The 46,345-nt window shown below is 43.9% G+C and carries 45 protein-coding genes and 2 riboswitches; of the genes, 32 read left to right on the top strand and 13 right to left on the bottom strand.

Going from position 1 to position 46,345, the window contains the following annotated elements; all coding sequences use genetic code 11:
* Together RTR76_RS09255 and RTR76_RS09250 are read left to right on the top strand one after the other, a co-directional pair.
* Positions 1-308, top strand: a 308-nt coding sequence (locus tag RTR76_RS09255; RefSeq protein WP_312519590.1) for a tripartite tricarboxylate transporter substrate-binding protein, incomplete at its 5' end; no start/stop codon positions are given.
* Positions 309-400: 92 nt separating this feature from the next.
* Positions 401-1,345, top strand: a complete 945-nt coding sequence (locus RTR76_RS09250; RefSeq protein ID WP_312519609.1) for a tripartite tricarboxylate transporter substrate binding protein — start codon at positions 401-403, stop codon at positions 1,343-1,345.
* 48 nt (positions 1,346-1,393) lie between these two features.
* Here the strand turns inward: RTR76_RS09250 and RTR76_RS09245 are convergent, their stop codons facing one another.
* Together RTR76_RS09245 and RTR76_RS09240 are read right to left on the bottom strand one after the other, a co-directional pair.
* Positions 1,394-1,681 (bottom strand): hypothetical protein, encoded by a 288-nt coding sequence (locus tag RTR76_RS09245; RefSeq protein ID WP_312519588.1) that lies wholly within the window; start codon positions 1,679-1,681, stop codon positions 1,394-1,396.
* 24 nt (positions 1,682-1,705) lie between these two features.
* Positions 1,706-2,440, bottom strand: coding sequence for a SagB/ThcOx family dehydrogenase (locus tag RTR76_RS09240; RefSeq protein WP_312519586.1), 735 nt, complete (start codon positions 2,438-2,440; stop codon positions 1,706-1,708).
* A gap of 128 nt (positions 2,441-2,568) precedes the next feature.
* Here RTR76_RS09240 and RTR76_RS09235 point away from each other — a divergent pair, with 128 nt between their 5' ends.
* Entirely contained in the window at positions 2,569-3,150 is a 582-nt protein-coding gene (locus RTR76_RS09235) for a Fe-Mn family superoxide dismutase (RefSeq protein WP_312519584.1), read from the top strand.
* 80 nt (positions 3,151-3,230) lie between these two features.
* Here the strand turns inward: RTR76_RS09235 and RTR76_RS09230 are convergent, their stop codons facing one another.
* Positions 3,231-4,958, bottom strand: coding sequence for a HAMP domain-containing methyl-accepting chemotaxis protein (locus tag RTR76_RS09230; protein ID WP_312519582.1), 1,728 nt, complete (start codon positions 4,956-4,958; stop codon positions 3,231-3,233).
* Positions 4,959-5,163: 205 nt separating this feature from the next.
* Here RTR76_RS09230 and RTR76_RS09225 point away from each other — a divergent pair, with 205 nt between their 5' ends.
* The 5 genes from RTR76_RS09225 (at position 5,164) to RTR76_RS09205 (ending at position 12,222) form a co-directional block, all read left to right on the top strand.
* Positions 5,164-6,453 (top strand): lactate racemase domain-containing protein, encoded by a 1,290-nt coding sequence (locus RTR76_RS09225; RefSeq protein WP_312519580.1) that lies wholly within the window; start codon positions 5,164-5,166, stop codon positions 6,451-6,453.
* Positions 6,454-6,486: 33 nt separating this feature from the next.
* Complete coding sequence (locus RTR76_RS09220) at positions 6,487-7,899, top strand: FAD-binding oxidoreductase (RefSeq protein ID WP_312519577.1); 1,413 nt, start codon at positions 6,487-6,489, stop codon at positions 7,897-7,899.
* A 190-nt stretch (positions 7,900-8,089) separates the two neighbouring features.
* A complete protein-coding gene (locus RTR76_RS09215; RefSeq protein WP_312519574.1) occupies positions 8,090-10,012 on the top strand; it encodes a TonB-dependent receptor domain-containing protein in 1,923 nt (640 codons plus the stop codon).
* Between the two features lie 63 nt (positions 10,013-10,075).
* Positions 10,076-10,591 (top strand): hypothetical protein, encoded by a 516-nt coding sequence (locus RTR76_RS09210; RefSeq protein WP_312519572.1) that lies wholly within the window; start codon positions 10,076-10,078, stop codon positions 10,589-10,591.
* Positions 10,579-12,222: a [Fe-Fe] hydrogenase large subunit C-terminal domain-containing protein gene (locus RTR76_RS09205; RefSeq protein WP_312519569.1), complete on the top strand. Its 1,644-nt coding sequence runs from the start codon at positions 10,579-10,581 to the stop codon at positions 12,220-12,222. Before RTR76_RS09210 ends, RTR76_RS09205 begins: the two co-directional genes overlap by 13 nt.
* Positions 12,223-12,262: 40 nt before the next feature.
* Here the strand turns inward: RTR76_RS09205 and RTR76_RS09200 are convergent, their stop codons facing one another.
* Entirely contained in the window at positions 12,263-13,666 is a 1,404-nt protein-coding gene (locus RTR76_RS09200; RefSeq protein ID WP_312519566.1) for an FAD-binding oxidoreductase, read from the bottom strand.
* Between the two features lie 190 nt (positions 13,667-13,856).
* Between RTR76_RS09200 and RTR76_RS09195 the strand changes: the two genes are divergently transcribed.
* Together RTR76_RS09195 and RTR76_RS09190 are read left to right on the top strand one after the other, a co-directional pair.
* On the top strand, positions 13,857-14,900 hold the full coding sequence (locus RTR76_RS09195; protein ID WP_312519563.1) for a 3-oxoacyl-[acyl-carrier-protein] synthase III C-terminal domain-containing protein: 1,044 nt from the start codon (positions 13,857-13,859) through the stop codon (positions 14,898-14,900).
* Positions 14,894-15,409: an isoprenylcysteine carboxylmethyltransferase family protein gene (locus tag RTR76_RS09190; RefSeq protein WP_312519560.1), complete on the top strand. Its 516-nt coding sequence runs from the start codon at positions 14,894-14,896 to the stop codon at positions 15,407-15,409. Before RTR76_RS09195 ends, RTR76_RS09190 begins: the two co-directional genes overlap by 7 nt.
* An 80-nt stretch (positions 15,410-15,489) precedes the next feature.
* On the opposite strand, the gene RTR76_RS09185 is transcribed toward RTR76_RS09190, so the two are convergent.
* A complete protein-coding gene (locus RTR76_RS09185) occupies positions 15,490-16,677 on the bottom strand; it encodes a molybdopterin-dependent oxidoreductase (RefSeq protein ID WP_312519557.1) in 1,188 nt (395 codons plus the stop codon).
* Positions 16,678-17,097: 420 nt separating this feature from the next.
* Here RTR76_RS09185 and RTR76_RS09180 point away from each other — a divergent pair, with 420 nt between their 5' ends.
* The 5 genes from RTR76_RS09180 (at position 17,098) to RTR76_RS09160 (ending at position 22,612) form a co-directional block, all read left to right on the top strand.
* Entirely contained in the window at positions 17,098-17,358 is a 261-nt protein-coding gene (locus RTR76_RS09180; RefSeq protein WP_312519554.1) for a hypothetical protein, read from the top strand.
* 132 nt (positions 17,359-17,490) lie between these two features.
* Positions 17,491-17,671, top strand: a riboswitch (cobalamin riboswitch).
* A 121-nt stretch (positions 17,672-17,792) separates the two neighbouring features.
* Positions 17,793-19,775: a TonB-dependent receptor gene (locus tag RTR76_RS09175; protein WP_312519606.1), complete on the top strand. Its 1,983-nt coding sequence runs from the start codon at positions 17,793-17,795 to the stop codon at positions 19,773-19,775.
* Between the two features lie 183 nt (positions 19,776-19,958).
* Positions 19,959-20,888, top strand: coding sequence for a hypothetical protein (locus tag RTR76_RS09170; RefSeq protein WP_312519550.1), 930 nt, complete (start codon positions 19,959-19,961; stop codon positions 20,886-20,888).
* A 109-nt stretch (positions 20,889-20,997) separates the two neighbouring features.
* Complete coding sequence (locus RTR76_RS09165; RefSeq protein ID WP_312519548.1) at positions 20,998-21,798, top strand: transposase; 801 nt, start codon at positions 20,998-21,000, stop codon at positions 21,796-21,798.
* A gap of 139 nt (positions 21,799-21,937) precedes the next feature.
* Positions 21,938-22,612 carry a GntR family transcriptional regulator gene (locus RTR76_RS09160; RefSeq protein ID WP_312519546.1) on the top strand — a complete coding sequence of 225 codons (675 nt, stop codon included), beginning with the start codon at positions 21,938-21,940 and terminating at the stop codon, positions 22,610-22,612.
* On the opposite strand, the gene RTR76_RS09155 is transcribed toward RTR76_RS09160, so the two are convergent.
* Both RTR76_RS09155 and RTR76_RS09150 read right to left on the bottom strand, forming a co-directional pair.
* Positions 22,604-23,461, bottom strand: a complete 858-nt coding sequence (locus RTR76_RS09155) for a 4Fe-4S binding protein (RefSeq protein WP_312519543.1) — start codon at positions 23,459-23,461, stop codon at positions 22,604-22,606. The two genes, RTR76_RS09160 and RTR76_RS09155, sit on opposite strands and share 9 nt — an antisense overlap.
* Positions 23,462-23,644: 183 nt before the next feature.
* Entirely contained in the window at positions 23,645-24,022 is a 378-nt protein-coding gene (locus RTR76_RS09150; protein ID WP_312519540.1) for a pyridoxamine 5'-phosphate oxidase family protein, read from the bottom strand.
* 157 nt (positions 24,023-24,179) lie between these two features.
* On the opposite strand from RTR76_RS09150, the gene RTR76_RS09145 reads away from it, so the two are divergent.
* The 10 genes from RTR76_RS09145 (at position 24,180) to RTR76_RS09100 (ending at position 35,303) form a co-directional block, all read left to right on the top strand.
* A complete protein-coding gene (locus RTR76_RS09145) occupies positions 24,180-25,586 on the top strand; it encodes a PLP-dependent aminotransferase family protein (protein WP_312519537.1) in 1,407 nt (468 codons plus the stop codon).
* A 165-nt stretch (positions 25,587-25,751) separates the two neighbouring features.
* Positions 25,752-25,947: riboswitch (cobalamin riboswitch) on the top strand.
* Positions 25,948-26,131: 184 nt separating this feature from the next.
* Positions 26,132-27,073 (top strand): nickel ABC transporter permease, encoded by a 942-nt coding sequence (gene nikB / locus RTR76_RS09140; RefSeq protein WP_312519535.1) that lies wholly within the window; start codon positions 26,132-26,134, stop codon positions 27,071-27,073.
* The gene (nikC, locus tag RTR76_RS09135) at positions 27,074-27,895 is read left to right on the top strand and encodes a nickel transporter permease (protein WP_312519532.1); all 822 of its coding nucleotides are present in this window, start codon (positions 27,074-27,076) and stop codon (positions 27,893-27,895) included.
* 29 nt (positions 27,896-27,924) lie between these two features.
* Positions 27,925-29,496 carry an ABC transporter substrate-binding protein gene (locus RTR76_RS09130; RefSeq protein WP_312519529.1) on the top strand — a complete coding sequence of 524 codons (1,572 nt, stop codon included), beginning with the start codon at positions 27,925-27,927 and terminating at the stop codon, positions 29,494-29,496.
* A gap of 21 nt (positions 29,497-29,517) precedes the next feature.
* Positions 29,518-30,306: an ABC transporter ATP-binding protein gene (locus tag RTR76_RS09125; protein ID WP_312519526.1), complete on the top strand. Its 789-nt coding sequence runs from the start codon at positions 29,518-29,520 to the stop codon at positions 30,304-30,306.
* Positions 30,296-31,255, top strand: coding sequence for an ABC transporter ATP-binding protein (locus RTR76_RS09120; RefSeq protein WP_312519523.1), 960 nt, complete (start codon positions 30,296-30,298; stop codon positions 31,253-31,255). The genes RTR76_RS09125 and RTR76_RS09120 overlap by 11 nt, the downstream gene beginning before the upstream one ends.
* A gap of 42 nt (positions 31,256-31,297) precedes the next feature.
* On the top strand, positions 31,298-31,810 hold the full coding sequence (locus tag RTR76_RS09115; protein WP_312519521.1) for a GNAT family N-acetyltransferase: 513 nt from the start codon (positions 31,298-31,300) through the stop codon (positions 31,808-31,810).
* A gap of 36 nt (positions 31,811-31,846) precedes the next feature.
* A complete protein-coding gene (locus RTR76_RS09110) occupies positions 31,847-33,172 on the top strand; it encodes an S-layer homology domain-containing protein (protein WP_312519518.1) in 1,326 nt (441 codons plus the stop codon).
* Positions 33,172-34,509: an MATE family efflux transporter gene (locus RTR76_RS09105; RefSeq protein WP_312519515.1), complete on the top strand. Its 1,338-nt coding sequence runs from the start codon at positions 33,172-33,174 to the stop codon at positions 34,507-34,509. The genes RTR76_RS09110 and RTR76_RS09105 overlap by 1 nt, the downstream gene beginning before the upstream one ends.
* Before the next feature lie 227 nt (positions 34,510-34,736).
* The gene (locus RTR76_RS09100; protein ID WP_312519512.1) at positions 34,737-35,303 is read left to right on the top strand and encodes a hypothetical protein; all 567 of its coding nucleotides are present in this window, start codon (positions 34,737-34,739) and stop codon (positions 35,301-35,303) included.
* Between the two features lie 85 nt (positions 35,304-35,388).
* Here RTR76_RS09100 and RTR76_RS09095 read toward each other — a convergent pair whose 3' ends face one another.
* Together RTR76_RS09095 and RTR76_RS09090 are read right to left on the bottom strand one after the other, a co-directional pair.
* Positions 35,389-35,865 (bottom strand): hypothetical protein, encoded by a 477-nt coding sequence (locus RTR76_RS09095; RefSeq protein WP_312519508.1) that lies wholly within the window; start codon positions 35,863-35,865, stop codon positions 35,389-35,391.
* An 86-nt stretch (positions 35,866-35,951) separates the two neighbouring features.
* Positions 35,952-36,653, bottom strand: a complete 702-nt coding sequence (locus RTR76_RS09090) for a phenylalanine--tRNA ligase beta subunit-related protein (protein WP_312519505.1) — start codon at positions 36,651-36,653, stop codon at positions 35,952-35,954.
* A 193-nt stretch (positions 36,654-36,846) separates the two neighbouring features.
* Here RTR76_RS09090 and RTR76_RS09085 point away from each other — a divergent pair, with 193 nt between their 5' ends.
* From RTR76_RS09085 to RTR76_RS09075, 3 genes are all read left to right on the top strand, one after another.
* Positions 36,847-37,740 (top strand): LysR family transcriptional regulator, encoded by an 894-nt coding sequence (locus RTR76_RS09085; protein WP_312519502.1) that lies wholly within the window; start codon positions 36,847-36,849, stop codon positions 37,738-37,740.
* Positions 37,741-37,996: 256 nt separating this feature from the next.
* Complete coding sequence (locus tag RTR76_RS09080; RefSeq protein WP_312519499.1) at positions 37,997-38,260, top strand: hypothetical protein; 264 nt, start codon at positions 37,997-37,999, stop codon at positions 38,258-38,260.
* A gap of 3 nt (positions 38,261-38,263) precedes the next feature.
* Positions 38,264-38,566, top strand: a complete 303-nt coding sequence (locus RTR76_RS09075) for a spore coat protein (protein ID WP_312519496.1) — start codon at positions 38,264-38,266, stop codon at positions 38,564-38,566.
* A 50-nt stretch (positions 38,567-38,616) separates the two neighbouring features.
* Here RTR76_RS09075 and cooS read toward each other — a convergent pair whose 3' ends face one another.
* Positions 38,617-40,746, bottom strand: a complete 2,130-nt coding sequence (gene cooS / locus RTR76_RS09070) for an anaerobic carbon-monoxide dehydrogenase catalytic subunit (RefSeq protein ID WP_312519493.1) — start codon at positions 40,744-40,746, stop codon at positions 38,617-38,619.
* 198 nt (positions 40,747-40,944) lie between these two features.
* Between cooS and RTR76_RS09065 the strand changes: the two genes are divergently transcribed.
* From RTR76_RS09065 to RTR76_RS09055, 3 genes are all read left to right on the top strand, one after another.
* Positions 40,945-41,628 carry a manganese catalase family protein gene (locus RTR76_RS09065; protein ID WP_312519490.1) on the top strand — a complete coding sequence of 228 codons (684 nt, stop codon included), beginning with the start codon at positions 40,945-40,947 and terminating at the stop codon, positions 41,626-41,628.
* Positions 41,629-41,761: 133 nt separating this feature from the next.
* Positions 41,762-42,019: a GlsB/YeaQ/YmgE family stress response membrane protein gene (locus RTR76_RS09060; RefSeq protein WP_312519487.1), complete on the top strand. Its 258-nt coding sequence runs from the start codon at positions 41,762-41,764 to the stop codon at positions 42,017-42,019.
* Positions 42,020-42,364: 345 nt separating this feature from the next.
* Positions 42,365-43,555, top strand: coding sequence for an anaerobic nitric oxide reductase flavorubredoxin (locus RTR76_RS09055; RefSeq protein WP_312519485.1), 1,191 nt, complete (start codon positions 42,365-42,367; stop codon positions 43,553-43,555).
* 131 nt (positions 43,556-43,686) lie between these two features.
* On the opposite strand, the gene RTR76_RS09050 is transcribed toward RTR76_RS09055, so the two are convergent.
* Positions 43,687-44,079, bottom strand: a complete 393-nt coding sequence (locus RTR76_RS09050; protein WP_312519482.1) for a hypothetical protein — start codon at positions 44,077-44,079, stop codon at positions 43,687-43,689.
* Positions 44,080-44,452: 373 nt separating this feature from the next.
* Here RTR76_RS09050 and RTR76_RS09045 point away from each other — a divergent pair, with 373 nt between their 5' ends.
* A complete protein-coding gene (locus RTR76_RS09045; protein ID WP_312519480.1) occupies positions 44,453-45,097 on the top strand; it encodes a hypothetical protein in 645 nt (214 codons plus the stop codon).
* Between the two features lie 101 nt (positions 45,098-45,198).
* Here the strand turns inward: RTR76_RS09045 and RTR76_RS09040 are convergent, their stop codons facing one another.
* Together RTR76_RS09040 and RTR76_RS09035 are read right to left on the bottom strand one after the other, a co-directional pair.
* Positions 45,199-45,924: a methyltransferase domain-containing protein gene (locus tag RTR76_RS09040; protein WP_312519477.1), complete on the bottom strand. Its 726-nt coding sequence runs from the start codon at positions 45,922-45,924 to the stop codon at positions 45,199-45,201.
* A 133-nt stretch (positions 45,925-46,057) separates the two neighbouring features.
* A complete protein-coding gene (locus tag RTR76_RS09035) occupies positions 46,058-46,333 on the bottom strand; it encodes a CD3324 family protein (protein ID WP_312519474.1) in 276 nt (91 codons plus the stop codon).
* Positions 46,334-46,345: the final 12 nt, after the last annotated feature.

The following is a 46,345-nucleotide window of genomic DNA, read 5'->3' as shown; positions in this document are numbered from 1 at the left end:
TAAATGACCCAGTGTTTGCACAAGTACCAACCTTTAAAGAACAAGGATTAGATATTGTTTTTAACAGTTGGTTTGGAGTTGCATGTCCCAAAGAGTTACCCCTAGAAATAAAAAATAAACTGGCTGAGAGTCTTAAAAATATTATGGCTACACCTGAGTTTCGGAAGAGCATTGAAGATATGGGGTACCAATTGGATTATTCAGGGCCTAAAGATGCAGCTAAGAAGTGGCAAGATGATAATCAGAAATTAAGTAAAACAGTAAAAGAAACGGGTATTTTAGATCTGATAAAAGCACAGAAGCAGTAGCCTGTTAGAGGAGGAGAAAAGTGCGTAAACAAACGGTTACGTGGATATTAGTATGTTTATTAATGTCAATAATAATAGGAGGTTGTACAAGTATGCAAACTGTTAAAGTACCCGTAGCTCCCCAATATCCGGAAAGACCAATTACCGTAATTGTCCCTTTTAGTGCTGGAAGCGGTTTGGATGTTCTTGCTCGAATAATGGAGAAAGGAGCATTAAAGCATTTAGGCCAGCCTTTAATAATTGTCAATAAAGCAGGTGGGTCAGGAACCATAGGATGGAACGAAATAGCAGGATCAAATCCAGATGGATATACAATTGGTATGAGTGGAATAGATTTGGTATTGCAACCGATATATGGGGTAGCAAAATATAATTATATGACCGCATTAGAACCGATAGCTCAAATTGCACCATCACCTTTTGTTATTGCTGTACAGGGGAGTCAGCCTTGGCAAAATATAGATCAGCTCATTAATTATGCCCGCCAGTATCCCGGTGAAATTAAATTTGGGCATTGGGGTACCGGATCATTAGGTCATGTTATTGGAGAAGTTTTGGGTAAGACGGCAAATGTTTCTCTGGAACAGGTTCCATTTCGCGGTGGATCAGAAGCAATGGCAGCTTTGCTGGGAGGGCATATTCAAATAGCTATTGTTTCTCCGGCTATGGTAAAAGAACATATTAAAAGTGGAACAGTGAAAGTATTAGCAGTAACTTCTGATAAGCGAATAGCTGATCCTGTCTTTTCAAATATACCAACATTTAAAGAAGAAGGATTAGATATTGTTTTTAATCTCTGGTTTGGAGTGACGGCGCCTAAAGAACTGCCTGTCGAAGTAAAAAACAAGTTGTCAAATGGATTTAAAGCAATAATCACAGACCCTGAGATTGTATCGGATATCGAGAGTCTAGGTCTGCATGTAGAATATCTTGACCCGCAAAATACCGCTATGCAGTGGCAACAGGATAATAAGAAACTTACTAAAACAGTAAAAGAAACAGGTATTCTTGACCTCATTAAGTCTCAAAAGCAATAAATGCAGAAAAAGCAGTGGCGTTGGCCACTGCTTTTTCGTTATGATGGTTTATTGATTTACAATGCGAATAAAGCTTACTGCAAAAGCAGTTTTGATTGCCGGAAGAAAGCGGCTGGTGATTACGGACCGATACATTTCTTTTCTGGTAATTAGCAATAACTGATCGTCCACTTTGCGCAGGGAGGCGAGCGAATTGATATATTTATCAAAATCGGCTGGACCTATTGCAATACGTAAAGCGTCTAAGGCTTCTGACAGATGAGGCATCTCCTGAGAAATACGCTCTTCTAAAGGCGTAAAAGGAATTGTATAGCGGTTGCTTGCTTCGGTAGACATCGTTTTTTTCTCCATCTATATGTATTATTTATGGCCTACGGTGGCCAGATAGATTGCAAAAGCGCTTTCCCCATCAAGGCCAAGAAAGGTGTTCAATTGATCATCGTCATAGGAGGCAATGGCGCAGACCCCGGCGTCAATACTTTCAGCCGCCAAATAAAGATTTTGGCAGACATGCCCGGCATCCAGATGCAGGTAGCGGTAGGCCCGCTCACCGTAGCGCCAGCTCATCCGATAAGGAACTGCCACCCAGATAAAGAGCACGGCTGCTGTCTTAATAAAGGACTGATTAGAGCAGTAGCTGGTTACTTGATCAGCAATATCATTATCAATAGAATGGGTAATAAGGGCTAATTGGTGTTTGCTTGCCACAAAACGATACAACCCGGGCTGTACTCCGCTCACATTATTGATGACCAGCCATGTTTCAAGGGCATGGCGGGCACCTGCAGAAGGAACTGTGCGAAGCGAATGAGACGGCAGTGCCTTTTGCACACCCTGCGTGCACCATAAAAGATGTGACAGTTCAGCAATAGAAAGATGTCCTCCAGTATATTTCCGGATGGACCGGCGCTGTTGAATAGCAGTACTAATATCAAGTGAATCAATTTGCAGGTCTTGCGGCAGTGGCAGATTAATAAGCTGCGCAGCCGAGTCATACTCAAGCTCAAGTGATGGTTGAGGTTTTCCTAATGACTGATCGGATTGCTCCAGGTGGCGATGCTTCGTCTTCTCCATGAAGTCTTTGCCGATTTTCAAGTTTTGAGCACCTCACTTTATATAGTTGCTAACTCTATCATACTGCCACCTGGTATTTTTTTCAATAAAGGGTTCAGTAAGTGTGGCAGCACATAAAATAATAGTGTAATTGAAAGGAGGTTACTATTGTGGTTTATAAGGTAAAAGATTATTCTCATCTCTTAGGGTTGGAGGGTTTCAGTAACCGCTTACTGAAAAATCATTTTACATTATATGAAGGCTATGTAAAAAACACGAACTTACTTTTGGCAACGTTAAAAGATCTAATAGTGGAAGGAAAAGGCTCTACACCGGAATATGCCGAGCTAAAAAGGCGGTTAGGCTGGGAATACAACGGGATGAGACTCCATGAATATTACTTTGCCAATCTGGGCGGTAATGGAGAAGTAGATGATGAAAGTCATTTAGCAGAACGGATTGAAGCTAACTTTGGCAGTCTGGCACTCTGGCAAGCGGATTTTAGAGCTACTGGAATGATGCGAGGTATTGGGTGGGCAGTGCTATACAGAGACAATGCGACAGGGAGACTAATTAATTTTTGGATTAATGAACATGATGTCGGACATCCCAGCGGCGGCTCTGCGCTCTTGGTAATGGATGTTTGGGAGCATGCTTATATGCTGGACTATGGCCTTGACCGCAAAGACTATATTGATGCTTTTTTCCGTAATTTAGACTGGACCATTGTTGATCAACGGCTGAGACGCTGAAAGTGAATGAGAAAGACGTAAGCATGTGCCTATGCCGGAAGGGCTAGGCGCCAAGCTTACGTCTTTTTTTAAAAAATCTATTAAACCTTAAATTTGCGAATGTCTCCTTGCAGTTCTTCAGCCATCATCGATAATGTACGGCTGGTTGCGGCAATTTCCTGCATAGAAGCAGTTTGTTCTTCTGTTGCCGCCGATACACTTTGTGTTTCGGCAGAGGTTGATTTAGTAATGGTATCAATGCTTTGGACAGCTGTCACAATTGCTTGGCTGCCGATCGACAATTGATTAGTCGTTTGTGTAATATCCGTTACTTTGGCGGTAATAGTGGCAATCATTTGTGCAATATCATGAAAAGCTGCGCCAGCTTCAGAGACAACCTGAGCCCCTCTTTTAGCTTCAGCAGTTCCGCTGTTCATGGCTGTAACAGCTTGATTGGTTTCTGATTGGATTTCTTTAATTAATTGCGCAATATGCTTTGCTGCTTCTGCTGATTTTTCAGCAAGCTTTCTTACTTCGTCGGCAACAACGGCAAAGCCACGTCCCTGTTCACCGGCGCGTGCCGCTTCAATTGCCGCGTTAAGCGCCAGCAAATTAGTCTGCTCAGCAAGCTCGGTAATCGTATCGACTATTTCGCTGATTTGAACGGAACGTTCGCCCAATCTGCCGACTACCTGAGCAGAAGATTGAACAGTCTGGTTGATATTGTCCATTTGACTTTGTGCAGAGTCCACAAGCGTGCCGCCTTTATCGGCTGCGTTGGCAGCTGTTTCGCAGAGATCGTTGGCTTCCTGGGCATTGGCGGCAGCTGACACAACATCACTGGCAGTTTGATCAACTTGTACTAAGGTTTGCTCGACTGCCTGGGATTGAGTTTGTGCTCCGCCTGCAACCTCAACAATCGAGTTTGCAACCTGAGTGGACGCTAGTGCAGATTGTTCGGCGCTAGCCTGCAGCTGCTCTGAAGCGGCTGACAGAAGCTCTGATTTTTCCTGAATAGTCAGGAGAAGCTGTTTCAAATTTATCCGCATTTGCGATAGTGACTGGGCAACCTGGCCGAACTCGTCACGGCGAATGCTTAGTTCTTTATTTTGTTCTGCGGTAAAGTCACCTGAGGCCATTGTATTGATTTCATCAGTAACAATTCGAATGGGGGTAGTGAGCTGCTTGGTCAGGAAATAGCTCATTACTAATCCCAAGACAGTAGCACAAAGACCTAAAATTACCGAGAATTTGACGCCTGCAGCTACATCACTGTTTACCCGTGTTACTTCATTGCTTGCCATTTTTGAGTTTTCATCCACGCTGGCATTAAGCGTCTTTTGAATAGACTGGGCAAAGGGAGTCAATTCGCGAGTTACTGCAGCGCTTTGCTGGCCGGCTAAAGCTGCTTTTTCCGCATTACCGGCGAGCTTTTGACCAAATTGCTCCCGAAGCAGAGGGATTAAGCGGGAAACAACACCATTGCGATATTGTTCAGTATCACTAATCAGTTTTTCCACCTGACTGCGCTGATTAGCAGGAGTTAAGGCAAGCAACTGGTTTTCAAGAGCGATTACAGAATTAAGTTTTTCCTCAAAGTTCTTACTGTACTTCTCGTCGCCTTCGGCTATGTAGCGTCTAATTTCCAATACTGCGCCGGTGTATTCATTTTCTGCTCTGGCGGAAGTGATTGCTCTGGTATTGGTTGCCTGAATGGTGGTAATACTTGATTCAACCGTAATTGCTGACCAAACAGAATAACAAGCAATAACAAGCAATAGGCATAAGATGGTAATGAGTGATAACCAAATTTTCTGTCCAATTTTCAACGTGTAGTAGCCCTCCTCAAAGATAATTTTAAATATTGTAATTTAACGTAGTTTTTTGTCGATTCTAGAAATAATAGGAAAAGTCCTGCTAAGTACTTGCCCGGTTATGCGGTATTCGCTTGCAAATTAGCAGGACTTTGCCTGCAGGTAAAGAAAAATGTAAGGTATAGACGTAAATTTTCTTTTACTTTAGGGGGTACCAGGCGTGGATGTTATCAAAGAATTGTTAAAAGATGTTCCTTTGCCTAAAATGGCGACCATTAGCCAAGTTTTTCCGTCAAATCGCTTAGTCGATGTTGCCGGATCATTGCGCAAGGAATTAAATAGAAGCATGATTTCCGAGCGTGTCCGTCCGGGGATGCGTATTGCCGTTACGGTAGGGAGCCGAGGATTAGCGGATTTACCAATACTAGTACAAGGGATTGTCAGCGAATTAAAGCGGCTGGGAGCAAAGCCTTTTGTCATACCTGCCATGGGCAGTCACGGTGGCGCTACTGCTGAGGGGCAGGAAGACGTGCTAGCTAATTTGGGCGTTACACCGGAGAGTGCAGGGTGTCCGATTGTGTCATCCATGGAAGTTGTGGAAATCGGTCGCTTGGCAAATGGTTTACCCGTCTACATGGACAAGCACGCTTTTGAAGCCGATGGCATTGTGGTACTAAACCGGGTTAAGCCTCACACCGCATTCCGGGGTAACAACGAGAGCGGTATTGTTAAGATGCTCACAATTGGCCTGGGCAAGCAAAAAGGGGCAGAAGCATGCCATGCCTACAGCTTTAAGTATATGGCAGAGCATATTGTTCTCATGGCAGAGCAGATTCTAGCAACAAATAAAATCTTATTTGGAATTGCAACTGTCGAGAATGCATATGATCAAATTATCAAAATTGCTGCTGCAGCGCCAGAGGAATTCATTGAAATAGATCGCCAGTTACTGCTGGAAGCTAAGGCAAATATGGCCAGCCTGCCGTTTAAGCAAATCGATGTGCTAGTGCTTGACCGGATCGGTAAAGACATCTCCGGTGACGGAATGGACCCGAACATAACCGGCAGATATCCCACACCTTATGCTACGGGTGGACCGGAAATTGCTAAAATGGTTGTTCTCGATTTGACGGAGCGGACCCACGGTAATGCCAATGGCATGGGTACGGCTGATTTTGCTACGCGCCGTTTAGTCAATAAGACTAACTTTCCAATGACATATGCAAATGGGTTAACCTCAACCGTTGTCGGGCCAACTCATATGCCGACAATTTTAGAATGTGATCAGGATGCCCTGCTTGCAGCAATTAAGACTTGTAATGCTAAAGATCAGAGTAAGGCAAGAGTCGTAAGGATTGCCGATACTCTGCATTTGGGAAAATTGCAGATTTCAGAAGCGCTACTCGAAGAAGCCCTGAAACTGCCTGGTGTCACTTTGCTTAGTGAGTCACAAGAGCTGGGATTTGACGAAGCTGGTAATTTGCTGGATTTAGGGTTAGCGGATGCTTAAATAGAGTTGTGCTTGTAGTGTGGAAGGAGCGGGATGAACAGCATGATACAATACAGTAAAGTTACACCTGCTGTTGTAGCTGAGTTAAGCCAGATAGTGGGAGAAAAATATATCATTACCGATAAGGAAAAAATGGAGGATTACTCACATGATGCCGTAACTGGTGACAAATATGTGAGTTATCCCGAAGTGCTGGTTTTGCCTGGTACTGCAACTGAAATAGCTGCAATTGTGAAGCTTGCCAATCGGGAGGTAGTGCCGATCATACCCCGTGGAGCCGGTACTGGTTATGCCTGTGCGGCAGTTGCTTTTGGCGGCGGTATTATGGTATCCACTGAGCGGCTTGATCAGATACTGGAAGTTGACGAAGCGAATTTGCTAATGGTCGTTGAGCCTGGTGTCAGGACCAGTGAAGTACAAAAAGCAGCGCATAATCGGGGATTTTTGTATGCTGGGGAGCCTTCCAGCGGAGATAGCTCTTTCATTGGAGGCAATGTTGCCACGAATGCCGGTGGTATAAAGGCCGTCAAGTATGGCACAACTCGCCAGCAAGTGCTGGGCATTGAGCTTGTTACTGCTGAAGGTGACATTGTTACTTTAGGCGGCAAGGTTAAAAAAGATGCGACCGGATACAATCTGGCTCAGCTAATCGTTGGCTCTGAAGGAACATTGGGTATTATTACGAAAGTATACATCAAAATCATGCCCCGGCCCCAAAAGGTAATGGATTTATTAGCGGTGTTTCCCAGTGTTGATGCATCAATTGCTATTGTTGCTAAAATCCTGCAGTCGGGAATTTTACCGGTTAGTGTGGAATTTATGGATAACAAGGGAATCCAGTGCTGTGAAAGCTACTTAAATGAGAAATTGCCTCATAGCGATACGGGTAACTATATCATTGTCTCTATTGAAGGTGATAGTGAAGACGCATTGGAAGATCAATGTGTTGAGATTGATGAGTTATGCTCGGCTAATGGAGCGAGTTTTGTGCTGGTAGCTGATCCCGTGAAGATCTGGAAAGCCAGAAAATCGTTTGGTGAAGCTAACCGGGCACGGAGCCTTATTTTCTCAGCAGAAGATATTGTGGTGCCTGTGGCGGCAATCGCCGATGTAGTGAAGAAGCTTGCCGAGTTAGGCGAACGTTACCAACTGACCATTCATTGTGTGGCTCATGCAGCAGATGGCAATGTTCATGCCGATATCCTGAAGGAAGATGTACCAATGGAAGAGTGGGAGCGAAAGCTGCCTTTATTACAGGAAGAAATTTATGAGTTTGTCTATTCCATTGGCGGGAAGCTATCGGGTGAACACGGTATCGGCTACAAGCGGCTAGAGTTAATGGAGAAATTCACGAATCCGGTAGAGCTTAAGTTAATGAGAGCGGTGAAAACGGCCCTTGACCCTAAGAATATTATGAATCCAGGGAAAATCTTTCGAGTGAATTGAATCGGTAAGTCTCAGTAGGCAAGTCCTCACAGGGCCTTGCCTATTTTTGCGAATTCATCTTACCGTTTTAGGAATATATTGACAAAATGGTGAATGTTTTCTAAACTAATAATTAATGAGAATGATAATCGTTATCGCATAATGAGTGGATAGTACAGGCAGTTAAGTGATGATTATTAGGGGGCAGAAGATGGGAACAAAGAAAAGCACTTATTTTACAGTATTGGCGCTGCTGCTAACCATGCCAGCGGTACAGGCCCAGGCAGGTACAGAAGAATTTGACTTGCCGGAAGTGGTAGTTACTGCTACTAAAACGGAAATGAATGTTAAGGATGTCCCTTCGGCAGTACAGGTAATCACCAAAGAAGATATTGAGGCCAGGGGAGCGCGTACCCTCAAGGATGTTTTGCGCTTTGCAACCGGAGTTAATATTACTCGCGCTTCTAATCATCCTACCAGAGAGGCAGTTTCTATTCGTGGTTTTGGCTCGGAGTATTCGATGATTCTAATTGATGGGAAGCGAATTGTATCTGAGATTGATCAGAGCTATGAGCTTGACCGCATATCGATGGAGAATATTGAGCGGATTGAAATTGTCCGGGGGCCGGTAAGCTCGTTATATGGTACGGAAGCACTGGGCGGAGTCGTCAATATTATTACAAAGAAGTCGACCAAGCAATCCTTTACCGTGAGCAGCGATAACGGTTTTTTAACTGGTGGTCATGGAGAAGCAGGGCGTTATAACTTTGCCTATGATTCCGGGGTACAAGGGAAAACTTCGTTTATGATTTCCGGCTCATCGATTGATAATAATGCTGTATATAAGTCAGATGGCTCTACTTATAGCCCTTTTGGCAACCGTAAGAATATAAATGCTCGCGTTGATTATAAGCTATCGGAGCAGGAGTCGTTGTCATTGACTGCGGGTTATAGTGAAGAGGATACGAATGAATATGTGCAAAAAGGGCTTACAAAAAATCATGACTTTAATGACCGGAACGAGCAATCTATTAGCTATAATCGTAAAACCGGAGAAGGAGAGCTTTTCTTCCGCTACTATCAAGCGGTAATGAATAAGAATCTTGATGTTCTCAATCCATTGACAAATACCTTGAAAGTTCCGAGTGGGCCGAAGATAAGTTATGTTGAAGCAAAGCGTACCCTTAAGGCTTTTGAAGGTCGTTATACACAAACATATGGTAGTAAACATACCATGACTTTTGGTGGTGAATATCGACCGGAGAAGTTCCGTGGTACAGCAGTTGCTACAGGTGAAGGAACTTTTACTACCTCCCGTGGGAAGAGCGGCTCGACAGCAACTCTTAATTACTTGGCAGCATATGCCCAAGATGAGTGGATGATGTCGCCGAAAGTATTAATGATTACGTCGCTTCGTTACGATGACAGCAACAAATTCGAAAGCAGCTTAAGTCCTAAAATGGGTATTACTTATAAGGCGGCAGATGACTTGCGCTTTAAATTTAATGCTGCTAAAGGCTTCCGAAGCCCTACTCCTAATCAGTTATATCAAAATAATTCTGATAAGCAAGGTAATCCTAACTTAAAATCAGAAACCTCTAATTCCTTCGACTTGTCGGTAGAGCGGGATTTTGGTACTACTACTACTAAATTTACTGTTTTTACAAATAAGGTTAGTGATATGATTACTTTGCAGCCAACTGGAGTATCAGGTGAATTTAAGTACCAAAATATTAATAAAGCTACCCTACAGGGGGTGGAAGCAGAGATCGTTCGACCGATAGGGGATAAATTGTTCTGGTCAAACAGTTATTCTTATTTAGAGGCAGTAGATGATAGCGCTGGAATAAGGCTGACAAACCAGCCGCGGCATAAAATAACTTCACGTCTTTCCTATAATGATAAGGAGGGCTTTAGTGCCAATTTGTGGGCGGACGGCTATAGTGGTTACCTAATTGATACTGGTTCGAGAACTTCCAACCAATCTTTTGTGCTATGGAATGTTGCCTTGTCAAAACAAATTGCTCCAACCAGTAAGATAATGCTGGGCGTTGACAATGTCTTCAATAAAAAAGATGAGGACGCTGCTTTGCTAGGCACCTATATCCATGGCGGCATTCAATTTACATTATAAAAAATAGCTATCACCTCAGGCCGACGGGCTCGGGGTGATAGCCTGTTTGCAAGGAGGGATATCGTGCGTAAGCATCAACATCTGACGAGGGCGGCACTGCTGCTGGCAATTATGCTGATCTTTCAGTCCATTCGATTATTTGTGCCGGTACCGCCATTTGTTTCTATGTTTGTTATTGGTAGTGCCGTTAATGCCTGTCTGCTGCTGGCCGTGGAGCAGGCAAGCTGGAGATTGGCACTCGTCTTGGCCGTAATTGCTCCGGTAATTGCTTATCTTCAGCAAGTCCTCCCTTTGCCAATATTCATCCTGCCTGTAGCTGCCGCTAATAGTGCTTATGTTTTAGGTTATTATCTGGGTAATCGTTTTACTGGCTACTGGCCTGCAATCGGAATGGCCGCAGTGGCAAAAGCAGCTGCAATGTTTGCGATGGTAACCTGGGTAATTAATTGGGTTCAGTTACCTGCCAAGCTGGCAACCTCATTATCAATGATGCTGGGCTGGCCACAGTTAATTACCGGTCTGGGCGGCGGAATTTTGTGTTTTATTGTACTGAAGAGGCTTAGTGTATGGAAAAGCTAACCGCTGCACAATTAGCGGGAGATATCATCGTTGATGACCAGTGCTCCGGCTGTAATGCTTGTCTTGCGGGATGTCCTGTAGCGAAGAAAGGCGGACGTTCCATACAAGCTATTGCCGGTAGTAGAGCTTGCATTAACTGTGGTGCCTGCTTATCCGCTTGTCCTGCACAAGCAATAGACTACCAGGATGATACGGAGCGGTTTTTTCAGGATCTACAAAAAGGTGTACCGATTTCCTTGCTGACAGCACCGGCAGTTCCTCAACATTTTCCTGAATACCTACAGCTTTTTGGACTTCTCAGGCAGTTAGGAGTGCGTTCTTTTCACCGGGTAGGGCTGAGAGCCGATATTACGTTATGGGCTTATGTAGAAGTGCTGCGTAAAAATCCACACAGTGGCTTTATTGCCTCACCTTGTGCGGCAGTTTCCCGTTATATCCACCAGCATATGCCGCTGCTCAGAACACAGCTCATGCCAGTATACAGTCCGCTATTATGTACAGCAATTTATTTGAAAAAATACAAAGGACTGAAGGAAAGGCTGGCCTTTTTGTCACCTTGCGTTGCGAAACGGGGCGAAATGCGGGCAACTGCCGAGCCAATGGTCAGCTATAATATTACAATTGCTAAGCTAAAGAACTATTTGGCAGACCACAACATTTCCTTTGCCTCCTATGCTCCGGTGAATTACGCTGATGCCGGTATAGGACGTGGTAAAACATTGGAGAGCTACGGTGGGGTAAGCGAATGCATTAGGCCTCATATTCCTCATGGACACTTTATCAAGATAGCCGGTACGGACCAAGCGTATCCCTATTTAGCCGCTTATGCAGAGCAGGTTAAGAAGGGTGGCAAGCTGCCAACTTTAATTGAAATATATAATTGTGCTAACGGCTGCAATACAGGAACGGGTACAGGCGTAATCCCTGATGGGAATAACCGTATCCTGACAGGTGAACTGCCGGCAGTTATTGCAAAAAGGTCAGACGAGATAGCTAGAAATGCAGCTGCTCAAATTTTGTTTCGGAGGTTTGACCGCAAACTAGATTTGCTGGATTTTATTTCTGCTGAGATTGATTTGAGCAAAATAAATGAGGTGGTACGAATGCAACAGATTTTGCCTATTGAAGATAATGGTACTGTTTTAGATATTACCTATCAGAATATGGTTAACTATCATGGGCGCTCCTATATTGCTGGTGTTGCAATGGCATTTAAGCTTCTGCAGCGTTGCTTAAACAGTTTTGCTGAATCAAATATTGCCTCCCGGGATAAGTTCAGCATTCTCCTGGGAGTGAATGGGCCGGGAATTATTGATGGCCTTGAAATGGCTACCCGTGTAAAATCGCAGGGACGACTGCGTGTTGACCAACAGGCAGTGCAGGATAAAGATGCACCTGATGCAGCAGACGGCAAAGGTGGAAAATATTATTTTGAAGTTACTCACGGTGAGCGAAAAATAATTCTGACGCTAAAACACGGCTTACTGCCTGCTGAGTTTATTGAACTGGCGTATCAATCTCATACAGGACTGCTTACTGATAGAGATGCACAGCGGCTGCAGCAATTAAAAGAAGAAATTGCAGTTTTTTTGATGGGAACTGCGGCAGAAGATTTGTTTCATGTTTCCTAAAGAAAAAGGCCCGTTTGGTTACACCAAACAGGCCTTTTTTCTATTCCATATTAAAAACTTTACCGGGATTCATAATCAGGTTAGGATCAAGAGCTTTTTTAATAGCTCGCATCATCTTCAGCTCGATAGGGCTGGCAAATTGCTCTAGCAGATTTACCCGCTTATAGCCTATTCCGTGTTCACCGGAGAGTTTGCCGCCCATTTCATAGACCATTGTGTACAGCTCTTGCTGCAGAGCCGGTAATATTTCATTCCATTTTTCATCACTTAACTGCTCTTTCAGCAGATTGGCGTGAATATTACCATCGGCAGCGTGGCCTGCACAGTGAATAGATACGCCATATTTTTGTCCCAGCGAATTAATTTGTTCAATAGCGCTGGGGATTTTGTCCATCGGTACAACTAAGTCTTCCATTGAGAAGATGAGGCTAAGGGCTCGGTCTGCCTCTGCAAAAACCTTCCGTGCTTTCCAGATTTTTGCCGGGTCTGCTACCAATACACTCAGAGCACCGTTTTCGGTACACATCTCATCAATAATCACAGCCTGATCATCAAGAAGATCTTCGTTATCGCCTTCGACCTGAATAATAATATAATAGCCATTGTCGCTATGGGGCAGTTTTTCGTTGAGGAATTTCTCACACGATTTAATTGCTGCATTATCCATAAACTCAACAGAAGTAGGAGTAATGCCTGCAGCCATCAGCTTGGGAACAATACCGATAGCAGTGGTTAAATCCGGGAAGATAGCGAGTAAATCAATTACGCCTTTAGGCAGTGGAACAAGCTTTAGGATGGCTTTCGTAACAACACCCAGTGTCCCCTCAGAGCCAATCACCAGCTGGGTAAGGTTATAGCCGGAAGAATCTTTTTTGGTTTTTCCGCCCAAATCTACAATATCACCTTCAGCAGTAACCAGTTCAACTCCGTTAACCTGCTGGCGGGTGGTGCCATATTTGATTGCTTTATTGCCGCCGGCATTAGTAGCAACATTGCCGCCGATGAAAGAACTGTCGCCGCTGCAGGGATCGCCTGCATAGAGGAAGCCTTTTTCCCGTGCTGCCTGCTGTACTGCTTCTGTAGTAGCGCCGGGTTCTACTGTCATGAACATGTTTTCCGTATCGATTTCAAGAATTTTATCCATTCTCTCTAACGAAAGGACGATACCGCCTTTAAAAGGTACTGCACCACTTGCCAGACCAGTGCCGGCTCCACGGGGAACGATGGGAATGTGTTCGCGATTCGCCAGTTTAATAACTTGGGAAATTTCTTGTGCCGAGGCAGGAAGCAAAACGACTTCCGGCATCTTTACATACTTAGGATCGGTCACTTCATCATGGGAATACTTATCCATTTTGTCAGCATCTGTCAGTACGTACTTTTCACCGATGATGGTCTGCAATTCTTTGATAATCACGTCTGTTACCGGGTTGTACTTTGCCAAGCTAATACCCTCCCTATGTAAGTGGTATGGTGGTCTTACCGGATCTATTCTCCTAAATTATATACCTCTAAGTGCTTAGTTGTCTATTTAGTTCGATAATTCACATTCGTTTTTGATGGAATTTTTCTTCCATATTTTTCATATGGTAAGGTAGGTTTATATATCAAATTTATTGTGGCGGTGACAATCCATGACAATTCCTACTATTGCTGCTGTTGGAACTGCTGTGCCGGGAAACCCGGTAGGCCAGGATGACATACGCAATTTTGCGGCAGCCTTATTTCGCGAAGGCCTGCCTCACCTGGAGCGATTAATGCCTGTTTTTGAGAACGCTTCAATTGAGAAGAGGTATTTGGCGCAGCCCCTTGAATGGTATCGAATGCAGCATACTTTTTCTGAAGCCAATACTTTATATGAGCAGATTGCGTTTGATTTGTCTGAAAAGGCTGCGCTTGCTGCACTTAGCAAGGCTGACATTAATCCAGGAGACATTGGCGCGGTGCTGTTCGTTTCTTCGACTGGTATTGCTACCCCGACTTTGGATAGCAAGCTGATCCAAAGGTTAGGCCTGTCTGCTCATACAAAGCGGCTGCCCTTATGGGGGTTAGGCTGCGCAGGTGGGGTAACCGGCCTCGCTAGAGCAGCCGAGTTGGTGACTACCACACAAAAACCGGTATTACTTGTTGCAGTTGAATTATGCAGTCTTACTTTTCAAAGGAATGATTTTTCTAAATCTAATCTTGTTGGTTCCAGTATCTTTGGTGATGGAGCAGCAGCGGTTGTTTTAGTTCCTAAGCAGCAAGGACCGGCAGTGCTAGGCAGCTACAGCACCCTCTTTCCCGATACGGAAGATATTATGGGCTGGGACATGTCTGAGACGGGGCTAAAGGTTCGTTTCTCACGGGATATACCAGCTATTGTCAGGGAGCATTTACCCGATCTGCTCAAACAAGCTTGCACGCAATGGGGGATCGATCAAAGTCAGCTGAGCCATTTTGTTGCACATCCGGGAGGCGCCAAGGTATTAGCTGCCTACAGCGACAGTCTGGGACTGGCGGCTGAGAAATTGTCGGGTGCTTATCAGGTACTGCGTGACTATGGCAACATGTCCAGCGCATCCGTATTGTTTGTGCTAGACAAATTTATGTCTGAAACTTTGCCGACTGGTGAATATGGTGTAATGCTAGCTTTAGGCCCGGGTTTTAGCGCCGAGCAGGTATTATTTCAATGGTAGAAGCGCTGATAGGCAGTGTTGCAGCAATTCTCGTTGTGCAGCGCCTTGTTGAGCTGGCGCTGGCCAGGCGGAACAGGCAGTGGGTTGTTGCATTGGGGGCAAAAGAGTATGGGGCCAGACATTATCCGCTGTTTTTTTTGCTTCATGGAGCCTGGATGGCAGGGTGGATAACAGAAGCACTAGCCGGCGTGCCGGAGCTTAGCGGTTGGTGGCCTGTATGGCTAGTTCTCTTTGGTGTCGCTCAGTCTTTACGGTATTGGTGCATCTATAGCCTGGGATACTATTGGAATACCCGTATTCTGGTTGTACCTGGCGCGACTGCCATACGGAAAGGACCTTACCGGTATCTGCCCCATCCTAATTACGTAGCAGTGGCTCTGGAATTAGCTGCAGTTCCCTTGTTATTCGGCTGTTGGATAACGGCTGCTGTAGCGACTCTTGCGAATGGAGTATTGCTGATAGCAGTGCGTATACCTGAGGAAGAAGCTGCTTTAAAATTACTGCGTTAACGCTTAGTAAATAAGTCCATAATGCCCTCCTTTTGCAATAGAGTGTGCAAAAGGAGGGCATTTCTATTGCTGCAGTGAGACTATTTTTTCAGGCCTCTAACCCACGCATCATTTTCATAACCTCTGCTTTCCCAAAAGCCAATATGCGGTTCACTGATTAATTCAATTGCATTAAGCCACTTGACACCTTTATAGGCGTACATTTGCGGCACAAGCAGCCGGGCTGGGCCGCCGAGGTCGGAGGGAATAGGCTGGCCATCCATTAAAACCGCAATCATAACGTCTGATGACTGTGCTTGATCCAGACTTAAGGCACTAGTATATACGCCGTCGCCAGAATAAAATTTAACATATTTTGCTGCTGCCTGCACTCCAGCGAGGTTCAGTAGCTGGGCAAGCGCGATACCCTCATAGGTAACGTTATATACTGACCAGCCAGTAATGCAATGGAAGTTGCTGACTTGGACCACTCGGGGCAGGTCAAGAAAGCCTTTCCAGGTTGTACTCATTGGGTTATCCACTAAACCGGATAATGTAAATTTCCAAGTATCAGAGTCGGCGCAGGGAATGGGTGTTACGGTGAAGACTTCGAAGTTTCCCTTGTAGCCGCCCCCGACTGGGGGCAGAGATCCCAGAGAGGGAGACGGCTGAGGCACCATCTTGTTACAATCCTTATATTTTTTGTTTGTTTCAGACCAGTCAGTGTTAGTTGACAGGCCAAACAGCCACTTAGTTAGTCCGCCACCGCCAACTAATGCGCCAACCGCGGCGGACCAGCGGATAAAAGACCGCCTACTGGTCTGAAGGCTATGACCGTTTGTGACGGCAGTCTTGTCGGCTGTGCTACAGTGCTGCTGACTGTACAGACTAGTTGCTATATGGTAAAGGCCGGACGATATGCCAAAGACAGCAGCCCACCGATGTAAGGTGAGTGTGCCAACACCGGCAAGGTTATATAGATCGATGGCAAAAAACAATAAAAGGCCTGTAAAAGATAATACGACACTTATTACTAGCCACCCAACCGTAATGCCTTGCAAGCGTATGTTACCGGCGAGGCTTTCGCGCGCGTTAGCTATAGCCCGGACATACACGACTACTGTAAGCATAAAGAACAAGCCTATGACAACATGTAAACTATTTAGGTAAGTTCGCAAGAAGGCAAACTCCTCCCGGAACAATTGGCTGTGTAATACCAGACCTGTGAGTGCCAATAATAATGCGATAACAGCATGATAGGTGTGTAACTTACCTGTTAGGCCATTCATAAAAAAAGCCTCCCGCTGAATATTATCGTGCTAATACCTTCGCCTTACGCTGATCTAATCCTGCTAGGAAAGTAAAGCATTAACTCCTGGTTTTGGCAGTTATAAACAGCTGCATATTTTTGCAGTTGTTGACAATGACTGCAAAAGTATACTACTAGCTGATGAAGCGTATTACTGCTCAACTTATCGACTAAAGCTTGTGCTGCAATGAGACAAGCTTTGGTATGTTCTTGTTTTTCTTCGCAGTAATCTCTAGATTATTTGCATAAAAATTAAGACAAATGACCTAGAATAACCGGACTTTTGTCAAAATGAAATTTGGCAGGTATTGTCGAATATTATCCTATAAGAAAGAATTTACAGCAATTATATTTTAACTTTATGAATCGGACACGATGAGTAAATCAAGGAGGAGAGCATATGGGTATCCGTTTAGCATGCGCAACAAGCGCCCGCGCAATTCCAAAAGTGGAGGCGTTACCGATGCAGGAACCAAGTGCTTGTGTTGTACGAAAGGCAACACCGGTCGAGTGCGTTCAATATGGGATTGATGTGGATAAGGCCCGGTTTATGAAGCCTGCCGAGCTAACGAACGGAGATTTAGTCTATTTGCTGGATAACGGTATTCCGAGTGAAACAATTTTTCGAGTCTATGGAATTTCAATAAAAAGCTGCAGCTAATAGAAATAAAAGCCGCAAGGTCTGAGATGAATCGGACCTTGCGGCTTTTTTTATGGGATATTGGAGCTAGAAGGGACAAATTATTACAGCTGTATTGACAAATGAGTAAGCACAATGGATAATTTACATATAATTGAAAAAGTTGGTATAGGTGCCGTAGGGCTTAATAGGGAAGTCCGGTGTAATGCCGGCGCGGTCCCGCCACTGTAATGGGGAGTAGACCCACTTGATGCCACTGGGATTTTTATCTTGGGAAGGCTTGGGCGAATGATGATCCGGAGCCAGGAGAACTGCCTATATGTCAATCACCGTTTGACCCGCGAGCGATGGGGAGGGGATTAGATGATAGGTGTTATTTTATGCCTATCTTACTCTTCTGAAGTTCGTTCAGAAGAGTTTTTTATTTTGAAAGGCAGGTAGTGGAAGTGAGAAAGATGAACCGAACAACTAATCGGAATGCGTGGCTGTGTGCCATGTTGGTAACAGGTGCAGTGATGTTGCAGGCTCCAGGAACAGCCTTTGCTGCTGAAGAACCGGAAGAGTTTGCGCTTGACCAGGTAGTAGTGACGGCGAACCGGGTGCCCACCGTTATAGCTAAAGCAGCAGCAAATGTGACTGTTGTTACACGGGAGCAATTGGAGAGTAACAACTATACAGGGCTAGGTGATGCCCTCCGTGATGTTAACGGAGTAATCGTCAGTGTTGCCGGCGGTTTTCCAGGAGCGCCGGAAGTAGTAAGACTCAATGGAGATGAACGGGTAACCGTTATGATTGACGGAAGAAAAATCGGCCGTCCTGAAGGAATCGGAAGTGGACGTGCTTCTATAGATCTGAATTCCATTATTTCCATGGATAACATTGAACGTATAGAAATTGTTAAAGGCGGCGCATCGGCATTGTATGGCTCGGATGCGGTTGGCGGCGTTATTAATATTATTACCCGTAAAGGAGCTGAAGCCAAGACAACACTTGACATGTCGGCAGGTTCCTGGGGAGAGCGCAACTATAACTTAAGTACGCAGGGAAGCGAGAACGGTCTTAGCTGGTATTTTACAGCAGATAGAAAAACGCAGGATTATGCAAAATATAATGTTCTTAATCCTGCGTTAACATCCGGCAGCAACAAGGGTGATAGCTATAAATGGCCAAATAGCAAGTTTGAAGGTCAAGGGGTTACTCTGCGGTTAGATAAAACGATTGATGAAAATCGGTCGGTAACATTTAATTTTGAGCATTTTGATGATGAGGGTGGACGACCTAGCGGTGTAAAGAACCCATCCAATTTTGCTTCTAGTCATTTATCTAATAATTGGGCGCTGGCTTATAATTTTAATCAAAAGCAGAATGTACCAGGTTTTTTCCGAGTGTACGGTAATTATAATAATCAAGATTTTTCGGGTACCTATAAAAGCCGGTCGCAAGGTTTTGAATATCAGACTGGTTGGCAGTTGAGTAGTGATAATAAGTTAATTACTGGTATTGATATCACGAAAGGTGAAGTCTTAAATAACGTAAAATGGGATGGCACTATAAATTATCAAGATAAGTCTGTTACTAATAGTGCTATATATTTACAGGATATTTATACGGTAACGGAAAAAATAACTGTAACCCCAGGCGTGAGATATGATCATCACAGTAAATTTGGCGGACAAATATCACCTAAATTTAATGTCAATTATAGCGCTGACAAAAATACCGATGTATATGTTTCGTATAATAGAGTATTTAAGGCACCTAATTTAGATGATTTATACTATAATTCTGTTGATGATTACGGCGCTGACGGGAAATGGATACTTAACGGTGACCCTAATCTAAATCCTGAAAAGGGGCATGTAATTAGTGCAGGGGTCAATAAGAAGTTAAATAATAATACCTCTCTCAGCGCTAATTATTTCATTAGTAAATTAACGGATGCTATCGACTGGAGCGAAACCGTATATGATGCAGCTACGAACACATATAGTTCTTGGGTTCGCAATATTGACAAACAAAAGAAACGAGGATTCGAATTAGATATTCACAATAAACTTTCTGATAAGTACTATACAGACATTGGCTATTCCTATGTGCATGTTGAAAACAACGAAGCAAATGCAGGATATACAATCGATCCTGAAAACGGGCAACCTAATGGATACCGTGTCAAAGTAGGCTTTACTGACGCTCAATGGAACGTGAATATTAACGGACAAAGCGCATCTGGACGGAATACCAGCCACTTTGTTGATAGCAGCTACTGGGTATGGAATTTAGCTACTAATTACAAAGTAAATGACAGCACCAAGGTATATTTCAATATCTATAACTTGGGTGATAAAACATATGAACTGGTTTCGAGCGGAACTACCGATAAGGGCAACTATCCCATGCCCTCACGCCATTTCACAATGGGTGTAAAATATTCATTCTAATCTCATTTACGCAGGCTGCGAAGCACACGCTTCGCAGCTTCTTTTTATTATTTTGTGTCACGGGGACGGTTCTTTTGACACACTGCCAGGCCTATGCTAAAATGAAAGCAGGGTGGAGTTGTACGCTGATCTCATGCTGCGATTACACTTTTTGTGAGACGAGGATTAAATAAGGAGGAAATCATGAAGCTATTTAACTTGCGCATTTTGCTGGTATTAAGTTTTCTAGTGGCATTCGGATCAGTAGGAGCTGTTTGGGCAGAGCCTGCTAGTGAAACACCTGCAGTCAATTTGACAACAGAACAATGGACAGGGCATAGTTTCACATTTCTTGCTTTACCTGCTGACAGGCAAGCTGCGGGATACGAGATTTTTCCTGTAGATAAAGCCAATAAAGGCTTCACAGGAGATCGCTCTGTACGTATTCCGTATGCACAGCATGCCGGAAAAAAAGTAACCGTTACCGAAGTAATCCCTTATCCTGCAGGACCTAATCTGCAAGAATATATGGTTTATATGAAAGTTGATGAAACCGGTGAAAAGCTGGTTGGCCGTACGATGCGGGGGCAGTTGGAAGGTCTGGTACTAACAGCTGACTTAACAAATGCAAGACAGCAATTTTTAGGTAAGACAATATACCCTAAGTTTAGAGAACTGGCAGGCTTGTATACACCAGGTTCAGAAGAAATTCCTAAATCGGTTACTACTTCTATTGGTGGAGCAGCTACTGTTGTTGACGTCTATGCAGGCAATCAATCAGATGAGCCGATCTGGCTAGTTGTTTCCGTTAATGGTGAAAAGGCTATTTTGCCAATTGCCTATAGCTGGACTAATATTCCTGCTTCTTCCTGGACAGAAACGGCTCCGTGGCAAGAAGCCCTGTTTACAGAAGATCCACGACCAAGTCTAGGCTGGTCTCACACTCTGTGGTACCAAATTGAGAATGGCAACGTAGAAGAAGGAATGACCAAAGCGCAAGTGCTTCTTAGCTGGGGTAAACCAGTACACAAAATAGAAGATGGTGCAGCTTGGATCTATGACAATAAGAAACTCAACTTTAATGGCGATATTTTGCAATCCATTGAGCTTTTAACAGATGGAGCAACTCAATAATCAGCAGCTAGACGCAGGCAAATTTTGCCTGCGTTATTTTTAATGTCATGGGGACGGTTCCTTTGACACAAATATTTGAGCCATGCTACAATGAAACAGGGTGATAGCAGTGGCCAGACAGGCAAGAAGTAAAAGCACTACCGGTATCTATCATGTTATGCTGCGTGGTAATGAGCGCAGGCCGGTTTTTATCGATGATGAAGACAAACATAGATTTACAGAAATTATCTTACAGAAAAAACAAAGCTCTTCCTGTCGTCTATATGCCTTTTGTATTCTGGATAATCATGTTCATCTGGTTTTCCAGGAAGTTGATCAGCCACTAGAGACACTTATGAAGCGGATCGGTGTTACTTATGCCGCTTATTTTAATAAGAAATACGGCCGTATTGGGCATGTGTTTCAAGATCGTTTTCGCAGTGAAGCAATAGAAGATGAGTCCTATTTGCTCAGTGCTATCCGGTATGTACATAACAACCCTGTGAAGCTGGAAGGCGAATTTACAATCAATTATCCCTGGAGCAGTTACCCTTGGTATATGGGCAATAAGCAAGATACTGCTTTGCTGCCGGAAATGATAGAAACCTTAAACCTGTTTTCGCCAAATCAGCAAAGAGCACTCCAACTTTTTAGTGAATTTCATTTGCAAGAAGAACCACATCAATTTCTAGAGGTGGCTGCAACCAAAAGCGCAAGCGAAACCCCAGAAGATCTTATTGCGGAGTTTCTCCGTAGTCGGCAATGGACAGTTGAAGATCTCTGTAAAAAAGAGAATTTGATCGTAACGGCTGATTTAATACGTGTTTTGCTTACGCATGGCGGTATATCTGGCAGGCAGATTGCGCAATTGACAGGAATTAACCGGGAGAAAGTGCGAAGGATAGCTGTGTCAGTGGAACCGTCCCCATGACAGAGTGAAATGGATAAACAAGAAGTGGCCTATAGAGGGCCACTTCTTGTTCGTTGAATCCTTATATATTGTCAAATTATTCAAAATATGCTTAGATATAGTAGTATTAACCGGACTAGAGGAGGCGTATCCAATTCACTTGAAGAAGCTTATTCAGCCCTTACCCTATAAGGACCACGCCTATGAAGAAATAAAAAAGGCCATTATTGCTCATGACATTCTGGAAGGCAGCTTGCTGTCTGAGCGGGCCTTGAGTGAGCAGCTGGGAATCAGCCGGACTCCGCTGCGGGAAGCAATTCACCGTTTGGAGGTAGAGGGCTGGGTCACAGCCCTGCCGAGAAAAGGGGTTGCTGTTGCTACGATTCATGCACAGGATGTTCATGATGTTATGCAAATCCGTAAAGTTAATGAACAATTGGTGCTTGAACTGATTACACCTGTAATTACTATAGAGCAGCTAGCCGTTCTTAGACAGCAGTTTATTCCGCCGGAACCTCTTGATGACGAAAGCATCCAGCCTTTTGTTGGCGGAGATAAAGTACACATTCAGCTTGCCGAGCTTTGCGGCAACCGCAGGCTGCTGCAGTTATTGCAAAATTTAAGCGCTCAAATGCAGTGGTTTGGTTATTGGGCACTTAAAGTGAATGGCCGTGCTCAGGAGGTTGTCCATGAGCACGGCCAGATACTGGACGCTATTGAAGAAAGAGATATTAGATCGGCCCAGAGGCTTGCATCCGTTCATTTGGATCACACAGAAACGGCTTTGCTGCAAGGCCTGAAGCTGCGTGATCATGAAGCAACAGAATTAGTGTAGCTTCTCCTCAACCCTGCTTCTGATAAGGTCAATTCCTTCTTTTGCTAAAACAGCACTAAGTCTCTGTCCCGGGGCGCCCAGTTCTTTATAAGTCTGCAAAATGGCATTCAGATAAGTGGTCAGCTTCTCTTCAGCGATGAATTTTGTCAGCAGCGCCCCTTCATTGGAGTAACGGCCGCCTTTACCACCCACAAAAATGTGATAGCCTGTTTGGCCAGTTTTGAGCGCCTTCTTGGGACAAAGGCGAGTACAGACGCCGCAGGCTAAGCACTTTTCGTAATCAATACTTAAAGCTTTGTTTTCCAATTTCATTGCTTTTGCCGGACAGCGGCGGACGCAGGCACCACAGCTGACACAAAGGTTTTGTTCCAGCACCGGTTCGGAGGCACCCCTAAAGCCTACATCGTGAGCTTGAGGCTTTGTACAGGAGTTTGCGCAGCCGCTGATTGCGAATTTTGTCTTGGCAGGCAAATCGCGTCCAACAAATTGCTCATCTAAGGTTTTGGCTAAAACCTTTGTATCAATTAGTCCATAAGGACAGGTTGCGTTGCCTGGGCAGGTAACAACAGGACGAACGCGCAGGCCGCATACGGCAGGAGATAAGCCTGCGTCCGTTATAGCCTGCAGTGCCTGCTCAAACAGCGCCTCCTTAACATTAGGGATTTCAATTCCCTGGCGAAGTGTTAAGTGTACCTGACCATTACCATATTTCTCAGCCAGATCGGCTAAATTGCGTAATCCGTCTGCAGTCATGTCACCTGCTTGATTGCGCAGGCGCATGAGGAGCAGGCCCTGCTGACGCTGAGGGATAAAGCCAAAGCGTTTGTAGTCTGGTTTTGCTGCTGCCATTATAAAAACATCTCCTTGCTCATTTCAATTGCGTATTGTGCTAAGTATCTGGTATACCAGATAATGATAGTATTTCTCTATTTTGTTGTCAAGGGAACGATAAGGGCAGGGCGAGGAGCAAATAAAAAATAGGCCAAGTACTGCTTTTGGCAGTGCTTGGCCTATTTTCTATCAGATATTACCTTACAGCATTTGTTTCGCTGAGACAACCGTTACTTCCAATACTGCCCGAATCCATGAGAATTTTTCCTTCATTTGGTCGAATTCTTCACCCGAGGTTATGAACCGGGTGGTTCCCTTGACAATAAAGCCTGTACCTTTTCCTCTATAACCTTCAATTTCTCTGCTGGCAATCGAAAGGGTAGCATCGTTGTTCAAGCTAAGATTTCGCTGTGTTTTGACAAAGCCGGAAGCCGGAATTAGCAGCTTATCTTCGCTGGTAACGGTTATATAGCTATTCCAGGTATTAACAAGATGAGGGCCGTCAGTACCGTTTGTTACAATGGATATAGCTCCATCTACGGGGTGAGCAAGAATGGACAAGAGTTTTTCATTAAGCATAGTGATACACCCTTTCATTTATTCAGATAGTGATAGTATAACTGGAATCTACCCTTGGTTAAAGGGGCAATTCGCGATAAAAAAACCAGGACAGTTTGACGAAGGGCTTTTTAGTGGCTATACTGGCAGTAGATGAGCATCATGAGGTGAAAAAGTAATGGTTGTCTTAGATAATAAACAGGATCAGCCTTTGCATATTAAAATTTATAATTTGATTAAAAATCAAATAGCAGCAAGGGACTTGCAGCCTCATAGCAAACTGCCGTCAATTCGCAATTTATGCAGTGAGTTGTCTGTAAGCCACAATACCGTGGAATATGCGTATCAGCAATTACTTGCAGAAGGCTATGTTTACAGTAAACCGAAGAGCGGTTATTATGTTTCCTTGTTAGACTCGGAATTTGCACAGCCGTTACCTCATCATACCGCTAACCTGCAAGAAAAAGTGTTGCAGAAACAGTCTCCATACAGCTATGATTTTCATCCAGCCAGCCTCTCGCCGGAGAGCTTTCCTATTTCAATATGGCGAAAGCTGTTAGTTGAATGCCTGCAGGAAGATCCCCGGCAATTTGCTGTTTATGGCAGTCCGCAGGGGGAGTTTGCCTTACGTAATGAGATTCGCAGCTACCTTGCTCGCTCACGCGGAGTGATTTGTGAAACGGAGCAAGTCATCATCTGTTCCGGCCTTCAAGATAGTCTCGCAATTATTATGCCGGTATTAAGATCCGATCATTCTTTGTTGGCGGTTGAGGAACCAGGGCATTTTATTCCCCGGTCAGTCTTTCAAAATCATTCATTTGCAATTACACCTGTTCCGGTATGTACAGACGGACTTGATCTAAAGGCCTTATGGTCTTCTAAAAGTACGGTGGTTTATGTAACCCCGTCGCATCAATTTCCTCTTGGGCATATTATGCCTGTTGCGAACAGGTTAAAGTTAATTGACTGGGCAGAGTCTGTAGGCGGAGTCATTATTGAAGATGACTATGACAGCGAACTTAGGTACCAGGGCAGCCCGATTCCAGCACTGCAAGGCCTTCATCCAGAAGCGAATATCGTTTATATCGGCACATTCTCCAAAGTTCTGTCGCCTGCGCTTAGAGTAAGCTATATGGTGTTGCCGAAACGAATGCTAGACAGATATCGCAACTTGTTTAATGAAAGTGCCAGTAGCGCTTCTTTATTGGAGCAGCGGGTATTAGCCAAATTTATGGTGCGGGGGCACTGGGAACGCCATTTGCGCAAAATGCGAACTGTTTATAAGAAAAAGCATGAAGTGCTTGTGCAGGCTGTTAACCGTCATTTTGGCGATCAAGCTGTCATCATTGGGCAGGGCGCAGGTCTTCATGTGGTTTTGGAGCTGCTAAACAGCGTATTTTCGGAAGAGGAACTTATTAAGCAGGCTCTTGCAAAAAATATCAGGCTGTTCCCATTGTCTAAAACCTACATTTCCCATACGGAGAGCGATACTAGGCAGAGGCTGATCATGCTTGGATTCGGAGGAATAAACACTACGAAAATTGATCATGGAATTCAGCTTTTGCATCAAACTTGGTATAAGTAATAAAAAAATGACATTTTATTAATATAATTCAGAAAAAATGATAAATACCAGCATTTTATTTGACAATAATCACCTTTAATGATAGTATGTACCAAATAATCATTTGTGTTGATGGTTAATAGAAATGAATGAAATTAGCATAAATGATATCTATAATACAATTTCATATTGATAGACGTTATAAGTGTCGGCAGCATTTGCTGTTGAACGATGAGAGGAAAACGGGTGAAAATCCCGTGCTGTCCCGCAGCTGTAAATAGGGAGCCTGCTTCAAAAATGTCACTGAAGGAAACTTTGGGAAGACGGAAGCAAAGGCGATGATCTATGAGCCAGAAAGCCTGCTTATAATAAGATTCATTGTTGACTTACGCGAGATAAGGAGATGGATATGTGGGTACAAGTATGCGCTGGCGTTTGCTTAACCTCTGGCCGCAATGTGCTTTAATATAGGGCAGCATGCCTAAATCCGCATAGAATCCGTTCTTTTTGTTAAGAAGACGATTCTATGCGGATTTTTTATTTTTTTTAAAGGAGGAGAGGATGATTTGAAGGGAAAAGAGCTTGTGCATCGATTGCTGCAGATGGTTATTACTCTTTTTGGTGTCAGTCTGCTTACATTTTCATTGATGTTTCTGTCACCGGGTGATCCGGTAGAGATGTTGCTGGAGGTAGCGGATACCATTGTTTCAGAGGAAACGATTGCAGAGACGAGGGCACAGCTGGGACTGGACAAGCCGTTTCACGTACAGTATCTCCGTTGGCTCTCAGGGGTTCTGCAGGGAGACATGGGCATGTCGTATTCGGCAAAAATGCCGGTAGCAGACCGTCTCTGGCAAAGTCTGCCGGGAACGATGGCGCTCGCAGCCTCAGCTACGGTGACGATGCTTCTGATCTCAGTTCCGGGAGGGATATTGGCGGCAGTTTATCGAAACCGGCCGCTGGATTATCTGATTCGCGGGATCTCATTTTTAGGCGTATCCATGCCGAGCTTTTGGGTAGGGCTTATTTTGTTGTATGTCTTGGGACTGAAGCTGAGATTGTTCCCGATAGCAGGCGGAGAAGTATCATTTGACAGGATGGTACTTCCTACACTGACGCTGGCCATTGCAATGGCTGCTAAATATACTCGGCAGGTGCGTACAGCGGTTTTAGAGGAACTGGGACAGGACTATATCACTGGTGCACGGACACGGGGATTTCCCATGTACAAAATTCTCTGGCGCCATGTGCTGCCGAATGCATGCCTGCCGTTAATTACGCTTCTCGGCCTGCAAATTGGCTGGCTGCTGGGCGGCGTGGCTGTTATTGAGATGGTCTTCTCCTGGCCCGGACTTGGCAAAATGGCCGTACATGCCATTGAGATGCGTGATTATCCTCTCGTACAGGGTTTTGTACTCTGGATTGCTGTTTTGTATATGGGAATTAATCTGCTTGTCGATATGTCCTATACGTATCTTGACCCGCGGCTGAAGAAAGGGGGGCGCTGAGTGAGGAATTTGACAAAGGATAAATTTTTATTTTGTCTTTATACATTTTTGGTACTCTTAATTCTTAGCTTTGCAGTTTTTGCACCCTGGCTGGCTCCTTACGATCCGTTTGATGCGGTAATGCGGCAGTCCTTGCAGGCTCCTTCTGACGACCACCTATTCGGAACGGATAAGCTTGGGCGGGATTGTTTGTCTCGTATTATTTATGGGGCGCGTACTTCGCTGATGATGACGCTGTCGCTGGTTGCCGTTATAACGGTAGTGGGAACTTTTATCGGCGTAGTGGCAGGGTACATGGGTGGCAAGGTTGATACTGTGCTTATGCGTATTGTCGATATGATGCTGGCTTTTCCGGGCATTGTGCTGGCTATTGCTATTGCCGGCATGCTGGGAGGCAATATCGTTAATGCAATTTTAGCATTGGCAGCGGTGAGCTGGACTAAGTACGCCCGTTTGGGGCGCAGTCTCACGCTGAAGCTGCGTCAGCGTGACTTCATTGCTGCGGCGGTAACAAGCGGGTCAAGACCGATCCATATTCTCTGGCGCCATATCTTACCTAATATCCTGCCAACGATTGTTGTCACCGCGGCAATGGATATCGGCACAATGATCATGGAATTAGCCGGGTTGTCCTTTTTGGGTTTTGGCGCACAGCCGCCTATGCCGGAATGGGGATTGATGCTCAATGAGGGAAGGCAGCATATTCAAACAGCTCCCTGGCTGATGCTTTATCCGGGGGCTGCAATTCTGATAGTAGTAACAATTTTTAATTTATGGGGAGACAGCCTGCGCGATATCATGGACCCTCAGCGATCAAATTAATTAAACACAGATGGAAAGGATGCGATCACTTGAAAAAATTAAAAAAGTTATCTTTGGTACTTATGATAATATGTCTGGCTGCGGTCTTTATAGCGGGGTGCGGCGGCGGTAGTAAGAAGGAAGCTGACACCAAGACTCTGAAAATCGGGGTAACCAACTTTGCGGATTCACTGGAACCAACCGAAAATTACTTTGGCTGGGTTGTTATGCGTTATGGCATTGGAGAAAGTCTGGCTAAATTTGATGAAAAAATGAATGTACAGCCGTGGTTGGCGGAAAGCTGGCAGATCAGCGCAGATCATATGACCTGGACATTTAAAATCAGAGACGGTGTGAAGTTCTCAAATGGCAAGCCGATGGATGCGGCTGCGGTTAAGGCCTCACTGGAAAGAACTTTTGCCAAGAATAAGCGGGCAGTAACGTTTTTTAAGTATAAAGAAATGAAGGCGGAAGGCCAAACTCTTACCATCCTTACAGAAAAACCGGAACCAAATATGTCCGGATTTTTAGCTGATCCACTCTTTTTAATCGTAGATGTAACGGCTGAACCGGCACGGAATTTTGCCAAGGAAGGACCCATAGGCACCGGTCCTTATATGTGCAAGACTTTTGTAAAAGATAAAGCAGTTATGGTAAAAAACACCTATTATTGGGATGGTGAAGTGCCTTATGAGACTGTTGAAATCCCGTCCATAGATGATCCTAATACACGGGCAATGGCGTTGCAGTCCGGCGAGGTCGATATGGCGGTTAATATCGCAGCAGGTGACATTGGCCTTTTTAATGATAAAGCGAAATTTCATGTGGACAGAATTGCCTCACTGCGCACGGTATTGGCCCGGATTAATCAAAATGGCGTTCTAGGTGATCCAAAAGTTCGTGCGGCGTTTATTAGTGCCTTGGACAGAAAAGTGTACAATGAGGTAATTCTCAAGGGGACCTTTATTGAAGGTAAGGCTCCTGTGCCTCCTTCAATGGATTATGGTTTTGATCAGCTCAAGGATCCCAACAGCTACAATATCGAACGGGCTAAGCAGCTCTTGGCCGAAGCGGGCTGGAAGGATGCTGACGGAGACGGTATTTTAGAAAAAGACGGCAAGAAGCTTACGGTAGATTTTGTTGTATACAACAGCCGTGCCGAACTGCCAATTTATGCAGAAGCTGTGCAGTCTGATGCCAAGAAAGTCGGCTTTGATGTAAAAATAAAGACTGTAGACTATAACTTGATCGATAAAATGGGAATAAACGGCGATTATGGCCTTCTGATTTCAAATATTACGACTGCCAATACTGGCGATCCGGAGATCTTCTTGAATTGGTACTGGAAAACGAATACAAATGGCGATAATCCGCAGAACGGCTCCGGTTACAGCAATCCTGCACTGGACGCGAAGTTAGCTGAACTATCCACAACGTTCGATCGCCAACAGCGTCGTCAACTAATGATTGATGCTCAGCAAATTATTATGAACGACGGAGCGGCTCTGTTCCTGGGGTATCCGGAAACAAACATCATCAGTTCAACCTCAATTGCAGGCGCTCAAATGTATCCGTCCGATTATTATTGGCTGACCAATAAGATTAAACCCGCTAAAAAATAACACACGCGAAGGAGAACTGAAATGTTACTAGAAGTATCGGAGCTTTCAGTATCCTATGGGGAACGTGAAATCGTCCGTAATGTAAATATATCGCTTGATGAGGGAGAAGTCCTTGCGATTGTAGGCGAAAGTGGCAGTGGCAAGACAACGGTTATCCGAGCAGTTCTTGGCTGCCTGCCGCATGAAGGCCGTGTAAGCGGTGGGAAGATTTTCTTTGAAGATAAAAATCTATTGGAAAATACCCCTGCCGAGTGGAGCCGTCTCTGTGGAACAAAGATCACGATGGTTTTTCAGGACAGCGGCAGCATCCTTGACCCTATTGCCCGTATCGGTGACCAGTTCGTCGAATATATTCGTGAACATTCGGCGCTGACCAAAAAAGAAGCAGTTAAGGCTGCAGAAGATATGCTCAGAAAAATGCACTTGCCTAATACAGAAAACATCATGAAAAGCTATCCCTTTGAACTGAGCGGCGGTATGCGTCAGCGTGTTGGAGTGGCAATGGCGATGTTTTTTAAACCGCGGCTTCTGCTGGCAGATGAACCTACATCAGCTCTGGATGTAACAACGCAGGCCCAGGTAGTAAAAGAAATGATGGAGATTTGCCAGCAAGATCAAACGGCAATTATCATTGTTACCCATAATATCGGTGTGGCAGCTTATATGGCAGATAAGCTGATTGTCATGCAAAATGGAGAGATCGTAGAATCGGGTAGAACCGATGAGATTATCGCACGGCCACAGTCGGCGTACACGAGAGAACTTTTGGATGCGGTGCCGCAGGTTGGAGGGAAGCGTTATGTCAGCTGACAAGGAGACGATTTTAACCATCGAGCATGTTGTAAAACAATTTCCCGTGAGTAACGGGTGTCTGCTGACAGCCTGTAATGATGTTTCGTTATCGCTGTATCAGGGGGAAACGCTTGGCATTGTTGGCGAAAGCGGCTGCGGTAAAAGTACGCTTATTAAACTAATCATGCAGCTTCACGCGACGACAAGTGGAGCTATCTGCTTTCAGGGAGAGGATCTTACAAAGCTTAAGGGAGAGCGTATGCGGCAAAGCCGGCGGCATATTCAGATGGTGTTTCAGGATCCGTCGCAAGCCTTTAATCCAAAGATGAAGATAAAAAATATCCTTTGCGAGCCGCTGCGCAACTTTAATCTGATAAAGGACCGCGACACAGGCAAAAAGGCAGAAGAACTTTTACGTATGGTGGAGCTGCCGGAAGATTTTGCCGACCGATATCCCAGCAACATGAGCGGTGGGCAGCGTCAGCGCATCGGGATTGCCCGAGCGCTGGCGCTTGAACCGGAGATTCTCGTTTGCGATGAGGCTACTAGTGCGCTGGATGTATCGGTGCAGAAAAAGATTATTGAGCTGCTTGTCAGAATTCAGCGGGAAAAGAATTTGTCTATGATATTTATCTGTCATGACTTGGCATTAGTATCGCAAATAAGCCATCGAATTGCGGTCATGTATCTTGGTAATATCGTCGAGGTGCTTGCGGGGGACATGCTCAATGAAGCAAAGCATCCTTATACCAAGGCGTTGCTGCAGGCAGTTTTCCCGGTAACGAAAAAAGAAGGCACAGTGGTCAGACCTCTGGAGGGCGAAATACCAAGCCCGCTTGACTTACCTCCAGGTTGCCCTTTTCAAAGCAGATGCCCGGAAAGTATAGCAAAATGCAGACAAGAAAAACCGGTACTGGAAGAGCTTTGGCCAGGCCACAGCGCTGCCTGTCATTTATTAAAGCGTTAGCTCACCAAGGTACACTATTCAGCAGGATATGAAAGGAAGGTTATGATGGAAACTAGTAATATTTTAATTCGCAAAGTTGACAATAATGATATTGCCAGTGTACAAAATTTCTTGCTGGGACAACTGCAGGACCTCTTTTGTAAAGATGGTCAAAGTGCTGTTACCGATGATGTATTAGGACTGGCAAAGCTATACATTGAGCCTGTCCGCAATCAAATGTGGGCAGCATTTTCTCCTGACGGCACTGTTGTAGGAACAATCGCGATTAGTGAGTATAATGACCGGATTACTGTGTTCAAAGGTCGCTATCCTGCAGGAACAACGGCGGAAGTGGGGCGCTGCTATATTGATAAGACGCTTAGACGCCAGGGGATTGGCTCCAGTCTGCTTACAATAGCAGAGGCTTTTTGCCGTGAACAGGGCTACCGGATGATATATCTGCATACGCATCACTTTCTGCCGGGAGGCTTTTACTTCTGGCAAAGCCGGGGCTTTGTCATTACTCTTGATGAAGGCGGTTCTTATGAACTGGTTCATATGGAGAAACCGGTATAGCTGTAGTAGTTATTAAGCTGATTGAGGAGAGATTTTATGAAAAAGAAGATAGCATTAGCGCTTGGAGCTGCTTTCAGCATGAGTGTAGCAGGGACGGTACTGGCTGCACCGGCTAATTTATTTGCGGTGGTTCCTGAGCATCACTGGACATACAGTGCAGTTGGTCAATTGGCTAAAGAAGGTATAGTGGAAGGCTTCGGCGGCAGCACTTACAGGGAAGACGTGATGCTGACCCGTGTAGAAATGGCGGCTATTGTTGCTAAAGCCATTGCCAAAGCAGATAAAGCGGGTAGCGAAGAACAGGAAGTAATTAAAAAGCTGCAGGCTGAATTTTCACCAGAGCTCAATATGGGTGGTACGGACAATACCGAACAGCGCCTGGCCAAATTGGAAAAAGGCAAGTCATCCGTGAAAATTAGCGGTGATGCAAGGCTGCGCTATCAAAGTAACTGGGCGCAGGGAGCTACAGATCAAAGTAAAAAGACACCAACTCGGATGGAGGAGCGGGTGCGGCTGAATCTCTCTTCAGAGGTTGCAGAAAATATTACTTTGTTTGGTCGCCTAACAGCAACAAATACATCTAATAAACGCGGTGTAGATAAGTCATTCAAGACTTCAACTACGAATTCACCAACTTTTGATCGGGCAGAATTCCAATGGAAAAATAAAGAGACTGCTGTTTCGGCAGGCCGCATTTTGCCTTCTTTAGGCCAAGGTCTCTTATGGGATTACAACTCAGTTGATGGAGTAATGGCTACCTATAATTTCGATAAGGTTCAGCTATCGGCTGGGTATGGGGATTTAGCTGCTTATACGTACACGGATAACTTAAGCACAAGAAACGCATTTCTAGCCAATATCAAGATACAAGCAGGACCTGCTACCAGTGTTACAATCGCGCATTTGAATACCATGACTAACGATGTTGCTAACTATAACTTAGAACAGAACGCAATCGGCTTTACAACAAAGACCGGTGATTTCACGGTTACTGGTGAGTATGTGAAAAACAGTGACAACAAGTTGAACGCGGAGGCCCAGGATCATGGTTACTGGGGACGGCTGCTCTGGAAGGGAATTGACAACAGCAAACCCGGCACTTTCGGAATTAGCCTTGACTATCTGAGCCTTGGCAACTATGCGGTGGATTCCACGAATAATCCCAGCACATTGGTTGTAAGCGGCGGTAATGGCCTTGGTGGCGACGGTGCCAAAGGCTACGGTTTTGGTGCTCAATATGTGTTTGCAAAAAATGCTAATGTTGAAGCCCGTTACTATAACCTGAAGCCTTATGATCAGGGAAAATCAACCTTTAGCAGCTATAAGGATTCTTACCACTTAATCGGTAACTTCAAATTCTAATGGCAAAGGTTTCAGCTGTCACGTGGGCTGATCATAAACGCTTTCTGAATTTGGCCTTACCGTTGACAATGATTTCGCTTTCCACTCCCTTGCTGGGCGTAGTGGATACTGCAATTATGGGCAGACTGCCACAGGCCTCATATATTGGCGGTGTTTCTATTGGTGTTCTAATTTTCAATACACTTTACTGGCTGCTGGGCTTCTTGCGCGTCAGTACCTCTGGCTTCAGTGCGCAGGCAAGCGGACTCAGAGAAACGCAGATAAGTTCCCTGGCACTGTTTAGGCCGCTGGTGCTAGCACTGATCATGGGATCGCTGATGGTGCTCTTCCAGCAACAGGTGAAGGATGCCGCCTTTGCTTTGATGTCACCGAATAAAACCGTTTGGGCGGTCGTCAGCATGTATTATGACATCCGGGTATGGGGAGCTCCCTTTGCTTTGGCTAACTATGTCATTGCCGGCTGGCTAATGGGAATGGCCAAGGTAAAACTGTCACTATACCTGCAGGTGACAATGAATGTTCTTAACATGATACTGGCTGTATATTTTGTCGCCGGGCTCGGCATGTCGGCTGACGGTGTTGCAACGGCGACGCTCATAGCCGAAGTCGGTTCTGCTTTTATTGGGATGGCGCTGATTGCCCGAAGCGGGCTGATCAACATGGCAAGCTTGTCGGTCAAAAGTATAATTGACTCTACCGCGCTTGTAAAAATGATGAAGGTAAACTGCGACTTGTTTATCCGCACAGCTTGTCTGCTAGCAGTATTTAACTACTTTGCCGTTTATGGCCTTCGTTATGGTGATACTATTTTGGCGGCAAACGCTGTATTGCTTCAGCTTCACTATGTAATTGCCTATTTTCTCAGCGGGTTTTCCAATACCGCCACTGTTTTTGTCGGCCAAGCAATGGGAGAAAGAAACGGGCTTTTGTTTTCAAAGACAGTTACTTTAACTGCCCTCTGGGGAGGCGGCATGGCAATATTGTTGTCTGTTACCGTACTATTCCTGCAGGGGCCGCTGATCGCGGTATTTACAACATTGCCGGATGTTCAAAAGATTGCTTACCAGTATTGTTATTGGATTGCTGCATTCCCGCTAGCTGCCTTTTGGGGCTTGCAGCTCTACGGGATTTTTGTGGGAGCTACGGAATCCGCTCCGATCCGCAATTCTATGATTTACTCTCTGCTAGCGTATTTTTTAATTTTGTGGTTCCTGGTACCATATCTGCAAAACCATGGAGTATGGTTAGCCTTTATTGTATTCAGTTTGGGAAGATCGCTGTTTTTGTGGCCTTATTTACCCCGGCTGAGTAGAAAGATCACTGGTAATGCAGCGTAAGCAGTGCTTGGAGATCGACCTTTGGGATATACGCAAGAAGAGGTTGCTTGAATGGGTTTAGCCATTTCAAGCAACCTCTTTTTATGATTAACCCTACTTGCCTTTTCCCCAGGGGAATACAATCAATATGAAATTACTTCTAAAGTACGATCATGATACCATATATCACCTTGTGCGTGTCCAAAACATAAAATGGCATATAAGGGTATTCAAAGGGGGAGGTTTATGTGCCAGAATTTTATCACAGCGACGACTGCTGCTTGAGCGAACGGGAAATCTACTTGCGGGATTGTTTCCGCCTTCTGTGGTCGCAGCACGTTTACTGGACGCGGATGGTTATTATGGGGATTGTTTATGATTTGCCTGATTTAGAGCAAACTACCAACCGGCTTCTGCGTAACGCACCTGATTTTGGGAGAGTTTTTAATCACTTCTATGGAAATAGAGCGGCTGCTGAGTTTGAGCGCCTGATAACAGATCATTTGGTTATTGCGGCAGAGCTTGTGAAAGCAGCAAAAGCCGGTGATAGTACGGCGGCGGCGAATGCAGAAAAAAGATGGTATGAAAATGCAGAACAAATCGCTTGCTTTCTAAATCATATTAATCCCAATTGGTCTGTAAGCGATATGAAGCAGATGTGGTTTACACATTTGGCCTTAACAAAAAAAGAAGCTGTAACCATGCTCAATAAGGATTACGCGAAGAGTATTGCAATATTTAACAGAATCGAAAAAGAAGCGTTAATGATGGCTGACGAATTTTCCAACGGTATCATGTGTCAGTTTGCGATTTGATGCTTTTAACAGCGGCCTGTAGCTCAAAGTCCTGACTTGCTAGCAAGTCAGGACTTTTCGTGAGCGGCCATAGATGATGCCTAACTCAAAATTTCTTTTTCAGTAGTAACTGATAATCGCTATTCGAGTTATCGGGATCTTTTTCAATTTCAATAGTCCGGTCGTTTTTCTCATCTAACTGAATATTGACGACGCCGCGCTTCACATTTACGCCTGGCATAACTTGAAAGCCTTTTTTCTCTTCCCGCTTAATGGACATAGTATGACTAGACAAATCGGTTGAATTGTCGTCTGCAATACCTTGCTTATCCGAAGAATGGCGTTGTGAGCCGATTGGTTGCTGTTCAGCACTTGGCGTCTGTGGGAGAGCAGGAACTTCTGGAGTGCTGTGAGTCGAAGCGCCAGCTGGCAGAGGCATTGTTACAGGTGGCAGAGCAGGCAATTCGGCAGGCGGTTTGCTAACATAACGGTAACCCACCCAAGCCAGCAAAACGAAAATACATAAAAGTATGCTTCCGATAATCGGTTTCTTCTTTGGCCTTTTTTCCTGCCTTACTTCCATAACGTCTCTCAAGCCTTTCTTTGCAAAGCCGCACTTTATTTCTATGACTATTATATACTAGAATCCACTCGGCATTCTATTGAAAATTAGAACTCAATACATCTATTGTTCTGATCAACAAGATATCGCTTACAAGTGCCCCCGAATCTGTCTATAATCAAACGTTCAATTTCTTCCATTGCTTTGTTGAGGCTGGCGCCCTTATCATCCTCAAAACCGACTAATTGAAAAAAGAGATCTTTACTGTTGATGGTGGTTTTTCCTAATTCACTTTGACGCCAAATCCACTTTCTCGTTTGCACCTTATTCCCACTCGTAAAAACAAGCTCACCTAGATCTACTGTTTCATATTCGGTGGCACCAAAAGGAAGAAATAAGTCTCCTTCCTTAGCGAAGCGTACCTCCAAATCTTCGTGTATATCTGCTAAATCGTGTGCTCCTAATGATATCATCTGTTCAACAGAAATGGCATTACATAGATCAACTAAGGCATTAATCGCCGGTAAGGAGGTGCCCTTAATAATTCTTTTAAACATTGCTTCCACAGAGGGCGGGTATTTGTTAGGATTTATACCTGCATTAGTCATGATTGACCGGTATAGTGAAATGTTGAGGAGCTCCCTCACCTGGGAATCCTGATAGCTTTCGCGCATCTTTTCCTCTGCTTCCCGTAATCTGGCTTGATCATAGGGCGTTGTCTCTGAATTCTTTAGGGATTTACCTACCAGTATACCAAATTTAATGTTTGGATTGATTTCAAAAACTGATGGATCTACTGAATAACGCATAAAAACCTCCTAGTAAATCAACTTATTTTGTCTGCATACCTATTCTGATTTTTGTTAGCTTGTACGAAATGTTTTGCTTTTTGTTTGGTTATATTGTAGCGATACAGTTGCAAAGTGTATAGCGACACTTTATACTACATGTGTGAGAGAATTTCATATATTTTGAATACGAAATTTCATATATTGAGGAATTATGGATGCTAAAAAAATACAAATATTATTAAGTTCATTAAAATCGGGCAGCCTTTTAAAGGCTGCAGACAGTCTGGGATATACACCGTCTGGCTTAACTCATATGATGGACAGCCTCGAAAAAGATATAGGCATTACAATACTTAACCGAGGCCGATTTGGTATTTGCCTTACGGCAGAAGGAGAAAAGCTGCTGCCCTTGCTGGAGGCGTTTGCCGCTGCCGAACAGAGAATCCGCAATGAAGTGCGCAGCTTAAAAAGCCGGCGGCAGGATATTATACGGATAGGAGCCTATGCCAGCGTAGCACGTAATTGGCTTCCGGCGCTTCTGAGCGGGTTTTATCTGGAGCATCCCAACGTAAGTATAGAAACGGTAGTATTGGGTAGAGAAGAGCTATACGATGCCTTGATAAAAAGAGAAGTCGATATGATCTTTGTTTGCAGTGGGACAGAATGCAAGCACGAGTTTATTCCTCTGGCTAAGGATTACTACCGGGCGGTGTTACCACTAGGATATCCTACTGCACAAGAAACAATTTTTGAGCTGAAAGAATTTGAAGGCGCTCCATTCATCATGCCGTCGTTTATGAAGGATATTGATGTGCGAAAGGCATTGGAGACAAATGATGTTTCGATTAAAATGCTCGCTGCTTCAGCCGATGATCCGGTCGTGCTAAGCATGGTTGCGGGTGGACTAGGGATCAGTATGCTTTCCGATTTGGTCCTGCGGGGAACGTCGGAAAAAGTAAAAATTATGCCCGTCCAGCCGAATGTATACCGGATATTGGGGATTGCTGTCTGCTCATTGCAGGCTCTTACTCCGATTGAAAGGAATTTTGTAGCATATGTAAAGCGGCATAATTTGTTCGAAAAAAACAAAAAATTCCCCTACTAAAATAACAACTCATTGCATATTCGTGATGAGTTGTTATTTTAGTTATGAGGTAATTTGGCGTAAGCGCAGTTGCAGGTTACTGGGAATGCCATATTGGCGCGAGACATTGAAGCAGGGGGACTTACATTTAATTCCAAAGTGGATGAAAATAACCTAGAAATTTATGCCAATCTTATTTAATAGTAGTAATATTTATTAATAGTTTTGAGAACTATAACAAAATAGATTAGTATTTGGAAAGGGGATTAAGTCAAACATGCGTCAATTAACTGCAGTAGAGGTGTTATCGCTGACCAAACTTCTAGAGATGGAGTCTAATGCCTTAACGGTAGCTCAAGCAAGCTTGATGGCTGTATCAGATGAGCAATTAAAGACGATGACTCAATCGGGTATCGTTGCTACACAAGCTAGAATTGCTGGGCTTCAGCAATTTGTTTCTGAGAATAAGATTACAGCTGTAGACGCGAGAGTAGCGTCGCACACTCAAGCGCAAGCGCAAAATGCTAATGGGGAGGTATAACAAATGTCATCGTTAATAGGCTCTTTCTTTTCAGGAACTACTGGTGATTCTGCAGATAAAACAATAGCTTATAATGCCACTTCCGGTGCGGCAGCCAATGCCCAAGCCTATTTTACTGCAGCTCTTACCTCAACAACTCCGGAGTTACGTTCATTTCTGAGCGCATATTGTACACAAAGTATGACTGGGCATGAAGCAATGATGAACTATATGATCCAGAAAGACTGGTCGAACCCCTATGATCAGCCAGACAGCCAGTTAGCAAAAGCTGTTCAGGAATCCGCAAACGCTAACAGTGTTCACTGAACTTAAGGATGAAACAGCCGCAAACCTCATAAGGTTTGCGGCTGTTTTGTTTATATTCCTAGTTCGGCACGTTTCTTCTCAATATGATCAACATAAATTTGTACTGTTTTATCCGCACTTGTTTCAACAGTGAGCTTACCTAATCCGAGGGTTTCGGTAGTTTCTGTCAGGGTTTTTACTACAACGTCGCTACCAGTCACTGATGGTACAGGAGCGACATGTACTAACCAGCCTAAAGCAATCGCCGTACAAGCATCGGCTACTGCTTTTTGCTCAAGATACTCAGGCGCACCAATGACAATGGGAAGCATGTTAGTATCAACATCAAGTGTGTCGGCAATTTCCTTTGCTGTTTGTGTCATTTTACCGATATCTACACACGCTCCATAGGATAACACCGGTGGAATTCCTAATGATTTACATACAGCTTTTAAACCAGGGCCTGCTTCATCGGCTGCTTTAGGATCTGCTAAACCAGTGTACTGCATTACTGATGAAGTACATCCACCGGATAAAACTAAAATGTCTTTTTCGATTAAACCTTTCGTTATTCTAAAGATATTACTGCCACCTTGTCCATAACGAGCGGTGGTACAGCCTACGACAGTGGCGATTCCACGAATTTTACCGTCAACAATAGCATCAATTAACGGTTTCCATGAGCCTCCCAAAGCTGCTTTAACAGACTCTGTGCTGAAGCCAATCATACAGTCCGAGACATGGGGTGGAATATATACCTCGCGGTTTTCTGACTTACGCTTTCTATAAGCTTCAATCGCCATAGTAAGAATCTTCTCTGCTTGTTGGCGCATATTTTCCGGTTGAAATTCAACAATTTCGGTATCTGGCATGCGAATTACTTCATGAGTACTTACCATTTTAGTGCCGAAGCGTTTCGCATAAAGCGGGAGTGTCGGAATCGTACAGTTGTAATCGAACATGAAAAGATCAATGGCACCAGTTGCTAGCAGATACTCTTCAGAAAGCCACTCACCTTCCTGACCGGCATAAGCACTCATCTTGCCTGTATCCTCATAGTTCAATAACTGTTGACCCTCACATACATGCCCTAATATTTGAAGACCTGCAGCTCCGGCCTTTTTAGCTTTTTCCTGCCACTCGGGAGTTGAGGCTAATTCAATAACTACATGGGCAGTCAGGGGCATATGACCATTCGTAATAACGTTAATCATATCTTTTTTCAGCAGGCCCATATTTTGTTTAGCCGTACGAATTTTTTGAGTACCCATTAGTATTTCTTGCAGAATATCAAGAGCAAATAGTCCTTGGTATTCATTGATAACTCCTAAACGAACAGATGTCAGTAAAAAGTCAACAGGATCAGCATTTAGATTAGTCATACATTTCGTTTGGGCAAATCCGACCTCACTAAAGCCACCACCCGGGAAAATATTTAACTTTCTCCATAACTCCTGCCGTTTAGGTGGTGCAAAAACTTTAGTCATCTTAGACTCTTCCCAATAAGGTCGACCCATATCTTCAAGAACCCAATTTGCAAAATTAACAGCAACCTTGTTTACGTCCTCATGGCTATTTAGTCCCGCCATTTCAGCATACTTTAAGAGCTTTTCTTTATCTCTAATTTTAAGACCGCTGTTAGGGTTTTCTGCAGCTGCCTTCAAAGTACGGGCGGCCTGCTGAGCGTGAAAAATATTTGCTGAAGTACCTATGGTTACATGGCGATAAACAAAGTTCCGGGCAACCATTACATGAGCGTCGACGCCACAGTTGCCTCGCGGAACCTTAGCGTTAATCCGGCAGGGACCATTAGCGCATAACTGACAGGATAGGCCTTGCGCACAAAAATTACAGCGGATCTTTTCTTGTTGTTCGAAACGGTCAAATACATTTGTAAGTCCTTGCTCATGAACATGTTGATACATTTCACGCATTGCCGGATCAATAATAACATTTAAAGGATATCCATCCTTACCTTGATCGTGAACTTGGATATGTTGGCGTTGCCACTTATGAATTTCTTCCATTGAAGTTGGGGATTTTTCAATATCATAATACTTCTGTGCATTTGCATGTACATCAAAATGCATATTAGGATCATTCGTTCCGCTAGCGTCTCCTTTTCCTGAGATCGATTCCACATCACCAGTACTAGTTTGATCAGTGCTTTTAATCAGTGTATCATTTCCTTGACTCGACATTACACTTCCTCCTAAGACTTACTAATTGTTGTGCTTAGTTTCAGCAATGTACATAGCGAATATTCTTTTTAACTAAAACAATTACGGTTCACCTATTGTATCGGCAGGGAAATCAGTCCGGAAGATCTGTAAAATGCATAAAACAAATGTACAAAGAGAAATATAGCTTAGAAGTTTAAAAAGGGCGGGTGTTTTAACATGTTTAAGCATGAGAAACAGTTACTGAATCCTGTAAGGGTAGAGCGGCCTAATCCAACATATGCAACAATGCTTACTGAACAGCTTGGTGGACCGCAAGGCGAAATGAAAGCAGCGATACAATATATGGCGCAAAGCTTTCGTATAAAAGACCCAGCTATCAAAGACCTCTTTATGGACATTGCATCGGAAGAGTTAAGTCATATGGAAATGGTTGCAACTACTATTAATTTATTGAATGGCCATGATCTTGATACGCAGGGCGTTGGGGCAGGACAAATTGAAAGCCATGTATTAACAGGGCTTAGTCCTGCTTTAACTAATGCTTCAGGTTATCTTTGGACGGCGGCCTATGTCAATGTAACTGGAGATTTGGCGGCGGATTTACTTTCTAACATTGCGGCCGAACAAAGAGCAAAAGTGGTTTATGAATACCTTCACCGGCAAATTGCAGATAAATATGTTCGTGAAACGATTGATTTTTTGTTAAATCGAGAAGAAGCTCATAATACACTTTTCCGCCAGGCCTTTAACCGGATTCAAGGTACAGGCTCCACTCAAGACTGGGGTGTAGATGAAAATGCACGACTTTATTTTGATCTTTCTACTCCAGGCAAATACTTTGATATCAATAATCCACAACCCCCTTCATTTCAAAATCCTGACCCAGGCGTAAAACAATAGTACGTGTAAAAAACACCGCCACACCTCTTGAGGATGGCGGTGTTTTTGTTAGGAAGTAAATAAGCGGCTCTCATTACTCAGTAAGTATGATCAGTGCTGCAGTAGAACATAATATATTTGGAGGTGTTTGAAAATGGGTAGTTTAGTTTGGTCTTTACTTATAGGGGCGATCGCTGGATGGGCAGCAGGAAACATCATGCGTGGTCATGGATTTGGAATATGGGTAGATATTATTGTAGGGATTGTCGGAGCATTTATTGGCGGTTTTGTCTTATCTTTGTTCGGATTTAATTCTTATGGTGTCATTGGACAGCTTATTACAAGCATAATTGGAGCTGTTATTCTTTTGTGGGTTGTCCGTTTGTTCAGTAATAATCAGGCTAAGCCATAGTGTCTGTTGTGTTACACTAGAAAATAATTAAATAAGTCAAGTTAATATTTGATAGTAGGTAGCATGATTAAAATACAATTTCAACTATAAAATCCTGCCATTATTTGCATAAATAGGGCAGGATTTTATAGTTTATAAGAAAATGTACTAGTTAGTTGGTTAGGCTGTATTTTGTGATTTATGTCAAAAAATAACTACTCCTATCTGTTATAATAATAAATAGATAAAATTGCCGTTAGAAGCAGATGCAAAGCCTGATAGTGTGTTTTTATAACCGCCGGGCGGCTGATGGGCAGGTATAACAGGTCTAGAGCAAGTCAGCTTATATAAAGGAGGAAGTTAACGATGAGCTTTAAGGTGACAGATAATGTGACATGGGTAGGAAAGATTGACTGGGAATTAAAGAAATTCCATGGGGAAGAGTATTCCACACATAAGGGATCAACCTATAACTCCTATCTTATTCGCGATGAAAAAACTGTTCTAATTGATACTATATGGCTGCCGTTTGCCAGAGAATTTGTGGACAATCTACGGAAAGAAATATCATTGGAAAGCATCGATTATATCGTTATCAATCACGGTGAGGTGGATCACAGCGGTGCATTGACCGAACTAATGAAGTATATCCCCGATACGCCAATTTACTGTACTGCCAATGGAGTAAAATCATTAAAAGGCCAGTATCATCAGGACTGGAATTTTAAGGTAGTAAAAACGGGCGATAAGCTGAATCTCGGCTCCAGGGAATTAATCTTTGTTGAGGCGCCAATGCTGCATTGGCCGGATACCATGATGTGCTATTTAACTGGAGACAACCTATTATTCAGCAATGACGGATTCGGTCAGCATTACGCTTCTGAGTATATGTTTAACGATCTAGTTGATCAGGCTGAGCTTAATCAGGAATGTATGAAGTACTATGCCAATATCCTCACTCCGTTCAGCCGCATGGTTGAGCGTAAAATTAAGGAGATTGTCGGATTAAACCTGCCGGTGAATATGATATGCCCCAGCCATGGTGTAATCTGGCGGGATAATCCATTGCAGATTGTAACCCGGTATTTAGAGTGGGCAGCCGATTATCAGGAAAACCAAATTACGGTTTTTTACGATACCATGTGGGATGGGACCCGGAAGATGGCAGAGGCGATTACTGAAGGTCTCAAACAGGCGGATGCCAGTGTCAATATTAAGCTCTACAATACGGCCCGACGTGACAAGAATGATATTATTACGGAAATTTTCAAATCAAAAGCTATTTTAGTCGGTTCGCCTACTGTAAATAAAGGGATTTTATCCTCAGTGGCCGGTCTGATGGAAGAGGTCAAAGGACTGGGCTTTAAAAATAAGAAAGCAGCTGCTTTTGGCGCTTACGGCTGGAGCGGGGAATCAGTTAAAGTTCTTAATGAGCTGCTGAAAGAAAGCGGTTTCACTCTAGTCAACGATGGGCTTAAGGGGTTATGGAACCCGGATGAAAAGACAGCCGGAGAGTGTGTTCAGTTTGGAAAAACGTTTATAGAAACTCTTCGGTAAAGCATAAAAAAGCAGCGTGGCGGACGTGATTCTTGAGCCTACGGGACATCCATTTTGTTTTGTGGACAAAAATAAGCAGGACCTAAAGCGTATTAAGGCTTTAGGTCCTTTCGTTATATATACTTCAATTTCTAGCTTTTAACCTGTCTAATTCTATCCCGTTCCGGGTTTAGTAACGGTCGTCCGCAGCCGCCTCCAAACATCGGATATTTCTTAGATGCTTCTGCGTTGCTAATCGTTTCATATTGGGAACAGCGATATGTACTGTATTCGGAAAACACCTCTGCTACTTCCAAATAAGAACATTGATGAGCAGCCTCATCCCATTTTCCATACATGCAAGGCATTTCTTTACAGCAGTAACCGCACTGGTAACAATCTTGATTGCTGAATGCAGCCGCCGCTTTCTTCGATGTATTTCGTAAGACGGTGCGTCCTTCTTGTATATAATCACCCAATAGCTGTTCAGAACCTCCATCAAACATCAACCCTAAGCACATGAGCGTAATTAATGCTCTATTCATCCTAGCCTTCTTCCTAGCTTGCAAACCAGCTTGTTTTTTATATCCTTGAGTAATATACCACTTTGTGTATAACCGGAAAAGCTTCATTTTGTAAGCTAAATAGAGGGAAAAGCAAGTCTGACATTATTAAAGTAAAATATGAAATCCAGACGCAAAATAGGATTGATTTACTCCATGAAGCTTTAGTTTTGAAAAAAACGGCTGTATTTCTAAGCTTTCCATTTGGTGTAAGCGTATCGTAGGCCACTGAAGCCTATAAAAGTGTTACTTTCTTTGGTGAAAATATAAAACATTGAGACATACGTAAGTGCAGGATACAAAAACACAGGGCTGGACAAAATAAATTCAGCAGTTAGCGAGGGGGCGGAAGCCTGTGATTACGAATGAGCATCTTATGCAAACCTCAGAGTACTTAGATAAAATAGTTATGGATAAATGGTTGTCAGAGCAGTTTCTTTCGCCGGTATGGATAGGGATATTTTTCTTTGTTGTTTTTACATACGTTTTATTTTTCTACTTAGCAGATAAAAAGCGATTGGTAGAGATATTACTTTTTGGTTCTTTAGTGGCCGTAGCATTTTCCATATATGATTCTATTGGTGAACTTATCGGACTGTGGGCAACGTTTTTTAGGATGGTTCCCTTACAACAGAACTTTTTCATGAGCGATTTGACCATAATACCCCTGTATGCTATGCTGGTTTACCAGTATACAAAATCCTGGAAGACGTTCTTTATAGGAACGGTTGTTTGGGCAGGCCTGATTGCTTTTGTATTTTACTATCTCATCCTGAATAGATTAAATGTTTTTATCTATCTAAGCCCTATCGGGCCATATCTAGATTTTGTTTTCTTAATCCTTACCGGCTTGATTGCGCGGGGAATTCTAGTCGTCCTTTTAAATATTGCAATACAGCAGGGCAATCTTGCTCCTAAGGCGTCGCTTGCCAGGCTCATAGCTGCACCGGCACTGAAGCACTCCAATGACAATAGTGATGATGACAACAGAAAGAGTTAATGAAAGCTCCTGTGATATCTACATAAATATTACAGGAGCTTTTCTTTTTAATAGGAATTATAACTAGTAATAGTTGCAGCAATGCTGGTCTTGCAGTAACATCATATGGCTTTAGCAATCAGCTGAATAAGATTAAAATATCTCCCGCCCTCAGCCTCCATCATTTTGATGTCTTCAGCCACAATGGGGTGGTAACCGGTCAGCCATTCTTTCCATGCCTGGCTGCAGCAGGACATTTCGCGGCTGACCACCATTTCAATGCCTTCGGACCTCTTCCATAAATCTTTCCACCAGTCAAGAGAGTGCAGCGTTCTTTCCATCTCGCTATTCCAAAACGGCTGCATATCATCGGGAACATTTTTCCCGAATTCGTATGTTAAGCCGGGAATCGCCACGGCGATATAGCCGCCCTTTTTCACAAAAGGAATGAGCGACGGGAGCATTTGAGCCGTATCACCGAAATAATGGTAAGCGTCCACCGTAAACAACAGATCAAAGTACCCATTTGCGAAAGGTAAGCCTTTGGTCGCGTCTGCGGAGATCGGAACGGCTTTATCGTCAATCCCGATAGATTTGAAACGCTCATAGTTTTCGGTTGGGGAAATCCACAAGTCGGCGGCGAAAACTTTTGCGCCATATTTCTGTGTCAGCAAAAGCGTGGAAAGACCGCAGCCACAACCGAGGTCAAGTATCCGCATATTCTCATTGACGTTTAGGCATGACGCTAATTCTTCTGCTACGCGCATGGCATTAGGCCCCATCATTGTAGCTTTCAAAAACTTCAGGTTACTCTGACTGGAAATGAATTGATTTGTGAACGTATACATCGTATTCTTCCTCCGTTAATTGTTTAGCTTGCTGCTATACATCAACTATAGTAGTTACATAATTACAATGCACCCTACAAGATGATTCAGAAACAAAAAAGCGACACGGCAAAATCGCCATGTCGCTCCCACTTTAGCATTGGCTTTTCATATCAGCCAATATTTTGTAGATTGTTTTGGGTGATAAGTAGTTACAGCATGCAATATCCTCAACAGAAAGACCTTCTTGATACTGGGATAAGATGATCTCATTGCGTTCCTGAATATATTGCCTGCTGTTTTTAACTTCTCCCCAGCGTTTTTTACTCTCTGCCTTTCGTGGGATATAAATATATTCACCGTCAATATACCGTTGCATTGCTTTTAACAAACCGGCGGGAAATACACTAACTGCATTCTTGTAGCTCATTATGTTCCTCCT

This window comes from Anaerospora sp., assembly GCF_032013335.1.
In the GTDB taxonomy this organism is placed as follows: domain Bacteria; phylum Bacillota; class Negativicutes; order Sporomusales; family DSM-15969; genus Anaerospora.
Note: the sequence above shows the minus strand (reverse complement) of the source record. Positions and strands in the feature narration are given on the sequence as shown.

Bases quoted from the DNA above. Each gene is read 5' to 3' on its own strand.
- RTR76_RS09150 (WP_312519540.1), bottom strand. From the start codon at position 24,022: ATGCTTAATGAAAAACTCTTGTCCATTCTTGCTCACCCCGTAGATGGA.
- RTR76_RS09110 (WP_312519518.1), top strand. From the start codon at position 31,847: ATGAAAAAGAAGATAGCATTAGCGCTTGGAGCTGCTTTCAGCATGAGT.
- RTR76_RS09190 (WP_312519560.1), top strand. From the start codon at position 14,894: ATGGTAGAAGCGCTGATAGGCAGTGTTGCAGCAATTCTCGTTGTGCAG.
- RTR76_RS09220 (WP_312519577.1), top strand. From the start codon at position 6,487: ATGAACAGCATGATACAATACAGTAAAGTTACACCTGCTGTTGTAGCT.
- RTR76_RS09170 (WP_312519550.1), top strand. From the start codon at position 19,959: ATGAAGCTATTTAACTTGCGCATTTTGCTGGTATTAAGTTTTCTAGTG.
- RTR76_RS09090 (WP_312519505.1), bottom strand. From the start codon at position 36,653: ATGCGTTATTCAGTAGATCCATCAGTTTTTGAAATCAATCCAAACATT.
- RTR76_RS09245 (WP_312519588.1), bottom strand. From the start codon at position 1,681: ATGTCTACCGAAGCAAGCAACCGCTATACAATTCCTTTTACGCCTTTA.
- RTR76_RS09080 (WP_312519499.1), top strand. From the start codon at position 37,997: ATGCGTCAATTAACTGCAGTAGAGGTGTTATCGCTGACCAAACTTCTA.
- RTR76_RS09040 (WP_312519477.1), bottom strand. From the start codon at position 45,924: ATGTATACGTTCACAAATCAATTCATTTCCAGTCAGAGTAACCTGAAG.
- RTR76_RS09195 (WP_312519563.1), top strand. From the start codon at position 13,857: ATGACAATTCCTACTATTGCTGCTGTTGGAACTGCTGTGCCGGGAAAC.
- RTR76_RS09250 (WP_312519609.1), top strand. From the start codon at position 401: ATGCAAACTGTTAAAGTACCCGTAGCTCCCCAATATCCGGAAAGACCA.
- RTR76_RS09205 (WP_312519569.1), top strand. From the start codon at position 10,579: ATGGAAAAGCTAACCGCTGCACAATTAGCGGGAGATATCATCGTTGAT.
- RTR76_RS09145 (WP_312519537.1), top strand. From the start codon at position 24,180: ATGGTTGTCTTAGATAATAAACAGGATCAGCCTTTGCATATTAAAATT.
- RTR76_RS09105 (WP_312519515.1), top strand. From the start codon at position 33,172: ATGGCAAAGGTTTCAGCTGTCACGTGGGCTGATCATAAACGCTTTCTG.
- RTR76_RS09075 (WP_312519496.1), top strand. From the start codon at position 38,264: ATGTCATCGTTAATAGGCTCTTTCTTTTCAGGAACTACTGGTGATTCT.
- cooS (WP_312519493.1), bottom strand. From the start codon at position 40,746: ATGTCGAGTCAAGGAAATGATACACTGATTAAAAGCACTGATCAAACT.
- RTR76_RS09155 (WP_312519543.1), bottom strand. From the start codon at position 23,461: ATGGCAGCAGCAAAACCAGACTACAAACGCTTTGGCTTTATCCCTCAG.
- RTR76_RS09050 (WP_312519482.1), bottom strand. From the start codon at position 44,079: ATGAATAGAGCATTAATTACGCTCATGTGCTTAGGGTTGATGTTTGAT.
- RTR76_RS09115 (WP_312519521.1), top strand. From the start codon at position 31,298: ATGATGGAAACTAGTAATATTTTAATTCGCAAAGTTGACAATAATGAT.
- RTR76_RS09185 (WP_312519557.1), bottom strand. From the start codon at position 16,677: ATGAATGGCCTAACAGGTAAGTTACACACCTATCATGCTGTTATCGCA.
- RTR76_RS09180 (WP_312519554.1), top strand. From the start codon at position 17,098: ATGGGTATCCGTTTAGCATGCGCAACAAGCGCCCGCGCAATTCCAAAA.
- RTR76_RS09125 (WP_312519526.1), top strand. From the start codon at position 29,518: ATGTTACTAGAAGTATCGGAGCTTTCAGTATCCTATGGGGAACGTGAA.
- RTR76_RS09120 (WP_312519523.1), top strand. From the start codon at position 30,296: ATGTCAGCTGACAAGGAGACGATTTTAACCATCGAGCATGTTGTAAAA.
- RTR76_RS09175 (WP_312519606.1), top strand. From the start codon at position 17,793: ATGAACCGAACAACTAATCGGAATGCGTGGCTGTGTGCCATGTTGGTA.
- RTR76_RS09215 (WP_312519574.1), top strand. From the start codon at position 8,090: ATGGGAACAAAGAAAAGCACTTATTTTACAGTATTGGCGCTGCTGCTA.
- RTR76_RS09065 (WP_312519490.1), top strand. From the start codon at position 40,945: ATGTTTAAGCATGAGAAACAGTTACTGAATCCTGTAAGGGTAGAGCGG.
- RTR76_RS09055 (WP_312519485.1), top strand. From the start codon at position 42,365: ATGAGCTTTAAGGTGACAGATAATGTGACATGGGTAGGAAAGATTGAC.
- RTR76_RS09035 (WP_312519474.1), bottom strand. From the start codon at position 46,333: ATGAGCTACAAGAATGCAGTTAGTGTATTTCCCGCCGGTTTGTTAAAA.
- RTR76_RS09060 (WP_312519487.1), top strand. From the start codon at position 41,762: ATGGGTAGTTTAGTTTGGTCTTTACTTATAGGGGCGATCGCTGGATGG.
- RTR76_RS09085 (WP_312519502.1), top strand. From the start codon at position 36,847: ATGGATGCTAAAAAAATACAAATATTATTAAGTTCATTAAAATCGGGC.
- RTR76_RS09095 (WP_312519508.1), bottom strand. From the start codon at position 35,865: ATGGAAGTAAGGCAGGAAAAAAGGCCAAAGAAGAAACCGATTATCGGA.